This window comes from Shewanella sp. KJ2020 (assembly GCF_024197625.1).
Lineage (GTDB): Bacteria > Pseudomonadota > Gammaproteobacteria > Enterobacterales > Shewanellaceae > Shewanella.
Genome location: NZ_JAKUKD010000012.1, coordinates 115,344 through 173,014, shown reverse-complemented (window position 1 = coordinate 173,014; position 57,671 = coordinate 115,344). Strand labels below are relative to the sequence as shown.

The 57,671-nt window shown below is 46.8% G+C and carries 40 protein-coding genes and 1 riboswitch (1 of these 41 only partly in view); of the genes, 20 read left to right on the top strand and 20 right to left on the bottom strand.

The window, feature by feature from the left end; all coding sequences use genetic code 11:
* Positions 1 to 76 precede the first annotated feature (76 nt).
* Both MJO46_RS08125 and MJO46_RS08120 read right to left on the bottom strand, forming a co-directional pair.
* Positions 77 to 1,606 carry a leucyl aminopeptidase gene (locus MJO46_RS08125; protein WP_253988889.1) on the bottom strand — a complete coding sequence of 510 codons (1,530 nt, stop codon included), beginning with the start codon at positions 1,604 to 1,606 and terminating at the stop codon, positions 77 to 79.
* An 89-nt stretch (positions 1,607 to 1,695) separates the two neighbouring features.
* A complete protein-coding gene (locus tag MJO46_RS08120; protein ID WP_253988888.1) occupies positions 1,696 to 2,439 on the bottom strand; it encodes a spermidine synthase in 744 nt (247 codons plus the stop codon).
* A gap of 103 nt (positions 2,440 to 2,542) precedes the next feature.
* Here MJO46_RS08120 and MJO46_RS08115 point away from each other — a divergent pair, with 103 nt between their 5' ends.
* On the top strand, positions 2,543 to 3,088 hold the full coding sequence (locus MJO46_RS08115; protein ID WP_253988887.1) for a mechanosensitive ion channel family protein: 546 nt from the start codon (positions 2,543 to 2,545) through the stop codon (positions 3,086 to 3,088).
* Between the two features lie 178 nt (positions 3,089 to 3,266).
* On the opposite strand, the gene MJO46_RS08110 is transcribed toward MJO46_RS08115, so the two are convergent.
* From MJO46_RS08110 to fccA, 4 genes are all read right to left on the bottom strand, one after another.
* Positions 3,267 to 3,476, bottom strand: a complete 210-nt coding sequence (locus tag MJO46_RS08110) for a YgdI/YgdR family lipoprotein (RefSeq protein WP_253988895.1) — start codon at positions 3,474 to 3,476, stop codon at positions 3,267 to 3,269.
* Between the two features lie 113 nt (positions 3,477 to 3,589).
* Positions 3,590 to 4,327: a dienelactone hydrolase family protein gene (locus tag MJO46_RS08105; RefSeq protein ID WP_253988886.1), complete on the bottom strand. Its 738-nt coding sequence runs from the start codon at positions 4,325 to 4,327 to the stop codon at positions 3,590 to 3,592.
* Between the two features lie 67 nt (positions 4,328 to 4,394).
* Positions 4,395 to 5,384 (bottom strand): 2-hydroxyacid dehydrogenase, encoded by a 990-nt coding sequence (locus tag MJO46_RS08100; protein WP_253988885.1) that lies wholly within the window; start codon positions 5,382 to 5,384, stop codon positions 4,395 to 4,397.
* Positions 5,385 to 5,626: 242 nt separating this feature from the next.
* Positions 5,627 to 7,417, bottom strand: coding sequence for a fumarate reductase flavoprotein subunit FccA (gene fccA, locus MJO46_RS08095; protein WP_253988884.1), 1,791 nt, complete (start codon positions 7,415 to 7,417; stop codon positions 5,627 to 5,629).
* Positions 7,418 to 7,904: 487 nt separating this feature from the next.
* Between fccA and MJO46_RS08090 the strand changes: the two genes are divergently transcribed.
* The 3 genes from MJO46_RS08090 to MJO46_RS08080 are packed head-to-tail and all read left to right on the top strand — an operon-like array spanning position 7,905 to position 9,182.
* Positions 7,905 to 8,315, top strand: coding sequence for a hypothetical protein (locus MJO46_RS08090; RefSeq protein ID WP_253988883.1), 411 nt, complete (start codon positions 7,905 to 7,907; stop codon positions 8,313 to 8,315).
* Entirely contained in the window at positions 8,315 to 8,839 is a 525-nt protein-coding gene (locus MJO46_RS08085; RefSeq protein WP_253988882.1) for a bifunctional 2-polyprenyl-6-hydroxyphenol methylase/3-demethylubiquinol 3-O-methyltransferase UbiG, read from the top strand. The genes MJO46_RS08090 and MJO46_RS08085 overlap by 1 nt, the downstream gene beginning before the upstream one ends.
* Before the next feature lie 52 nt (positions 8,840 to 8,891).
* A complete protein-coding gene (locus MJO46_RS08080; RefSeq protein WP_007645132.1) occupies positions 8,892 to 9,182 on the top strand; it encodes a hypothetical protein in 291 nt (96 codons plus the stop codon).
* Between the two features lie 72 nt (positions 9,183 to 9,254).
* On the opposite strand, the gene MJO46_RS08075 is transcribed toward MJO46_RS08080, so the two are convergent.
* From MJO46_RS08075 to MJO46_RS08065, 3 genes are all read right to left on the bottom strand, one after another.
* On the bottom strand, positions 9,255 to 9,440 hold the full coding sequence (locus tag MJO46_RS08075) for a cytoplasmic protein (RefSeq protein ID WP_253988881.1): 186 nt from the start codon (positions 9,438 to 9,440) through the stop codon (positions 9,255 to 9,257).
* Between the two features lie 92 nt (positions 9,441 to 9,532).
* Positions 9,533 to 10,966: a cytochrome C biosynthesis protein gene (locus MJO46_RS08070; protein ID WP_253988880.1), complete on the bottom strand. Its 1,434-nt coding sequence runs from the start codon at positions 10,964 to 10,966 to the stop codon at positions 9,533 to 9,535.
* A 215-nt stretch (positions 10,967 to 11,181) separates the two neighbouring features.
* The gene (locus MJO46_RS08065) at positions 11,182 to 11,607 is read right to left on the bottom strand and encodes an organic hydroperoxide resistance protein (protein WP_253988879.1); all 426 of its coding nucleotides are present in this window, start codon (positions 11,605 to 11,607) and stop codon (positions 11,182 to 11,184) included.
* Positions 11,608 to 11,744: 137 nt separating this feature from the next.
* On the opposite strand from MJO46_RS08065, the gene MJO46_RS08060 reads away from it, so the two are divergent.
* From MJO46_RS08060 to rlmC, 3 genes are all read left to right on the top strand, one after another.
* Positions 11,745 to 12,242 carry a MarR family winged helix-turn-helix transcriptional regulator gene (locus tag MJO46_RS08060; protein ID WP_253988878.1) on the top strand — a complete coding sequence of 166 codons (498 nt, stop codon included), beginning with the start codon at positions 11,745 to 11,747 and terminating at the stop codon, positions 12,240 to 12,242.
* A gap of 135 nt (positions 12,243 to 12,377) precedes the next feature.
* Positions 12,378 to 13,553, top strand: a complete 1,176-nt coding sequence (locus MJO46_RS08055) for a glycerol-3-phosphate dehydrogenase/oxidase (protein ID WP_253988877.1) — start codon at positions 12,378 to 12,380, stop codon at positions 13,551 to 13,553.
* Between the two features lie 110 nt (positions 13,554 to 13,663).
* Complete coding sequence (gene rlmC, locus MJO46_RS08050) at positions 13,664 to 14,833, top strand: 23S rRNA (uracil(747)-C(5))-methyltransferase RlmC (RefSeq protein ID WP_253988876.1); 1,170 nt, start codon at positions 13,664 to 13,666, stop codon at positions 14,831 to 14,833.
* A gap of 10 nt (positions 14,834 to 14,843) precedes the next feature.
* On the opposite strand, the gene MJO46_RS08045 is transcribed toward rlmC, so the two are convergent.
* Genes MJO46_RS08045 through MJO46_RS08030 form a run of 4 tightly spaced genes read right to left on the bottom strand, consistent with a single transcriptional unit; the run spans position 14,844 to position 18,025 of the window.
* On the bottom strand, positions 14,844 to 16,064 hold the full coding sequence (locus tag MJO46_RS08045; protein WP_253988875.1) for a sensor histidine kinase KdpD: 1,221 nt from the start codon (positions 16,062 to 16,064) through the stop codon (positions 14,844 to 14,846).
* A gap of 5 nt (positions 16,065 to 16,069) precedes the next feature.
* Positions 16,070 to 16,777 carry a response regulator transcription factor gene (locus MJO46_RS08040; RefSeq protein ID WP_253988874.1) on the bottom strand — a complete coding sequence of 236 codons (708 nt, stop codon included), beginning with the start codon at positions 16,775 to 16,777 and terminating at the stop codon, positions 16,070 to 16,072.
* Positions 16,778 to 16,788: 11 nt separating this feature from the next.
* Entirely contained in the window at positions 16,789 to 17,196 is a 408-nt protein-coding gene (locus MJO46_RS08035; RefSeq protein WP_253988873.1) for a DUF3019 domain-containing protein, read from the bottom strand.
* Positions 17,186 to 18,025, bottom strand: a complete 840-nt coding sequence (locus tag MJO46_RS08030; RefSeq protein ID WP_253988872.1) for a MipA/OmpV family protein — start codon at positions 18,023 to 18,025, stop codon at positions 17,186 to 17,188. The genes MJO46_RS08035 and MJO46_RS08030 overlap by 11 nt, the downstream gene beginning before the upstream one ends.
* A gap of 206 nt (positions 18,026 to 18,231) precedes the next feature.
* Between MJO46_RS08030 and MJO46_RS08025 the strand changes: the two genes are divergently transcribed.
* The 3 genes from MJO46_RS08025 to MJO46_RS08015 all read left to right on the top strand — a co-directional run bounded on the left by MJO46_RS08025 (position 18,232) and on the right by MJO46_RS08015 (position 26,478).
* Positions 18,232 to 23,322, top strand: a complete 5,091-nt coding sequence (locus MJO46_RS08025) for a S8 family serine peptidase (RefSeq protein ID WP_253988871.1) — start codon at positions 18,232 to 18,234, stop codon at positions 23,320 to 23,322.
* A 185-nt stretch (positions 23,323 to 23,507) separates the two neighbouring features.
* Positions 23,508 to 24,656, top strand: a complete 1,149-nt coding sequence (gene chrA / locus MJO46_RS08020) for a chromate efflux transporter (protein ID WP_253988870.1) — start codon at positions 23,508 to 23,510, stop codon at positions 24,654 to 24,656.
* 157 nt (positions 24,657 to 24,813) lie between these two features.
* A complete protein-coding gene (locus tag MJO46_RS08015; RefSeq protein WP_253988869.1) occupies positions 24,814 to 26,478 on the top strand; it encodes a methyl-accepting chemotaxis protein in 1,665 nt (554 codons plus the stop codon).
* 76 nt (positions 26,479 to 26,554) lie between these two features.
* Here the strand turns inward: MJO46_RS08015 and fdhF are convergent, their stop codons facing one another.
* Positions 26,555 to 30,820, bottom strand: a complete 4,266-nt coding sequence (fdhF, locus tag MJO46_RS08010) for a formate dehydrogenase subunit alpha (protein WP_253988868.1) — start codon at positions 30,818 to 30,820, stop codon at positions 26,555 to 26,557.
* 503 nt (positions 30,821 to 31,323) lie between these two features.
* Here fdhF and prfB point away from each other — a divergent pair.
* The 4 genes from prfB to MJO46_RS07990 all read left to right on the top strand — a co-directional run bounded on the left by prfB (position 31,324) and on the right by MJO46_RS07990 (position 36,440).
* Positions 31,324 to 32,422 (top strand): peptide chain release factor 2 gene (gene prfB / locus MJO46_RS08005; RefSeq protein WP_198782452.1). Its coding sequence is split into 2 segments (ribosomal slippage): positions 31,324 to 31,398 and positions 31,400 to 32,422, totalling 1,098 coding nucleotides; the frame shifts between segments, so codons are not numbered across the junction.
* A gap of 29 nt (positions 32,423 to 32,451) precedes the next feature.
* Entirely contained in the window at positions 32,452 to 33,954 is a 1,503-nt protein-coding gene (lysS, locus tag MJO46_RS08000; protein WP_253988867.1) for a lysine--tRNA ligase, read from the top strand.
* A 432-nt stretch (positions 33,955 to 34,386) separates the two neighbouring features.
* Entirely contained in the window at positions 34,387 to 35,364 is a 978-nt protein-coding gene (gene pbpG, locus MJO46_RS07995) for a D-alanyl-D-alanine endopeptidase (protein WP_253988866.1), read from the top strand.
* A gap of 167 nt (positions 35,365 to 35,531) precedes the next feature.
* A complete protein-coding gene (locus tag MJO46_RS07990) occupies positions 35,532 to 36,440 on the top strand; it encodes a hypothetical protein (RefSeq protein WP_253988865.1) in 909 nt (302 codons plus the stop codon).
* Positions 36,441 to 36,469: 29 nt separating this feature from the next.
* Here the strand turns inward: MJO46_RS07990 and MJO46_RS07985 are convergent, their stop codons facing one another.
* From MJO46_RS07985 to MJO46_RS07975, 3 genes are all read right to left on the bottom strand, one after another.
* Positions 36,470 to 37,567: a calcium:proton antiporter gene (locus tag MJO46_RS07985; RefSeq protein ID WP_253988864.1), complete on the bottom strand. Its 1,098-nt coding sequence runs from the start codon at positions 37,565 to 37,567 to the stop codon at positions 36,470 to 36,472.
* 395 nt (positions 37,568 to 37,962) lie between these two features.
* The gene (locus MJO46_RS07980; protein ID WP_253988863.1) at positions 37,963 to 39,693 is read right to left on the bottom strand and encodes a toxin-antitoxin system YwqK family antitoxin; all 1,731 of its coding nucleotides are present in this window, start codon (positions 39,691 to 39,693) and stop codon (positions 37,963 to 37,965) included.
* 9 nt (positions 39,694 to 39,702) lie between these two features.
* Complete coding sequence (locus MJO46_RS07975; RefSeq protein ID WP_253988862.1) at positions 39,703 to 41,982, bottom strand: hypothetical protein; 2,280 nt, start codon at positions 41,980 to 41,982, stop codon at positions 39,703 to 39,705.
* 285 nt (positions 41,983 to 42,267) lie between these two features.
* On the opposite strand from MJO46_RS07975, the gene MJO46_RS07970 reads away from it, so the two are divergent.
* Positions 42,268 to 43,230: a dienelactone hydrolase family protein gene (locus tag MJO46_RS07970; RefSeq protein ID WP_253988861.1), complete on the top strand. Its 963-nt coding sequence runs from the start codon at positions 42,268 to 42,270 to the stop codon at positions 43,228 to 43,230.
* Between the two features lie 336 nt (positions 43,231 to 43,566).
* On the opposite strand, the gene MJO46_RS19885 is transcribed toward MJO46_RS07970, so the two are convergent.
* On the bottom strand, positions 43,567 to 44,889 hold the full coding sequence (locus MJO46_RS19885; protein WP_301541919.1) for a PAS domain-containing methyl-accepting chemotaxis protein: 1,323 nt from the start codon (positions 44,887 to 44,889) through the stop codon (positions 43,567 to 43,569).
* 973 nt (positions 44,890 to 45,862) lie between these two features.
* On the opposite strand from MJO46_RS19885, the gene MJO46_RS07955 reads away from it, so the two are divergent.
* Together MJO46_RS07955 and MJO46_RS07950 are read left to right on the top strand one after the other, a co-directional pair.
* Positions 45,863 to 46,564, top strand: a complete 702-nt coding sequence (locus MJO46_RS07955; RefSeq protein WP_253988860.1) for a hypothetical protein — start codon at positions 45,863 to 45,865, stop codon at positions 46,562 to 46,564.
* Positions 46,558 to 48,837, top strand: coding sequence for a DEAD/DEAH box helicase (locus MJO46_RS07950; protein ID WP_253988859.1), 2,280 nt, complete (start codon positions 46,558 to 46,560; stop codon positions 48,835 to 48,837). Before MJO46_RS07955 ends, MJO46_RS07950 begins: the two co-directional genes overlap by 7 nt.
* A gap of 360 nt (positions 48,838 to 49,197) precedes the next feature.
* Here MJO46_RS07950 and MJO46_RS07945 read toward each other — a convergent pair whose 3' ends face one another.
* Together MJO46_RS07945 and metH are read right to left on the bottom strand one after the other, a co-directional pair.
* The gene (locus MJO46_RS07945) at positions 49,198 to 50,232 is read right to left on the bottom strand and encodes an IS110 family transposase (protein WP_253988375.1); all 1,035 of its coding nucleotides are present in this window, start codon (positions 50,230 to 50,232) and stop codon (positions 49,198 to 49,200) included.
* 434 nt (positions 50,233 to 50,666) lie between these two features.
* Positions 50,667 to 54,401, bottom strand: a complete 3,735-nt coding sequence (gene metH, locus MJO46_RS07940; RefSeq protein ID WP_253988858.1) for a methionine synthase — start codon at positions 54,399 to 54,401, stop codon at positions 50,667 to 50,669.
* A 162-nt stretch (positions 54,402 to 54,563) separates the two neighbouring features.
* Here metH and MJO46_RS07935 point away from each other — a divergent pair, with 162 nt between their 5' ends.
* The 3 genes from MJO46_RS07935 to MJO46_RS07925 form a co-directional block, all read left to right on the top strand.
* A complete protein-coding gene (locus MJO46_RS07935; RefSeq protein ID WP_253988857.1) occupies positions 54,564 to 55,298 on the top strand; it encodes a histidine phosphatase family protein in 735 nt (244 codons plus the stop codon).
* A gap of 220 nt (positions 55,299 to 55,518) precedes the next feature.
* Positions 55,519 to 55,704: riboswitch (cobalamin riboswitch) on the top strand.
* Positions 55,705 to 55,809: 105 nt separating this feature from the next.
* Positions 55,810 to 56,691: an ABC transporter ATP-binding protein gene (locus MJO46_RS07930; RefSeq protein WP_253988856.1), complete on the top strand. Its 882-nt coding sequence runs from the start codon at positions 55,810 to 55,812 to the stop codon at positions 56,689 to 56,691.
* Positions 56,688 to 57,671, top strand: partial view of an iron ABC transporter permease gene (locus MJO46_RS07925; RefSeq protein WP_253988855.1) — the 5' portion only. Its footprint extends 165 nt past the window's final position; 984 of the gene's 1,149 nt are visible here — the first part of the coding sequence; the start codon lies at positions 56,688 to 56,690; the stop codon falls past the right edge of the window. The genes MJO46_RS07930 and MJO46_RS07925 overlap by 4 nt, the downstream gene beginning before the upstream one ends.

Sequence of the window (57,671 nt, the reverse complement as noted above, 5' to 3'; positions counted from 1 at the left end):
AAATTTCAGGCATAAAAAAGGGATATCAGTGATATCCCTTTCAGCATAAATTCAGTTAAAACAAGACGCTGAGAACCTAGTTTTTCTTCGGCTGAGTTAACCAAGTGCTGAGTAAGCGCACGCCATAACCTGTGGCCCCCGCAGGTACCACGGCGGTATCGGTGGCGGTTAAGGCATTACCGGCGATATCTAAGTGCGCCCAGGGCTGTTCGCCCGCAAAGCGTTTTAAGAACATGGCCGCAGAGGAAGCGCCCGCGCTGCCTTCTTTACCCGTATTTTTCAGATCCGCGATTGTGGATTTAAGCTCATCTGCATAGGCTTGATCTAAGGGTAGACGCCAGACTTTTTCGCCAACCTGTTGACCCGCATAGGTTAACTGTTGCACTAAAGCCTCTGAGTCGGTAAACAATCCCGCGTACACACTGCCGAGCGCGCCAACTTTGGAGCCCGTTAAGGTCGCGACATCGACAATAATAGAAGGCTTATAGTTTTCTCTGGCGTACCAAAGGCCATCGGCCAGCACTAGGCGGCCTTCGGCATCGGTATTGAGCACTTCAACGGTGAGACCTTGGGCGGTTTTAATTACATCGCCAGGGATCATCGCATGGCCCGAGACCATATTTTCCGCCATGGGCATAATTGCCACTAAGTTCACCGGCGCTTTTTGAATCGCCATGGCTTTTACTGTGCCTAGTACTGTGGCTGCGCCCGCCATATCCGACTTCATCCGTGCGATAGAAGTGCCTGTCGCTTTAATGTTGTAACCGCCTGAGTCGAAGGTAATGCCTTTACCCACCAAGGCGATTGGTGCGTCTTTACTTCCCGGCCAATGGGCAACCACGAGCTTGGGTGGGCGTTCGCTGCCTTTACCCACAGCCGCTAAGGCGCCTAGATGTAAACGTTCGATATCTTTGGCTTCTAATACTGTGACTTTAACGCCGAGGGATTTAAGTTTTCTCGCTTCATTGGCAAAGCTCTCGGGATACATAATGCCAGCGGGGGCATTGGTCAGATCCCGCGCTAAAAACACACCCGCTTCAACCGCTTGCAGATTTTTATGGTGTTTTTGATTAAGGCTTAAATCATCAACACCGATCTGATAGTTTTTCTCGGCGTGATCGTTGGCCTTAAATTGGCTGTAGCGGTAACTGCGTAGCTCAATACCGTGGGCCAATTCTGCCGCAAATAGGGGCGTCGTTAAGCCTTGGGTTAGCACTCGGACTGTGGCTTGCGGCACAGTTTCCAGCTTGGCGGCAATATTACCACCTAGGGTATTGATATCACCTGGGGTTAAATTTTTAGCATCGCCAATACCGACTAAGAGCACTCGCTTCGCATCGATTTCGCTGGGTACTAAAATCTCAAGTATTTCCCCTTGTTTGCCGGAGAAACTGTTATCCGCCGTGGCGAGATTTAGCTGATCTTGGGTCGATTGGGGTAAAACGTCGATCCCATAGGTAGTGGCATCTGCGCTTTGAAAGAGCACTAATGTGTCTGAATTGAGTGAGTTACGAGTGTCAAAACTAAAGGTTTCGGCGTTAGCATTGAGAGAGTTAAGGCACGCCAGAGCCATAACGCTTAACATAAATTGGTGCTTATTTTTCATTGTGACAACTCATATCATAGGAATTTGTGAAGAATAACAAAGCTCAGCCTTAGGGTTAACTAATTTAAGCCATTTGACTGAGATTAATCTTAAATCCAAGGCCCAAAGCGTGTCAGTGACCGCTCAAGGACAAAGTCCAATTGTTGCGATAAAGATTGCGCATTATTTTTCAGTGCCGAAGTGCCTAATAATTGGGGGGATTGGCTGGCAAAAATCACCCAATTGCCACCGCCGGTAAGGCAAGCATTCACATGGGCAAAATGTTGGCCTAGATCGGCTAGTAATTGTCGATTTTGGCTATGCTCTTTCCAGCAGTTCAGCACTAAATAACCGTTCGGTTTAATCAGATGAGTGCATTGCTCAAGGAATACTGGTGCAAGCTGGCCAGTTTCAACTCCCTTAGCTGTGTAGATATCGGCAAATATCACATCGACTTTTTTATGCTCGCCAGTGGCCAAGAAGCTAATGGCATCATCATTGATTAGATTGAGCTTTTTACCCATCGGCAATTGAAAATAACGTTTCGCCAGTTCGATCACCGCGGGCCTAAGCTCGACTGCCGTGAGTTTGATAGCCGCGTCAAAATGGCGCAGGGCATGGATAATCGCACCGCCCCCTAAGCCGAGCACAATCGCACTCTTAGGTTTGCAAAAAAGTAGAACTAATAGCATGGCCTGCACATAAGTGTGCTGGGGAATATGGGGAGCGGCCTTAAGAATTTTACTCTGTTCATCATTATCCCCAAAGGACAGGATCCGTGAGTCGTCGTAGTCGAGCACGCGAATGGGACCAAGTGCATCTTGGGTTTCGTATAACAGGGTAGAATCGGTCATTGTATGTGGTTACTCAGTTTTGTTGTTTCGTTTATTTGCGGCTCTATAACTGCTCGCGCAAAAAAGTTAGAATTCAGACGGTTTCATAAATTGAGTGGCTATTATGACAAATCAAATCCTGCTTGCCTGTATTTATCTTGCAGTGTTTATCTTTTTACAGCGGGCGTTAACCCATTGGGTGAGAAAACTCGCATTAATGAAGCAGGTGAGTGTGGCGCGCACTAGCTTAGTCACTCGTTTTATCTCCTATGTGATGTTTTTTATTACGCTGTCATTGATGGCCGTGTCCCTTGGGTTGGGTTATCAGGATGTGTCGTTATTTGTGTCATCCGCCTTTGCTGTGATGGGCGTGGCATTAGTCGCTCAATGGTCGATATTGAGTAACTTAACCGCAGGCGTGCTGATTTTTTTCGTGTTTCCCTACCGTATCGGTGAACGTATTCGGGTGGTTGATAAGGATGAAGATATCAGCGGGGTGATTATTGAGATAGCCTTATTCCATGTGCTTATTCACCGGGATAATGGCGATACTATTACTTACCCCAATAACCTCATGCTGCAAAAGGCAGTGCTAAAGCTTGCAGATCAGAGTCCACTTGCCGAGCGTAGGGCTGTGCTCGAAGGCAAAAAGAAGTTTGACCCAGAGTAATCGAAGTTGTTTCCGAAAGGCTTTCTTTTGCGAGGCAGTGCATTACCCATAACGGCAAATGCTATATTGTAAAAATGATAAGGGCCACCATAGGAGCAGCCCTTTCTTTTGCGCGCAATGTTATAGCTATCATTGTCTATTTGAGAGTTATAGATAGTTAAGACGTAAATAAACGAGGTTATCGCTCAATAATTTGAGTAACATCGTCTTGCTTGATCATCACTTCACGACCTTCTTCATCTTTATATATATACATGCCAGTATCTTTATCCAGCTTAGGTTTGCTGTCAGTGGTGATCATTTTCCCATCCTTAGTGCTCATAATGTATTGTGAACTGCAGGCTACAAGTCCCAACACACAAGCTAGGATCAATATGGCTTTATTCATCATTTCCCTCACTTAGCCTCATTCTCACCGCGAGAATGCTCAAATAAGCCTAGTTCACTTAGATCCACTTGGGCAAGGTGATGGATGTTTTTGTTTTGCTCAAATTTTATTCGCTATCGCAATGCTTTGTGAAAGAATGCCACCGCCTGTAAATACATTTGCAGTGCGAGTGCGGGGTCAAAGCGTTCACCTTCATCGCGCATAAAGGCGTGCTGGGCATTGACTTCAAGCCAAGTGAAATTACGGTTCAGCGCCATTAATTGCTGGTGGATAAGTACCCTACCTTCGGGTGATACATGGGGATCTTGCTTGCCAAACACTAGCACTAACTCCCCTTGAATATCACCACTGCGGCTCAGTGAATCATTGCCGTAGTTGCAGGGCAAAGTATTGGAATGAATGTCCGTTGGGTAGAGGCAAAATGCTCCGAGAATCGAGGGATTGAGTGCCGCACGGTAGGCTAAGTGGCCACCGATACACACGCCCATGCTGCCTACCTTGCCGCTGCAATAGCTTTGCTGATTGGCAAAATCGATAAGCGCTTGGGTGTCGCTATCGTGGTGTTCTAAGGGTTTAGCAAACTTATCGGCATTGCCTTTATCTTTACCCGGATCATCATATGCCAGTACTGTGCCTATGGGATTGAGTTCATGGAAGATTTCGGGCACCAATACGGCAAAACCATGGCCAGCGAGAATAGTCGCGGCGCGTGCGATGGGCGCAGTTTGCTGAAATATTTCCGAATAGAAGATGATACAAGGAAATTGCCCCTGTGCGTCTGGGCGGTAGATATAAGTGCGCATTAGCCCTGTGGGCGTGGTGATATCCTGAGATTCTTGAGTGACTAGCATATTGAGATCCCTCTGTGAGGCTTCGAAGGTGAAGCCTCACTTTAGCAGTCAGGGATTTATCTGTCAGTTAAAACAGCTCGTTACCCGAAAGCTCGCCCGCACGCAGGGCTTTTAGGTTATTGAGGGTAGTTTTGGCGATGGCGCTCAAGGCTTCTTCGGTGAGGAAGGCTTGATGCCCGGTAAAAATCACATTATGGCAGGCAGATAAACGGCGGAATACATCGTCTTGGATGATTTCATTGGATTTATCTTCAAAGAATAGGCCCTTCTCGTTTTCATATACATCGAGGCCTAATGAACCGATTTGGCCGAGTTTTAAGGCTTCCATTGCATCGAAGGCGTTAAGTAAACCGCCACGGCTGGTGTTGATCACCATCACGCCGGGCTTCATCTTGGCGAAGCTTTCTTTATTGAGTAAGTGATGATTATCGGCGGTTAATGGGCAGTGTAAGCTAATGATATCGCTGTTGGCATAGATAGAATCCAAATCCTGATATTCTACATTTAATGCGACAACCGCTGGGTTGATAAAAGGATCGAAGGCGATGACTTTACAGCCAAAGCCCTGTAATACTTTGATGGTGGCCACGCCGATTTTACCCGTGCCAATCACCCCTACGGTTTTGCCAAACATATTAAAGCCGACCAAACCTTCGAGGGAAAAGTTAGCATCGCGAGTACGTTGATAGGCTTTATGGATTTTACGATTCAGTGTCAACATTAATGCGACAGTATGTTCGGCAACCGACTCGGGAGAATAGGCGGGTACGTTTACAACCTGCATTCCTAAGCGTTTTGCGGCAACTAAATCGACATTGTTAAATCCGGCGCAGCGCATGGCGATAATTTTTGTGCCACCTTTGGCGAGTTCCACTAGGACTTCTTCGCAGAGGGAATCATTCACAAAGGCGCAGATGATGTCATACCCTTCGGCAAGTTTTACCGTCTGCATGCATAGGCGGTAATCGAAATACTCAATTTGCGCACCAAAAGCGACATTGGTACGGTTAAAATATTCAATGTCATACTGTTTTGCGCTAAAAAATCCAATTCTCATTTCAATCACCTACCAAGTCTATTGATTACTGGCAATGAGTGTAAGTGACTCCGGGCTTTTTGTCCTCTGGCAGTGCGCCTACAGTCATTAAAAGAGTGAGCTTTGTCATCAATTGGGCATAAAAAAAGCGAGCCCCTGACGGCTCGCTTATCTGTGTATCTCTGTTGCTTAAGTATAAGCAAGGGTTCTCATAGGTCGTGCTATAGGAACCAAGGGTAAATCCTTTTACCCTGTTCGGTTTACTAGTGATCTTTAGCGTATTTAGCGGCAGAAGCACCGGCAATACGGCCGTAGGTCACGATATCGGAGATAGCGTTGCCACCTAAACGGTTAGCACCGTGAACACCACCAGTCACTTCACCTGCGGCATATAAGCCTTCGATTGGTTTACCGGTTTTTTCGCTCTTCACTTCCGCCTTAGTATCAATCACAACACCACCCATAGTGTGGTGAACGGCTGGTGCGATTTCTAAAGCGTAGAAAGGCCCTGTGGCTAATTCACGTGGTAAGTCAGGGCGTTCAAATTGAGCATCTTTACCTGATTTCACGAAGCCATTGTATGCTGTTACTGTTTTCGCCAGTTCAGCGGCTGGAATATCTAACTGTTTAGCCAGATCTTCAACGGTTTTGCCTTCTTTAACTATGTTCAAGTGCACATAACCTTCGATGGCTTTTAAGCTCTTACGGATTGAGTCATCGAATACGAGGTAAGCACTCTCACCTTTTTGCTGAAGGATTGCCGCAGACGCTTTATCACGGGTGGTGATTTCGTTCATAAAGCGCTTACCATCACGGTTTACCACGATTGCACCGTTACCACGAACAGCTTCGGTGATCATCACACCACCCGCTGGTGAGTAGGTTGGGTGAGCTTGGATGTATTCTAAGTCACGGGTTGCCGCGCCAGCTTGTAGTGCTACGTCTAAGCCATCACCGGTTGCACCTGGGTGGTTAGTCGCTTTAAAGCCCTTTAACTTAGGATCGTATTTAGCGACACGGTCGTTGTTTTTCGCAAAACCACCGGCAGCAATCACAACGGCATCCGCTTTGATCACGTAGTAGCCAGTGTATTCACCTTTTACTAATACGCCGGTAATTTTACCGCTCGCATCTTCAAGAATACGCACTACGCGGCTATTTAAACGGATATCTGCACCGCGTTTAACGGCGTTGTCCCATAGCACTTGTGCTACGTGGGCACCGACACCTGCACCACCCGTTGGACGGTGACTACGGTTCACACTTGCGCCGCCCATACGACCAACGTCGGTCATATCGGCACCCATAGAGGTTAACCAATCGATAGAATCGGAAGAGTTATTCGCTAAGGTTTTAACCAGTTCAGGATCGTTAATATTACGGCCACCTTTCATGGTGTCGTCGATCATGATTTGTTTCTTGTCTTCGATACCTAACTTAGCCTGTGGCTTAGTTTCTGCAGCGTTCATACCGCCAGCAGCTAACTTAGTGTTACCGCCTGGGATAGGTTCTTTTTCAAGTAGTATCACTTTTGCGCCTGCATCACGGGCCGATACTGCGGCTGCAAGTCCAGCGCCACCTGAACCGATAATCACTACATCAGTGGTTTCTTTTACGCCAGCGGCGATGGCTTTATCTTGAGCAGCTTTATCTGCATCGACAGGAACAAACTTACGTTCCCACTTGCCGCCAAATGGCATATCGAAGCCGAAGCTATGGCAAGCATCACAGTAGGTTACGGATTTTTCGTGGCCTTTGTGGCAGCTAGTACAGGCAATCTCACCGATCAAGTGAGACTTATGGGGTGATACTTTATCTTTAGGTGCGGCGGCGGCCATTTCTTTTAAATCGCCGTGGCAGCTAACACATTGGGCATTTTCATGGGTTAGGTTGTCGTTGCTGACGCCACCTTTGTCTGAAACGTGGCAGCTATCGCAGCTACCCATTTCACCGTGAAAATCGGCTAGTACTTCTGGTGCCGCATAGGCTGTACCGGCCATAGCGCCAGAGATCAGCATGGCTAGTGCTGTTTTTTGAATCTTTCTTGTGAACATGATAGTTCCTCCGCCGTACATTCATCTACTTAATAAGGGGTATTTTTTGTGGCGTGATAATTATAATTTACGTGACTCACGCGCTTTAGAGCATTCTCCATCAATAAAGTTAGCACTATCTAAAGAGGTATATGTGTATTTAGGTCACATAACGAATGTTGCCGTATAAATAACATATTAAAAATGTGCCATATGACGGAAAAGATTGGCGAAATTGAGTATAGTCACTTATTGAGTACGGTATAACTTGTGCGAGTTAACATATTTGTTTGGCGGGGACGTAATAATTCAATTATAAATTGATTTAGAGATCAGTAAGTGTATTCCGTTTTTGTATGTGTATGTTTTTATTTGTTTATTTTTATTTGATTAATAATGGGTAACCGTTAAGTATTCTGTATATAATCATTATTTTCCAGAATACTTATCGATTAATTATTATTATTTTTCTAAAATGTTATTGGTATTGTTTTTTAAGGTTAAATTGATGCGCGAAGAGCATATATCGGAAAAACGATTTTGGGTACAGCGACTGAGTAAAACGATACTAAGGGCATTACATATATTGGGTGTCGTCGGCGCTGGAGGTGGGATATTACTGACCGCCGATAAAAGCCTGTGGCTAAATTATTGGTACCTCGCTATGGCCAGCGGCAGCATATTAATGTTGTGGGAAGTTGTGCGGGATTGGCGTTGGCTTATCCAGCTTAAGGGCGTGTTAACCCTAGTAAAATTAGGCTTACTCTGCCTGTTTATCCCTCTGGCAGATTATAAGTCTGAGTTACTCGTGCTGATCATCTTGTTATCCGTGTTGGTGTCCCACGGCCCATCGGCCTTAAGGCATTACTCTATTGTGCACCGCCGACAAATTAACACTAGGAAGGAAATTAAAGGCTGATGGATCATTCAACGCTTTTAGCGCCCGCGGCCATATTGACTCAATTTCCTTGGCCAAGATTGACCGGCTTAAAGGTGTTGGATTTAGCCTGTGGCTCAGGTCGTAATGGCCTGTGGTTTTTAGCGCAGGGGGCGACGGTGACATTTATCGACCAAGATTTGACCCCGCTCTCTTCCCTCAAACATCCTAATGCACATCTATTACAGCGGGATCTTGAAGATGGCAGCGTCGAGGCTTTAGCCACTGAAGCCTTTGATATAGTGCTAGTGTTTAATTATCTGCATCGACCATTAATGCCGCAGATCGCCGCGAGTGTGAAGCCCGGTGGAATTATCGTCTATGAAACTTTTACTTGGCAGCAAGCTGAAATCGGTCGGCCACGAAACCCTGATTTCTTACTCGCTGAAAATGAACTCAAATCAGCATTTGCTAACTGGCAACCTTTGCATTACTTTGAGGGTCTATTGAGCGATCCACTCATGGGACATGCGAGCTTTAAAGCCCAGCTTATCGCCCAAAAATAAGGGATCGCCCGCCAATATTTACCGTCATAGATGCAGAGTTAGAGGTCATTGGATGTTTCCCTATCCAGAGCAGTACCGCATTGCAACGCCACCCTTAACCACTGCGATTATGGTGGGATGGGCGTTGCTGAGTCATAGCCTGTTTGCGGACGCGAGCCCAGTGGCTTTATATCCGCTGCTGGCTCTTTTCCCCTTAGTGATTGGACTGCATCTGTACTTGATATGGTTAGCGAAGGGGATGGGGCGACTCGATCAGTGTTTTTATGCCTTAGTCCATATTCCACTGGCGTTTGTGGTTTGGACCTTCACTATCATGCATGTGAATGGCAACGCATTTTCTTAGTAAATCGCAAAAGCTCCATAAAAAAGCGCCCAATAATAATTGGGCGCTTTTTTATGGAGCTGTGACTTTGGATCAGGCCGTAGTGTTGATATTGTGGCCCGAATTTCCAACAGGCTGTGGCGCTGCAGCGGCAATTAAATCTACCGCGATTTGGCCTTCAGCTTTTTGCTGCTCTTTGGCTAATTGAGCGACCTTAACGCCAACGGCACCATTTTCTAAATTGGGCGTGACAGCTTGGGTATTAAGTGAAATTGACATAACTAACCTCGATAGTAAGCAGGATCCTTTTATCGGCAAGCTCAAGATTTACTTTAGTCGTTAATCTTGAGTTTGCCAATTGTGCGCTTTGTTTACTGATTTGCCTTAGCAGAAAGGAGTTTTCGGCCGAGTACGATTACGGCGGTAATTCCCAGTGATCCTAAGATTAAGCCCAGTGCCAGTGCCACGTTTTGCAGTGCGGTTGGATCAATCACTAAGGCGATACCCATGCCGAACATCATCACCCCCGACATCAGTTTCAGCGCCTGACCTTCCTTCTCGGTCAATTTACGTTTGCCTAGGGTCGCGCTAAAGACAATTACAATAATCGCCAGTGGGATAACATAGACAATATTGTATAAAACCAGATACATATAACGCTCTATGTCCGGTAGATTGTGCATAGACAGCACGCTGGTGTAAATCATTGGGAAGCCTGCGGTGCACAATAGCTCATAGGCATTGGCGAGTATGGCTAATACGGTAGAGCCAAGGATTAAGGCACCTAAACTGCTGGAGTTGGACAGTTTTCCCATACGTTTTATCAGGCTTGTGCGGTTTTCTGCCGACATGGACAGCGTAACTTCACCCTTAGTGAAGAAGTAATCCTTCACATTAATCACCCCTGCGATCAGCGCTAAAATCCCCGCCGCTAGGATGATCATACCGCCATCACTCCCTGCGCCTAACAGCTTAAAGATATTGAGCCAGGCCGTCATAAACAGGAAGTAAATCAAGCCGGAGAAAAACACGAAAATACCGCCAACCAATAGCATGCGTCCACGGCTCTTGGCGTTGACCATAATGGACAATAAAAACAGCAACACGAAGAAGGCGCAGGGATTAAAGGCATCCACACCCGCGAGCACTAAGGTCAACAGCGGTAGAGACATAGTCTCAGGTGTCACCACGCCCACCAATGGTAGCTCAACGGGTTGAACTTCGGCTTGCTCAGTCCCCGCTAAGCTGGTGGCATCACAGGTGCCTTCCCCTGAATCACTGCTACAGGTGCCAAAGAGCGGTGCGTCCGTGGGCGTACTGGCCGTAGTGCTTGCGACGCTTTTTGTTGGCATATCCGCCTGTGCTAACTGTCCACCAAGGGATAAGTAGCAGTTTTTCAAACGATTAACTAGAAACTCGCCTGTAACTGCCTCGCTGGAATAGCCAACAACGGCCTTCTCACAGCTTGCCATAAAGGGAACTGAGCGAGCCTCTGTCGCTGTTTTCGCGGCGATATTTTGCCAAATATCCTGCACACCCGGTGCAGACACCATATGGGATTCGAGTTCTATCCAAGGGTATTTTTGTGGCAAGGAATCGATAAAGGGGTGAGCTTCGGCACAATGTGGGCAGGTTTTAGACCAAAAGAAATAGAGTTTGATCTTAAGTTCACCCTGGGCATTCACATACCACCAAGTGGTATCGGTCGTGCTTGGCGCCTCGACATTGGCCCAGCTCGGGCTAATACAGAGTAGCGCCAACATGAAGGAACAGAGAAAAGCGTATTTCGATAGGTATTTTGTCATAGCGCCTCCCACAAGTGTGGGGTTAATGGTTTAAAACAATTCTTTGACTATTACTCTACTGAATTCAATCCCTTTGATTAAATTTAGCATTAAGAAGTGTTAGTTAACTCGCTATTAGCGCTTTTTTGGGAAGTGAGGCAGGTTTATTTTGAGGGTGTTTAGGGATCCACAACGAAAAAGCACCCACAGGTGCTTTTGGTCTGTTGTTTTACGGCTTAGTTTAACGCTACGCCATTAACGCTTAGCTTCACATCTATATTGTTGCGAGTGGCGTTGGAGTAAGGACACACTTGATGCGCATGGCGCACTAAGGCTTCAGCAGCTTCTTGCGGTAAAGCTAAGCTGACTTCTAAGGCCACCGCTAATGCAAAACCACCCGCCTCATTGGCACCTATGCCAACCACTGCGCTGACGGGTGCTTCGGTAATATCCACTTTGCCGATTTTAGCGACATGTAAAATGGCGTTTGAGAAACAAGCGGCATAACCCGCCGCGAATAACTGCTCAGGGTTAGTCGCAAGTCCGCTGCCGCCCATGGCTTTAGGATAGGCTAGTGCGACATCGAGTAAACCATCATCCGTGCTGACTTGTCCCTGACGTCCCGCTCTTGCCGTTGCTCGTGTTTCATATAGTGTTTTCATACTTATTACCTCAATTGTTTAGGATTAATAGACTTAATTTAGATTGCGCGCAATTCAATTGTGACAAACTATAATTCGATCTTTAGTGTGAATGCAAGTATATTGTGCACAATATATTTAAATTGTCGGATCTTCCTATGTCTAAAATTGAAGTCAATAATGGGGTGTCTGTCTCCGATGAGATTGAAAACCCAAGCTTAGACAATGCCTTATGTTTAGAGCAACAGGTGTGTTTCTCTCTCTACAGTACAGCCAATGCCATGGTGCGAGCCTATCGCCCCCTGTTAGATAAGTTGGATCTTACCTATCCACAATATCTAGTGATGCTGGTGTTATGGGAGGAGCAGGGGATCAGCGTTAAAACCCTAGGGGATAAACTATTCCTCGATTCTGGTACTTTGACCCCGTTACTTAAACGCCTAGAATCTAAGGGGTTAGTCAGCCGTGGTCGCAGTGAGCAGGATGAACGGGTGCGCGTGCTAGCCTTAACGCCTGCAGGGGTCGCCCTTAAATCCCAGGCGAGTGACATTCCCCATTTGATGCGCTGCAAAGTGGGTGGTGAAGTGAATGAGCTTAGAGCATTGAAAGCGATGTGCGATAAGGCGCTTAAACAGTTACATGCTAGCCTTGATTAATGGTTTAAATACCATTTGCTTTAAGGCTAACGTGTTGATATAGTTGAACTTCATGGGCTAGTAGTCGTATTTTAGGGATAGAATGACTCCGATGGATAAGTTAGCAATGCAAGCGTTATTGTGGGTAAATAAGCCATGGCCTCTTTCGATATAGCCATTATTGGCGGCGGGATCAGCGGTGTGGGGATTGCCCAATATGCCGCGGCGGCGGGCTATTCCACTCTTTTAATTGAAAGAGGGGAAATTGGCGGTCAAACCTCGGCTAATTCCAGCAAACTTATCCATGGGGGCCTGCGTTATTTAGAGACAGGGCAAATTAATCTAGTGCGTAAGTCTCTGCTTGAGCGGCGTAATTTACTCAATCTTGCACCGACCTTAGTGAAAGCCGTGCCCTTTTATATTCCGGTTTACGAGAACAGTCAGCGTAGCCCTTGGACGATACGGGCCGGACTAAGCCTATATGCAGTGTTAAGTGAATTCGATCCTCTAGGGCGATTTATTTCAGTGCCAGCGGTCCATTGGCACCGTTTAAAGGGGCTTAAACTTTCGGGATTGAAGGCGGTATTTCAGTATTGGGATGCGCAGACAGACGATAAATTACTGACTCAAGCCGTTGCCCGCAGTGCACAGGCATTAGGGGCTGAGGTTTACGCCGAAGCCGATTTTCTCGGAATGGAGCATCAGTCCCAAGGCTGCGCTGTGAGTTTTCAACATGCAGGTGACGTGCGGCAAGTCGAAGCCAGTCTCGTGATTAATGCGGCTGGGCCTTGGGTGAATGAGGTGATCGCTAAAGTGTCGCCCCCACTGGCGGGGGTTGAACTCGACTGGGTGCAGGGCGCACATTTACTGTTGGATATCCCCGCCCTCAACGGCATCTTGTACTTAGAATCCTGCTTCGATAAACGGGTGATTTTTGTGATGCCCTGGTATGGTCAAACCTTAATAGGCACGACGGAAACGGAGCTGGCATCATTGGATAAACCTCCCGAGGTGACTGAATCCGAGGTTAACTACCTCCTTGGTATTTATCGACATTATTTTCCGCTCTCGCCCGAGATAAATGATCTTAAGGCTAAGATAGTTCAGACCTATTGCGGCGTGCGAGTCTTACCTAAACAGAGCTCCCAAGCCTTCGATCGGCCGCGGGATATTCTTATGCAGACATCGGTTTCCCATCCGCGGCTGCTGAGTCTATATGGCGGAAAACTCACCACCTTTAGGAGTACTTCAACAGAAGTGCTCGAATGGATTGAACAACATCTGGGTAAGCGCCCACCGATTGCCGACGTCGATTCGCTCCCCCTAGGTTGATGGCGCGGTGGCCGTACTTTGAAGTTGTGCCGTTTGGGGCGAGTTCGAGGTGATTTTTCGCCGCAAAAACGCTACAGTATGGCGCTTTTTACTGATCCCTAGGAATTGTCGTGAGTGCTGCCATAGTGAGTGCCAAAAGCCAATGTAGTTATTTTAATGTAGGCCAATGCCAATCTTGCCTTCATATTCAAGTTCCTATGGCGCAGCAAGTGGCGGCTAAAACCCGAGAATTACAGCAACTCCTCGCGCCATTCGTTTCCGATCCCTTAGATATTTTTCAAGCGTCCATCTTTGGTGATGCCAGTGGTTTTCGTAATAAAGCTAAGATGGTGGCCCTGGGGGCGGCCCACGCCCCAGTGCTTGGGATAGTCAGCCCGAGTGGCGAGGCGGTCAGCCTATGTGATTGCCTGTTATATCCCACTGATATGCAAGCGTTACTCCACCGTCTAGAGCGCTTTGTGCAGCAGGCTGGGATCCCGCCTTACCGTGTGGATAAAGCCAAGGGCGAACTTAAATTTATCCTATTGACCCGCAGCCAAGTGCGTGGCGAATATCTGCTGCGCTTCGTGCTGCGTACGCTCGATGCCATCCCACGTATTGAACGTGAGCTGGCCGCATTGTTACTGGAATTTCCACAGATTAAAGTGGTATCGGTCAATATCCAGCCCGTTCATATGGCGATCCTCGAAGGGGATGAAGAGATCTTCTTAACCGAAAATACCCGCCTAGAAGAGCAGTTTAATGATGTCCCCCTGTTTATTCGGCCTAAGAGTTTTTTCCAGACCAACCCGCAAGTGGCGGCGCAGTTATATCAAACCGCCCGTGAGTGGGTGGCCGAGTTTTCACCTCATTCGTTATGGGATCTCTTCTGTGGTGTGGGCGGTTTCGGGCTGCACTGCGCATCCAAAGACATAAAACTCACAGGGATTGAAATCGAAGCTGAAGCGATAGCCTGCGCGCAAATGTCAGCGCACATGATGGGGCTCGAGAACGTGCAATTTATGGCGCTCGATTCCACCGACTTTGCCAAGGGTAAAAGCGCCGCCGATAAGCCGGATTTGATCATTGTGAATCCACCACGGCGTGGCATTGGCGAGGCGCTTTGCCAGTCCCTAAGCGAATTTGCCCCAAAGGCAATCCTGTATTCCAGCTGTAATCCCAAAACCTTAGCTAAAGATCTCGCGCATATTCAAGGCTATCGGTTAACCAAAGTGCAACTGTTCGATTTATTCCCCCACACGGATCATTTCGAGGTCTTGGTCATGTTAGTCAAGGACTGAGTCCTCGGTCTTAAGGTGTTTTTGCGCTTAGGCTGTCATTCCAAATAATACACAGCGATGCGCCGCCGAGTTTCTCCGAGCGGCTGAGTTCAAGTTTGCCGTAGTGCCAAGTGGCGATTTTTTTCACTATATAGAGCCCTAAACCGTAGCCGCTGTTATCGCTTTGCTGGGCATCACGTTCGAAGGCGGTCATCAATTTTTTGCCTTTGCCCTCAAATCCTGGGCCATCGTCTTCGACGCAGAATCGATTTTGTCCCGCCCGCTGTTGAAAACTGACATGGATTTCGTGGCTCGCAAAACGCATGGCATTTTGGATCAGATTCTGGATGGCAATCGTCATAGCGACGGGGTCGAAGTGTGCCTGTTGGCCCTGATGGTAAAACACAATATTGAGTTTTGGCTGATAAATAGCATATTTTTGTGCCATTTTGTCCATAAACCCATCGAGGGAGTGTGAGTCTTGGTTGAGGGCTTCTTCCTTGTGTTCTAAACGGGCAAAGGAAAGATAGTTTGCTGCAAGCTGTTCAATATCATCAATATCTTCAGTTAATCGCTGCGCATAATTAGGGTCAATTTGCGGGCGAATAATCTCCAGTGCAAAGCGCATGCGGGCGAGTGGAGTGCGTACTTCATGGGAAATAGTGCGGGACAGCTCTTTGTGCATTTGGACAAAATCCACAATTTGATGGCTGACACTGCTAAATACCTTAGCTAAGGGGTAAATTGCCGAGTGCCTGTGGGTTTGCATTGGGAGTTTTTGTGGCGATTTTCCAAAGTGAATGGCGGCTTGTTGTAAATGGTGTAGATCCCGAAATACGGGCCAGATTAACCACAGGGCCACTAGGCTCAACGATGAATAAAAACCAAGTAAAATCAAACTGGTATTTGTTTCCTTCGGTGGAGGTGTCACCACGGGGCCAAGGACGAGAATATGGGATTTATCTTTATCTAGGTGGTAGTAATAGAGCTCGTCACCACTGTGGCGTAGGGCAAGGGTTTCTCCCAGTAATAGCAAGGTTTGCAAGTTGTCTGGCAGGGAGAGTGAATCCCTAGCGACCCTTTTGATATTGGTGGGTTTTTGTTCATCATAGGTTTGTAATAGGTCGTCAACGTCAATTTGATAGCTGTATTTGTCATCGGCAAAATGTTCGGCCAGCTCGCCAAAGCTCCAGATCACTAATCCGCAGGACAGCAGTAAAAAAGCAAACAGGCGATAGAACTGAAATTTCATAGCTGTTACATCCGACGCTGTGGCGGTAAATAGTTAAATAAATATCCCTTTCCGTGGATGGTGGTAATGGCTAATCCTGGAACATTGAGCTCATCTAAACGTTTCCGTAACCGGCTGATTTTAAGATCTATAGCCCTGTCTAAGCCGTCATATTCACGGCCAACATATTGTTCGAATAAAAACTCCCGTGAGAGCACTTTGCCCGCATAGAGGACGAATATCCACAATAGGGAAAACTCCTTAGTGGTGAATGAGATCACTTCATCCCCTAGGTTAACCTGCTGCAGATTGGGGTTTAATTCTAGGTCGTGCAGCCTGAGTGAGTCTCGGGTGGTTTTAGGTTGCTGTTTTCTCAAGCTGGCTTTGATCCGCGCGAGGAGAAGTGGCGGCACAACGGGTTTAAGCAGATAGTCGCAGGCGCCTAAATCTAAGCCTCTAATTTGATCTAAGTGACTATCGAGGGCGGTGAGAAAAATAATGGGGCAGGGATAACTGGCTGCAAGCTGTGGGTATAGGCTAAAACCATCCTGCCCAGGCAGCATCACATCGCAAAGGATTAAGTCAAAATCATCAGTATCTTGCCGTAACAAAGCATCCTCGGCGTTATCGAGGTGAACAAGGTGAAATCCCTGTTGTTCTAGATAAGTGCAAACGAGCTCCGCGAGGGGAAGGTCGTCTTCGATAAGCAAAAGTTGGGACTGAGAATCTGTCATCCGCGTGCCTGTCATAGTAAGTTCCAATTAAGTCCTCGACGCCTTCTCGTATTAGCGGGTTCAAATTTTGCCACTTTCACTAGGCCCGAAGTAATAACATTGTTTTTGGGATCCCTAAGTTCGAATAAGGTATCGTCGGCTAAGGTCAATTGTACTTGGTACTTAAAATGGATCTGGTTTTCAAAACAAGTGAGTGGTATGGGATGTTTTGCCACCCAAATACAGAGGGATTTTGGTGTATCGGATTGATACTCAATGAGTAAGTCTAAGCGGCAGGCGGGCTTTTCTGCCGTTACCGCGCAGGTATCTGGGGTTAACGTGAGTTCATCGGCCTGTGCCAAGGGGCTTATCAGGGCTGAAATGATAAGGCTAAAGCAAGCGAGCCATAGAATGCAGCGGGAATACCGTTTAAAAGCCATAGCTAATCCCAACAAATCCAGAGATATAGCCATCTTTGTCGATCATAATGCTATCGGTTATACCTTGCCCCAACCAAGTGTATTCAAAAATACCAACAAAATTGACATTCTCCCCTAGGGGGACATTGATTACGGCTTTGGCATAGTAGTTAAACGTGGCCGAAGGATAATAGCGGGGATAAATGGGCCCTCTTTCTTCGGGGGTTAATTGGTAATAATAGTTAAGAATATTCTGACTCTTACGGACAGTTCCCCCCTGAAACCCTAATACGCCCCATGGGTATTCAAAGCTACGCTTTAGGCGTAGTTGGATTTCATTTCCTTGATGTACCCCACTGATATCATGGAAGTAACCTAAGCTGATGTCGGCAAATGGCGTTAACCAAGTGGCATTGAGCCCTCCAAGGTAGGAAATATTACGTTCAATCTCATCGGTTTTGGGCTGTTTAGCGTTAGTGGGGTTTCTGATGGGGTTGAAGCCTAAAAGATCGTTCATAAAGAGCCTATTGAGCCCATCGAACTCGAAGAAAATGCCGTCTTCATTGAGCTGTGTCTGTATATCGAGCAGCAGACTATCGGATTCATGCAGGCTGTACCCTAAGGTAAAGTTTTCTGCATAAAACCGCTCACCGTAGTAAGACCAAGTTGGTAATACATAGGTTTCAATCGATTTTGCGTGGGCGCGGGGATTTTCTAAACCACCATAACCTAGTGCTAACGCAGCGTGGAATTCGCCAGTTGTGATCATTTCTGAATGTTTCGGTTCGGCAACGGCGAGCGGGGGAAATAGCGTTGAAAGGAAAACAATACTGCAAAAAAAGTACTTCATGGAAAGCATCATACATCCGAGTAATGGGATTATTTGAATCTAAACCAATCGCAGGTTAAAAGTCTGTAAAAACTTAACAAGTGTACAAAATGATACATCAAAGCGCTGTCCGACTCTGTTAACAGAATGTTTAGATGTTAAGGCGGATGTGAATATCTATTCAATATTCCACCCCGCCACAATAAATATAATAAGGAGTAAGGACTGTGAAGATAAGACTGATCACGAGTGCCATCGCCGTTGCACTCTATGGTGCGAGTAGTTTAAGCGCTGCAACGGCTATAGGCACTGAACTTAGAAACCCAATCAATAAGTTACAGGCTCCAAATGTAACAATTGAGCAACTAAAAAAATTAAAACAAGCGACCAAGTCATCGAATAGTATGCTGCAGGATGACGGCCTCAATGTGCAAATTAACCGTCAAGAGTCAAAATTTACCCGTGAGGAAGGCCTCAGCGGTGAGCAGGTTTATATCGTTCGCCTGCATGAAAAGTCACTGGTAAATGCGGCAGTATCTGGGGAGTTTACGCATCAGGCCTCGACTAAGCATGCCAAGCTCTTTGTTGCGGGAAAGGCAGTTTCAAATCAAGTCGATAACTATAAAAGACAACTGCTTAACCGCCAGAATGATGTCCTAAATTCTATCACCGCATTAACGGGATTAACTGAGCTTCGTCGCCAATATACTAATGCAATCAATGGGTTTTCAATCAAAATGACCCAAGAGCAGGCCGAAGCCGTCTCAAAACTCGGTAATGTGGCCTCAGTGCAACGCTCTAAAACCTATGAGTTGTTTACCGATGCGGGCCCTGAGCTTATCCAAGCAGATAAAATCTGGACAGGAGAAGTCACAGCGTCAGTTCCCTATAAGGGGGAAGGCATCATCATGGGGATTGTCGACACTGGGGTGAATACCGATCATCCTTCTTTTGCTGATATCGGTGGTGACGGTTACGATCACACCAATCCCTGGGGTGCCGGTAAATATGTGGGCGATTGTACTAAGGCAGGCTTCGATACGCTATGCAATGACAAGCTGATTGGTGTTCGCAGCTATCCGGTGATCACTGATACTTTCACTTCGGGTGAACTGGGAGCGACTCGTCCTGCAATTGGTGAGGATTATCAAGGTCACGGTTCTCATACTGCCTCGACGGCGGCGGGTAACGTATTAAAAAATGTTGATTTCTCTGTACCTCAATCGGGTGCTAGCGCCGATGGCGAAGTGGTTAAGGCAGGGCTTTTCCCGCAGATCAGTGGTGTTGCCCCCCATGCCAATATCATCTCCTACCAGGTCTGTTATCCGGATAACGATATTTATCCCGGTTGTCCGGGTGAGGCACTGATCGCAGGGATTGAAGATGCCATTAGTGATGGGGTCGATGTGATTAACTTCTCTATTGGTGGCCAAGATTCCCACCCTTGGAGTGACGATGTTGAACTGGCATTTTTAGCGGCCCGTGAGGCCGGTATTTCGGTTGCCGCCGCCGCGGGGAATTCAGGTCAAGCGGGGGGATATGAAGAGTATTTTGGTGCCATTGATCATGCGTCACCTTGGCTACTGAACGTTGCCGCATCAACCCATGCCCGTGAGGTTGTGGTCGAAACTAAATTGACAGATCCAACTGGTGGCAGCGAAGCGCCTAAATGGACAGAGATTGTCGGTGGCGCCATTAACCAAGAAACTGTCACTGGGGTTGTCGTTAAGGCGGCTGACTACGGCAATGAGTATTGTGGAGAGCCTTTTGCCGCGGGTATTTTCGATAGCATCACTGATGCCGATGGCAATCCAGCCGATGTGATAGTGGTTTGTAAGCGTAACAGCCTGAGCGATTCCAATGGTATTGCCCGTACGGTTAAAGCCGATAATGTCAAAGCCGCGGGTGGCGATGGCATGATTATGTACAACTATGCCAACGGCGATGCCATTGTCGGCACTGCGGCTTATTCTATCCCGAGTGTGCATATCACTAAGGAAGAATGGGATGGCCGCTACGATAACGGCATGTCAGGTTATGGCCTTAGCGATTGGTTAGCTAAGGGGAAAAATCATGTGCTGACCATAGGTAATACGCGCATTGAACGTGAGATACACCCAGAAAATGCCGACTGGCTCGCCGCGTTTTCGTCCCGTGGCCCAAGCCCATCGACGCCCGAAGCGCTTATTCCTGCCGTGGCAGCCCCTGGGGTCGATATTTATGCCGCTTACTCAGATGAGCATCCGTTCTCCTCGGCACCCGCTTCCGGCGATTTTGCCTTCCTAAGCGGTACTTCGATGGCATCCCCCCATGCGGCAGGCTCTATGGCATTGTTACGCCAAGCTCATCCCGATTGGAGTGCGGCAGAGATTCAGTCTGCGCTGACAATGACGGCAGACAATGTCGTTAAATATCGTCGTTTGAACAAAGCCAAAGGTGAAGAGGGTTTAGCCTCAACCTATCGCGCTGGTACTGGGCGTATCAATGTGGCCAATGCGGTAAAAGCGGGTCTGATTATGGACGAAACCGCTGCCAACTTTAAAGCTGCCGATCCGAAAAATGGCGGCGCCGTGCATAAGCTTAATATTCCGCAATTAGTCAACTTTAGTTGCAAACCAACATGTCAGTGGGTGCGTACCGTTAAAGCGACTAAAGCGGGGTCATGGAAAGTTAGCCATGATGAGGTCGTTAACTGGGCAATGGATATGCATAACCAGGCCGCTCAGAATGGGGTGACTATCAAGGTAACCCCAGAGGAATTTACCTTAGCGGCTGGCGAAACCCAAACACTGATGATTGAGGCATCCATCATGGATACTCAAGATTGGTTTAGTAATGCCGAAGTTGAGCTGCACTCGAATCTCATTCTGACCGAGACCACAGGCACTAGCCCTGAAGCCCATTGGCCTGTTGTCTTTAAATACGATATGAACAATATGCCCGGACGTCTGCAGGCGACAGCCCACAGGAATGAAGGTAATTATGTGTTTAAAGGTATCGCAATACCGGCCACTGAAACGCCAGTTGGTCGAGTATTTGAACCCGTTAAGGCCGAGGTTAAAACCTTCACGCTTCCAAGCGATGACGATAACTACTTCCCTTGGGTGACCGATCTCGATTCGAGCGTTTCACCGGACAAACGGTTAGATGAAGCGACTCATAGTATCACTATAGAGGTTCCTGCTAATGCTAAGCGTTTGATTGTTGAGTTATTGGCTACTACAGAGTCCCCGCTAGAAGGCACTTTAGATAAGGGAAATCCGCTGGTTTATGTTGGTAAGGATTACAATGGCAATGGTAAGCCAGATATAGATGAAGAGATATTGTGTCTGTCGAGTCATATTCTGCTCGGCAACTTCTGTAATATCAACAACCCCGAACAAGGGACCTACTGGGCGGTATTCTATAACCCGAAAAACTGGTCATCTTTGGGCGTCGTAAATGAAACCTTCGAATATGCGGCCGCAGTGGTAACAGACACAGTGGCGAGCGATCTCCAGGTGGTAGTGCCGAGTACCGATGGAACTAAACCTGTAGACGTGACATTGAGCTGGAACCGTCCTGATATGGTGAAGGGGGATATTTACTACTCGTTAATGGATTTTGGTACCTCAGAAGTGAATGCTGGCAATATAGGCAAAGCGGCCTTAAAGCTAGTGCGTGGTAATGACGATGTATCCCTAGACGTACCGCAAACTGCGGCGGTCAAAGGAGATAAAATCCCCTTTACCTTTGAAGTGTTACCCAACCAAAGTGGCGTCGATCGTCAGTTTACCCTATCGGCACAGATCCCAGAGGGATTGAAGTTGAAGGAAGAAGATGTACTGACCTCTAGCCAGAGCATCGTCAGCAGCATCAAGATCGAAGGGAATACGCTGACAATATCCGGGACTCAGCCCGATACAGGTTCGTTAACGCCTGACTATAAGGTCACAACGAATATCAGCGATGCCCAATGTCGTACTCCTGATTTTGGTAACACCAATCCAGGTGCTTATGTGGACCTAAAGGCATTTGGCATTAGTCCTCTGTTTGGTGGCTTTGCATCCGTTGAATACGATGAAAATGGTATAGCGATAGATGGCAGTGATAACGATATCCTCACTCGCCAAGGTATAGTTGTGCCCATTTCTTCTATGTTCAACGGTGCTTACGATAGCTTCCATCTCTATAACAATAACGAGGAACTTAATACAAATCGCCAAAATGCGTTGGAGTTGAGGGGGAACGGTATTATTACCCTTTGGGAGCAACCGTTTTTCTTCCCATTCCATTTTGGCTTCCCTTACGAGAGCTTCCCATACGAGTCTATTGGTATGTTATGGCGCGGGGCATCTTTCACTGCCAGTCGAGATATTATGAGTGTACCGCTTGATTTCGATTATTTCGATCCATCGGGTATTTCTCTGGCGAGCACGACTTCTGGATGGGGAATAGTTGAGTACGATAACGCCCGTTCCTATGGTTACCTAGGACGTGATGCTAACCGTGTCTACCAATGGGAAGAAAAGGATGATCGTTTCGATTTTGAATTGATCTTCAACGTGAACACCCGCTTTGGTGACAACGAGCATGAGATGTACATGGTCTACAATAATATCGACTTTGGCTCACAGGATGGTCGTGGCGCTATCGGTCTACAGGGCTTTAAAGGCCAAGTGTCTAGCTTTGGTCCTATTCAGGGTTACCTCGCTGAAAGTTATGCCTTTGATGATTTAAAGGACAAACTCAGCAATGGTCTGGTCATTTGTTATGACTATGTCGGCCCAGAGTCTTCGCAGTTTGAAGTGACAGCTTGGACAACCGTTGACGCCAGTGCTACGGGTAAAGCCTTAGCATTTAAGGCAGTGAGCCAAGTTGAAGGCATGGCCGATATTGAGATGAGCCATACCATCACAGTGCCTTCAAACATTAGTTTGGGTAAGATTGCCGATCAGAGAATTGCCGAAAATACCCGCCTCGAAGACTTAGTCGTTTACTACGCAGATGAAGAAAACAGCGTGAACACTATCAGTGTCACCGGTGAAAATATCTCTGCCGTCGTCAATGGCCATACTTCAGGTTCAACTGTCACTATTACCCCTAAGGCCGATTTCCACGGTGCGGTAGAAGTGACATTGACAGTGAGCGATGTTGAAAACCCGGCGGATGCTGCCTCAACTCGCTTTATGTTGAATGTTGAATCAGACGGGGTTGAACCGCAGCCACCGGTTGTAACACCACAGCCAGAGGAGACTCATAAAGACAGCGGTGGGGCCCTAGGTGGCTTAGCCATGCTGCTCGCATTGGGGGCCATGATTAGAAGAAAAACTCACTAATCATAGTGTTAACTTCCTAGTCAATTGATATTGATCCTAAATTTAGGATGCCGGCAAAGGGATTTGCCGGCTTTTTCATTGGGGAAATATCCATTCTATAAAAGGATTAGCAGGATTTAGCATTCATTAAACTTTCATTTTAGTGGCATAATCTTGCCTACTTTATGTCCCTAAAGGCAAAGCATATGCTACAGATATTCGTGCGTTTTTTGACTCTTGGCCTAATGAGTTTCGGCGGCCCTGCGGCCCATATAGGGTATTTTCGTCAGACTTTTGTTAATGAGCTCGGTTGGTTAGATGATAAACGCTATGCCAGTTTGGTCGCCTTAAGCCAATTTATGCCGGGACCTGGGTCTAGCCAAGTGGGGTTTGCCATTGGTTACCATAGGGGCGGGATCTTGGGGGCCATTGCCGCCTTTATCGGTTTTACCTTACCTTCATTTATCCTAATGTATTTGCTGGCGGTGACGACCGCAGCATGGCTTGCCAATGAGTATATGCAAGGGATAGTGCATGGATTAAAGCTACTGGCTGTGGTGGTGGTCGCCGATGCTGTGCTGGTCATGTTTAAGCAATTTTGTCAGCGCCATAGTGCGCGTATGTTGATGTTAGCTAGTGCGGCAATCATCTTAATGGTGCCCTTTTTGTGGGTGCAAATCATTCTGTTAATCCTTGCAGCCCTCGTCGGTGTGCGTTTTTTGAGTGCCTCTGCTGACACGGATACAACTGAACCTATTCGCTTAAATTACTTCTGTTTATTACTCTTTTGTGGCCTATTCGTCGCCAGTTTCTTTATGGTGAATTTAGGTTCAATGGGCGGCATTTTCGCTGAGTTTTATCGGGTGGGGAGTCTGGTCTTTGGTGGGGGTCATGTCGTATTGCCCCTATTGGAAACCGCCGTTGGCGATACATTGGGGAGCGATCGTTTTTTAACGGGTTATGCTTTTGCCCAAGCTGTGCCTGGCCCTATGTTCACCTTTGCCACCTTTCTGGGGGCAGAAATGATGCTAGAAAATCCCTTTATTGGCGCTTGTATTGCGACGGCTGCGATTTTTTTACCGGGTTTTTTATTGATGTTGGTGGGCTTAAAAAGCTGGCATGCGATCGCGGCCAGACCCAAGATCGCGGGGGCTCTTGCCGGGATCAATGCCTGTGTCGTCGGCTTGTTGCTCGCCGCGCTCTATCAACCCGTGTTTAATCAAGCGGTGTTTTCGGCGCAAGATATGGCCTTAGTGTTGCTGGGTTTTGGTGCATTGAAACTCTTTAAACCCCCAATGCTTATGTTGGTCTTGGCTTTTAGTCTCTTTGGTATTGGTTCGACGTTGCTAAGCTAAGCCGATTCACTAAATCAATTTGTTAAGTCAATTTGTTAAAAGGTGATTTTTATAATTAATCTTGGGATTTGTTATCTAAAGCGCTAAGAATTTGCACTATTTTGGCTATACTCCAACCATACTAAAAAAAAGTGACACTACCCTGGAGTTAGCAAGCATGTCGAATTTTAGCCTGCGTAATAAATTACTACTGTTATCGCTTTTCCCTCTGATTTTGGCCTTGTTTGTGTTGATGTCGGTTTCTTATTATGTTGAAAAAGAAGCCCTTAACGATGAGGTTACTACCTTCAAAACCAAGCTGGTTGGGGAGCGTAAACAACAAATTAAAGAAGCAACCGAGATTGCTGCTGGCATAGTGCAATATCAATTGTCTTTAAAAGAACAGGGCAATGTAAACCAAGCACTGCGGGATATTCGTTTTGGTAGTGCGGGTTATTTCTTTATGTACGACTCCCAAGGGAAGAACATTTTCCATGCCCTTCTGCCCAATTTGGAAGGGCAAAATAAAATCGATATGACCGATCCCCGCGGCACTAAAATCATAGTCGGGTTGCTTGATGCGGCTAAACGCGGCGATGGTCACTTTTCCTACTATTATCAAAAACCCAATACCAATGAACAGATTGAGAAGCTCAGTTATGTGGTCATGGTTCCCGGTACTGATTGGATGTTAGGTACTGGGGCCTATATCGACGATATCGAGGCTGTGGTTGAGGATTACCGTCAAACGGTTACTCAGCAAATGGTCGATAAATCCTTGGGGATCCTCTTGATCGCACTGTTATTGGCCGCTGTGACTGCGTTTATCATCATGGTTGCGGCCCACCGTATGGTAGTGCCTATTAAAAATATGGCCGATAACCTCAATGATATTGCTAAGGGTGAAGGGGATTTAACTAAGCGGCTCACCGTGAAGGGTGAAGATGAAATTGCCCAATTAGGTCTGTCCTTTAACTTGTTTGTGGACAAGCTACAGACCATCATTGGCGATGTGGCTGGGGCGACCGATAGGGTGAAAGCTGCGGCCAATGCGATCCACGATCAGACTAAAGTGATGTCGAGCCAACTCATAAGCCACAACAATGAAACCGATCAGGTGGTGACTGCGATTACCGAAATGTCATCCACCGCGAGTGAGGTGGCGCAAAATACGACCCAAGTGGCAGAGGCGACTCATGCTGCAACCGGAGATGTGGCCAATGCCCAGCGCTGTGTTGACGCGTCACTGGAAGAAATTGCCGCCCTGATGGAGCAAATCAATAATGCGGCGGGCAGTATTCAATCCCTAAGCGAGCAATCTCAAAAGATTAACAGCGTACTTTCGGTGATTGGCGGGATTGCGGAGCAGACAAATCTATTAGCATTAAACGCGGCGATTGAAGCCGCCAGAGCCGGTGAACAGGGCCGAGGGTTTGCCGTAGTTGCCGATGAAGTGCGTAACTTAGCCAGCCGTACTCAAGCAAGTACCTTAGAGATCAACGAGATGTTATCGGCACTGCATAAGTTGGTATCGCAGGCGGTTAAAACCATGGAGGAGAGCCAACAGAGCTGTGTGCGCTCGGTGGAGTCTTCCCGCGCGATTTCCGAAAGCTTAGGTTCAGTCACTTCGGCGGTAACGGCGATTAATGATATGAGTACCCAAATTGCCACGGCGGCAACCGAGCAAAGCTCAGTGACCGAAGAAATTAACCGTAATGTGTACGCCATCCAAGAGATTGTGAATGAGCTGCTCCATTCCAGCGAAGATGCGGCAAGAGTCAGCCAAACCGTTTCCCAGGAAGGGACGAATCTTGGCAAGTTAGTCGGTCAGTTTAAGATTTAACTCCTAAGTGAGTCGATAAACATAAAAAACGGGAGATACATATCTCCCGTTTTTTATTGCGCCGCTTAAATCTGGTTTAGCCGCCGCGATTTGCCACCTTCTCGGCTTTGACCGCACACACCTTATATTCGGGAATATAGGCCACGGGATCGAGGGCGTTGATGGTGAGTTTATTGGCCGCTGCCTCCACAAAATGGAAGGGGAGGAATAACACCCCCACTTGGGCGCGTTTAGTCACAAAGGCATCAATCTCAATCTCACCGCGGCGGGTACTGAGTTTGATTTTATCGCCATTATTAATCCCAAGCTGCTCGGCATCATAGACTGAAATCATCACCTTAGGTGAACCAAGCAGGTCAAGCCCCGGTGTTTTACGGGTTAACGTACCCGTATGGAACTGTTCCAGCAGACGCCCGGTCGAGAGGGTGAGCGGATAGTCGCTGCAGGGCATTTCAGCGGGCATGCGATAACCCACAGGGGTGAATAGCCCTAAACCACGGGTAAATTGGCTTTGATGCATAATAGGTGTGCCCGGATGATTTTCATCTGGGCATGGCCATTGAATGCCTTGGGGAAGGTGGCCTTTAGCATCCGCGCTTAATCTTTGCCAGCTAATACCCCGATACTGTGGAGTTAATAGATTGATTTCCTGCCAAATGGCTTCTTCATCTTTGTAATCCCAGTTGGCGCCCATGGCATTGGCAATGGCTTGAATAATTTGCCAATCGGCCTGCGCTTCACCCGGTGGCTGTAGTGCTTGTTCGAGTCGCTGTACGCGCCGTTCAGTATTGGTAAAGTGGCCGCGTTTTTCCACAAAGGCGGCGGCGGGCAAGACCACATCGGCAAGCTCTGCGGTTTCGGTTAAGAAGATATCCTGCACCACGAGAAAGTCGATCTGGTTAAGCGCCCTCAGCACATGGGCTTGATCGGGGTCGCTCAATACGGGATTTTCGCCCATCACATACAAAGCCTTGATTTTACCTTTAGAAATCTCATGCATCATATGGGTTGCCGTGACGCCTATCTCCCCCGATAGCGGCGTTTGCCAGTGGGCCTCGAAACGCATTCTGGCGTGAATGTCGGTGACTTTTTGATAGCCAGTAAAATAGTTGGGCAGTGCCCCCATATCGCAGGCGCCCTGCACATTACTCTGGCCGCGCAGTGGATTAATCCCTGCCCCGGGTACACCTATATTGCCACACAGTAGTTGCAGGTTAGCGATGGCGGTGACATTGTCATGTCCTGTGGTGTGTTGGGTGATACCCATTGCGTAGTAAACCGCCGTTTTTTGCGCCGTGCCTATGGTGCGGGCGATACGAGCGATATCCTCGGCCTTAACCCCAGTGATAAGGGCGGCACTTTCTAGGCTGTAATCCTCCTTGGCAAGCTCTGCATAGAGCGCCTCGATGCCTTCGGTTCGCTCGGCAATATAGGCTTTATCCTGCCAATCGTGACGGATAATTTCCGCCATAATGGCGTTGAGCAGCATGACATCCGTGCCGGGTCTGTGGGCAACATAAAGCTCTGCACTATCGGCAATGGCGACCCGTTTGGGATCGGCAACGATCAACCGTGCGCCGTGCAAGCTGACGGCCTGTTTGATTTTTGAGGCGATAATAGGGTGGGCACTGCTCGTGTCCGAACCTAAGATAAAAATCACCTCGGAGTCTTTAATGCTGGGAATATCGTTGGTCATAGCGCCACTGCCAATGCTCTGTTGTAACCCAGTTACCGTCGATGAGTGACACAGGCGGGCGCAGTGGTCGATATTGTTGGTGCCAAGGATGCTACGGACAAACTTTTGCAGCACAAAGTTTTCTTCATTGGTGGCTTTCGCCGAGGCCAGACTGGCGATTGCATTATTGCCATCTTGCTGTTTTATCTCACTTAAACGTTTCGCCACATAGGCAATGGCTTCGGGCCAACTGCAAGGCTGTAGCTCGCCATTTTGACGAATAAGCGGTGTGGTCAGGCGTTTTTCGCTGTGAATAAAATCGAAACCAAAACGGCCCTTAACACATAACATGCCTTGGTTTACGACCGAGTCCTTATTGCCTTCGATATGACGGATGCGATTAGATTTTTCATCGATTTTAAGATCGAGTCGGCATCCCACGCCGCAGTAAGTGCAAATCGTCGATGCGGTTTTAAGGGCTGTCGTGTCTCCTTGGCGTTTGTCCCGCGCATCTACCAGTGCCCCCGTTGGACAAACCTGCACACAGTTGCCGCATTGCACGCATTGGCTATCGGCCATCGATGCGCTAAAGCCGACCCTTGGAGCCGTGCGCTCTGGTGTTGCGGCTAACTCCCGCGGTATGGCTTGGTAAGAGTCATGGTCAAATTGAATGGCGCAGTGGCCACTTTGCTGCTGGCACACATCAACGCATTTGCCACAGCTGATACAACGGCTGGCATCAAATTGAATGAAAGGACTCGACTTGTCCACGCTAAAGTGACGAGCCCCTTCGGTGTTGAGTGTTTTAGCTTCAACATGGTACTCAGTCGCATAATCCCGCAGTTGGCAAGTGGTATTGGCTTGGCAGGCGCACTCGAGGCAGCGTGCCGCCTCTTGCATGGCGGCATCGGGGGCAAAACCTAATTCGACTTCACCGTAGTTAAGTAGCCTTTGCACCGCGGTTAATTCGGGCATTTTCAACCGAGGTTTAGGGGCAATGTGGCGATAAAGCTCGGTTGGCACTTCGGGATCTGTGGTGCGGCTCAGCCCCTTAGTCGAATTAAATTCCTTAGCATGTAGCTTGCAACTTAAGCCAATAGTTAACATTTTATCTATGGCCTGTGCCGCCTTGTGTCCATCGCCAATGGCGGCAACGGCGGTGGCGGGGCCGCGTCTGGCGTCGCCGATCACAAAGAGTTTTTCAACACCTGCTGACATAGTATGTTCGCAGCCAATAAAAGTATTCCAGCGACTGAGGGCGAGTGTGCCTTGGCTGAGTTGGCTTTGGTGATCTTGCAAAAAGCCCATATCTGGGGTCTGTGATACCGCGGCGATCACAGTATCAAAGTCTTGGGTAAAGGTTTCGCCGGTATCCACTGGCGCACGTCTGCCCGAGGCATCGGCTTCGCCGAGGGCCATTTTGCTGAAGGTTACCGACTGGACTCTGCCGTTGGCATCGCTGTGGTTTTCAAGCGGATTGGTTAAAAAGTGGAACTTCACCCCCTCAACTTCGGCCTCGTGTACTTCGTAGGCTTCGGCGGGCATTTCGGCGCGGGTGCGGCGGTAGATTAAGGTGACATCTGCCCCCTCACGCACCGCGGTTCTGGCACAATCTATGGCGGTATTGCCGCCGCCAATCACGGCCACTTTCTTGCCGAGTTTGAGTTTTTTATCTAGGCAATGATCTTTTAGGAAATCCACCCCAAGGTAGCAACCGGCGAGTGTGCTGCCGGGGTAATCCATAGGCACGGCCTTTTGGGCGCCAATGGCGAGACAAACGGCATCAAAATCATTCACTAATTGCTTTAATTGGATTTCATGGCCGAGGCGAGTCTGGGTATGAATGGTTAAACCATTACGACACAGCAGCTCAATTTCCTTATCGAGAATCGCCTTAGGTAAACGATATTCGGGAATACCATAGCGTAACCAGCCGCCAGCCTGTGGCATAGCTTCAAAAATCTCCACACTATGGCCTTGGTTTGATAAGTAATATCCCGTGCTTAACCCCGCAGGACCCGCGCCGATAATGGCCACTTTTTTACCTGTATCGGCAAGGCGGGGAGGCATATAACTCATGCCGCCATTTTCACCCTCGGCTAAATCCAGATCTGCGGCGTGGCGCTTAAGCTGGCGAATGGCAATGGGCTCATCGACGAGTCCGCGGCGACATTCGGTCTCGCAAAAGGCGGGACACACTCGGCCAATCGATAGCGGCAGCGGCAGGGTTTGTTTAATGACTTTGACCGCTTCGCTGTGGTTGCCTTGGGCGATATGGTAAAGGTAGCTTTGTACATCGACCCCAGCGGGACAGGCTTGCTGGCAGGGCGCCTCACAGTCGGCAAAATGATCGCTTAGGATCTTAGACAGGGCCTGTTGGCGTTTTTTACTGAGAAATTCCGATTGGGTAATGACCCGCATCCCCGTCTCGGCTTGGGTTTCGCAGGCGCGAACGCAGCGCAGACTGGCATCGGCATTTTCAATTTGGACCAGGCACAAATTACAGGCTTGTTTATCCGAATGTGGCTCAAGGGCGAGCTCCCTTGAGGCTGGACTTTGTTCGCATAAACTGGGGATAGCAATACCCGCCGCCCGCGCCACTTCTAGTAGTGTGTCGGTTGGCTTGGTCGACACGACTCGTTGATCATCAATTTGAAGTTCTATCATCCCATGGCCTTTTATATTTGTAGGGTACTTGCTGCAATGGCGCTGGGCCGCAGGCTTAGGTCGCGTCGAGTATACCCAGACTGTTTTAGAAGACGCTTATGGGCGGGGGAAGTTTGATACTGAATTGCAGCTTGTATCACAAACTCATTCGAGACTGTGCTCTGGCGGGGTTTTGTTACTCGATTTTTGTGACTTGTTTGGCATATATCGGGCACCTAATCGGGATTGTTATTGATAGTTAAACCGTTTTTAGGCGTGTTCCCAAAATTGTTCGGCTAAATTCACTTAAGATCACGGTATTTGCTAAAGGATCTTTGTTAGTCTTCCCCCGAGGGCTGTGGCTATTATGGTTGGAAAATAATCGGTTAAATCCCATTTAATAAACGCTGTGGCCTAGGTTTACAGGCGTTGTTAGGTTAAAATCCGCGGTTGCATACTGTTAATCACCGCCTCCTTTAATGGAAGATCAATTAAAGCGGCCAAATAAAGAAAGTTGAAAATTCATGTTTGAAGTTAATCCAGTAAAATTCAAAATTAAGGAGCTTGCCGAGCGTACGCAGCTTCTTAGGGGGTATCTTTGACTACGATGCTAAACATGAGCGTCTAGAAGAAGTCACCCGTGAGCTTGAAAGTTCCGATGTGTGGAACGACCCAGAACGCGCCCAAGCCCTAGGTAAAGAGCGTGCAAACCTCGAAGCCGTAGTGAAAACTATCGACGATATGGACACTGGTCTTGAGGATGTCGAAGGGCTGCTCGAGCTGGCAGTTGAAGAAGATGACGAAGATACCTTCAATGAAACCTCCAAAGAGCTGGATTATTTAGAAAGTCGTTTGGCCGAACTCGAATTTCGCCGTATGTTCTCCGGTCCGCAGGACGCCTCAAACTGTTACTTAGACATTCAGTCTGGCAGTGGTGGCACCGAAGCCCAAGATTGGGCCAACATGGTACTGCGTATGTACCTGCGTTGGGGCGATGCCCACGGTTTTAGCCCTGAGCTGATGGAAGTGACCGACGGTGATGTGGCCGGTATTAAAGGCGCGACCATTAAATTCACCGGTGAATATGCCTTCGGTTGGTTACGCACCGAAACCGGCGTGCACCGTTTAGTGCGTAAATCGCCCTTCGATTCCTCGGGCCGCCGCCATACGTCATTCTGCTCGGTATTCGTTTACCCAGAGATTGATGACGATATCACCATAGATATCAATCCTGCTGACTTACGTATCGACGTATACCGTGCCTCGGGTGCCGGTGGTCAGCACGTTAACCGAACCGAATCTGCGGTACGTATTACCCACTTACCGACGAATACCGTGGTGCAGTGCCAGAACGACCGTTCACAGCACAAGAACAAAGATTCGGCGATGAAGCAGTTAAAAGCCAAACTGTTCGAACTCGAAATGCATAAGCAAAATGCTGAAAAGCAAGCGGCCGAAGATGCTAAATCTGACATCGGCTGGGGCAGTCAAATTCGCTCCTATGTATTAGACGATTCCCGTATTAAAGACTTACGTACTAGCGTGGAGACGCGCAATACCCAAGCGGTACTCGATGGCGATCTGGACCGATTTATCGAAGCCAGTTTGAAATCAGGGCTGTAATCAATTCAAAGGTATAGACGAGAAATAAGATGACTGAACAAGTACAAGATGAAAACAAACTGATCGCCGAGCGTCGTGCCAAGCTAGACAGCATTCGCCCAAATTGTAGCGCTAATGCTCACCCTAATACCTTCCGTCGCACCCATAAAGCGGCTGAGTTACAGGAGAAATACGGTCAAAACACTAAGGAAGAACTCGAAGCCTTAGGTTTTAAAACCAGCATCGCTGGTCGTATCATGGCAAAACGTGGCCCATTCCTCGTGATCCAAGACGTGTCTGGTCGTATCCAAGCCTACGCTGAAAAGGGCGTTCAAGCGGATCTAAAGGATCGTTACCAAGGTCTGGATATCGGTGACATCATCGGCGTAACCGGTCAGTTGCACTTGTCTGGCAAAGGCGATCTGTATGTCAATATGGAAGAGTACCAACTGCTGACTAAAGCACTGCGTCCGCTGCCTGAAAAATTCCACGGCTTAACCGACCAAGAAACCCGTTATCGCCAACGCTACGTTGACTTGATCGTTAACGAAGAGTCTCGTCAAGCCTTCGTAATGCGTTCTAAAGTGGTTGCTGCTATCCGTAACTTCATGATCAAAAAAGAGTTCATGGAAGTTGAAACCCCAATGATGCACGTGATCCCAGGCGGCGCTTCAGCCCGTCCATTTATCACGCACCACAATGCGCTGGACATGCCAATGTACCTGCGTATCGCGCCAGAGTTATACCTCAAGCGTTTAGTGGTAGGTGGTTTTGAGCGTGTGTTCGAAATCAACCGTAACTTCCGTAACGAAGGTCTGTCGCCACGCCATAACCCAGAATTCACTATGATGGAATTCTATATGGCCTATGCAGACTACAAAGATCTGATGGACTTAACCGAAGAACTGTTAAGCTCTATCGCGATTGAACTCTTAGGTAGCGCGCAAATGCCCTACGGCGAGCACACGGTCGATTTCGGTGGCCCATATGCCCGTTTGAGCATGTTAGAAGCGATTCAGAAGTACAATCCTGACAACGCGACTATCCAAGCCATGACCTACGAGCAAGTGAAAGATCTCGAATTTATGCGTGAATTGGCAACTAGCCTTGGCATTAAGATCGAGAAGTTCTGGACCTGTGGTCAGCTGCTTGAAGAAATCTTCGGTGAAACCGCTGAATGGCAGTTAATGCAACCGACCTTCATCACTGGCTACCCAGCGGACATTTCACCACTGGCCCGTCGTAACGATGACAACCATTTCATCACCGACCGTTTTGAATTCTTCATCGGTGGCCGTGAAGTGGCTAACGGCTTTAGCGAGTTAAACGATGCTGAAGATCAAGACAGCCGCTTTAAGGCGCAGGTTGATGCCAAAGACGCCGGTGACGACGAAGCTATGTTCTACGATGCAGACTACATCACTGCATTGGAACACGGTTTACCGCCAACAGCGGGCCAAGGTATAGGTATCGACCGTTTAGTGATGCTATTCACTAATACTCACACTATCCGTGATGTGATTCTGTTCCCAGCGATGCGCCCACAGGCCTAAGCTTACCGAGCCAATTTAACGGCTAACTTGACCTTAGCCCTTAAGTAAAAAACCAGCCAAATGGCTGGTTTTTTGTTTTGGAAGATCCACTTAGTTAACTGATTACCGCGAGGGAAATGCGTATAGGAAGAATCTCTTCATCTTTGAATTAAAAAGGCCATCAAGCCTTTTGATTGAAGTTTTCTACTGCTAAAAATCATTTTTGCAGTGTTAGTTGCTTAGGTAAGTAAAAAGTCTACATCTAGATGCTTGGTTATTCGCTTAGTTCAACTATTTCAGCTGTTACTTTTTTGTGAAGTAGTTGGCGAAAAATGCTGATATTACTGATAAAAGTCGAGTTGTGTTCTATGCCTTTCACCATAGACCTCTTATACTTAACCTCAACCCTGTGCCGTAGCACATTTGACTTATTAACGACTCAGTGAACTCTACATGAAGATCCCTTCTCTGCTTGGTAGTTTTATCTTGGTATGCAGCAGTTTAACTGTTGCCGCGACAGCGTATTCTGCCGATTTGGCCTCTGTCACTACAAAAAGCACCGCCACTAAAACCAGCGCTACTAAAACCAGCGCCGCTAAAAAGGCCCCTGCTAAGCAGGAAGTGGCCGCCAATAGTGCACTGGTGGTCGATCTTAAAACCAATGAAGTGCTCTATTCCAGTAATCCCGATGCGGTAAGACCGATAGCCTCGGTGACTAAACTGATGACCGCCATGGTAACCCTAGATGCTAAATTGCCTATGGATGAAAAACTGGCCATCAATATTAATGACACCAAAGAAATGCGCGGTGTTTACTCGCGGGTGCGTATCGGCAGTGTGATTAGCCGTAAAGAAATGTTATTACTGACATTGATGTCATCTGAGAACCGCGCTGCCGCCAGTCTTGCCCACCATTATCCCGGTGGACATAAGGCCTTTATCAAGGCGATGAATGCTAAAGCCAAAGCATTAGGGATGAAAAATACCCGTTATGTTGAGCCAACAGGATTGTCTGAAAAGAACGTTTCCAGTGCCAAGGATTTAGTGGTGTTGCTTAAAGCCAGTCAAGGCTATCCCATGTTAGGTCAGCTCAGTTCGACTGAAAAGAAAACGGTCACCTTCGGTAAACCCAAATACAGTTTAGATTTTCGAAATACTAACCGTTTGGTTTACAAAGATAACTGGGACATTCATCTGACTAAAACCGGTTTTACTAATGCGGCTGGACATTGCCTTGTGATGCGTACCGAAATGGCGAAGCGTCAGGTTGCTTTTGTGGTACTCGATGCCTATGGCAAGTACACCCATGTCGCCGATGCTAACCGTTTGCGCCATTGGTTAGAAACGGGCAAAGTGACGCCTATCCCTGCGGAAGCTAAGCAATACAAGAAACAACGTAGCCAGCAATTTGCTAAGTTGAGTGAGACCTAGTTTCTCGGTTGCAGCAGCTTTATAAAAGTACCAATTTAATAGGCCAGATGAGCAATCAATCTGGTCTATTATGTTTTAACGCTTTGAGTTTATAATCAATTTTGGTAAATTCATGCTGAATTTTAGCGTACCATAGTTGTTATTTTTTGTTCTCAAGGATGAAATTCGTGTGGATGTATTTTTTAAAAAAAATTCAACTTATCTATTTTCCCTTCTTATTTATCAGTCTGTTATTTGTTTCTGGTTACAGTTTTGTCCATTGGCTGTTATTGGTTAACCTTGAGTTTTTTAGCCTAGATGAAGATATCGTTAATGTGTGGCTGCCGCAGATACTGTCTTGGCTATTATCAATAATTTATATCAGACCTAGGTTAAAAAGGCTCAAGTTTGTTAAAGACAATGTGCGCTTTTTCTATTTATTGATCGCTGTGCAATTAATGGCTGTTCCTTGCATCGTTGCGCAGGAATATCTTAAGACTGCCATGGGTAAGTTAACGCAATTAACATCGATACAGGAATTGTATCTCCATAAAAACACTCAGTATTATCAGTTACAGCAATCGTATATTGATAAGACGCAAATTGGTGTGCAACGAAGTCTAGAGGTTACGGGTAAACATAGCAGTCATTTAAATATGGCATTGTATATAGCCATCCCCATTTTTGCTGAGCGTGCAGATAGTTGGCATGCTAAGGCCCTCGCTTGGTATGGTAAGGTTTATCAGCAGGAGATTAGTAATCAACTTGAACCCAACGAGAAAGAAGCGCAATACAAAGCGTTTTTGGCTAAATCCCTCAATGAGTTTAATAAGTTGGATCCCCAGAATTTTGTTTACCTTGAACGATTAGCCCCATCCTCTCTTCGTTCAGAGTTGCTTGTGGCCGCACAAAAAAGCCCGCTTTATCAAGCTGAGCACCAAACGATTTTTATGCCAAAATTTGAGCCATTTGAGGTTCGTAATGGCAATAAGTTAGTGTGGATTTTTATCTGGTTTGTTGTTGGCGCTTTAGTCTGGTTTGTGCTCTTACTGCGGATCAATCTTGATGACAAAAGCGTAAAGCCGAGGCGCAAATAAATCACGCTCGGCCTTAGATTTAAGAAAGTTTAGGCATGTTCGAACATTAAGAATAGATAAACAATAAACAGCACTATATGGGTCGCGCCATGTAACGCATTGGTTCGACCGCTGCTAAAACTCACCTTGCAAACCATCAAGCTCGTCACAAGTAGTACCATATCCGCAGGCGCTAGGCCTAAATGAACCTCTTGATTTATCACGCTACCTACAATCAGCACCGCTGGAACGGTAAGGGCAATGGTGGCGAGCACTGAGCCAAAATAGAGATTCATCGCCCGCTGTAATTGATTGTTTAACGCGGCCTTAAAGCCTCCCACAGCTTCGGGGGATAAAATCAAGCAGGCCACAATAAAACCACCCAATGCTGGTGGTGCACCGAGAGAGGCCACTGAGTAATTGATTGGCATAGCTAAGGTTTTTGCTAGCAAGATGACCACCAGTAAGTAGCCAATTAATAGCATCGTATGGTAAGCATTACTGCGCAGTATGCCGTGGTGTTCCTCATGGTCTTCATGATCGGCATCGACAAAGAAATGGCTATGGCTTTTAGTTTGAGTCACTAAAAAGATGCCATAGAGCAGAATCGAAATAATGATCAGCATCCAAGACATAGGCTTAGACATGCCGCCGATAGTGCCGCCTTCGGTAAAATTGGGTAGCACTAAACAGAGCAGGGCAAGGGGAATAATCACCACTAGGTAGGATTTGACCCCATCTAAATTAAAGTGTTGAGTGTGATAACGCCAGCCGCCAAGCAATAGGGTGAATCCGACTAATCCATTGATAATTAACATGACGACGGCGAACATGGTATCACGGGCCATCACAGGGTTAGGCTCACCCGTTAACATAACAGAGGAGATCATCACCACTTCGAGTGAAATCACCGATAGGGTCAAGATTAAGGTGCCATAGGGATCGCCAAGCTTAATCGCGAGCGCATCAGAGTGGCGTACCACTGAGAATATCGCCCAAGTTACTATGCCTAACAGGGCGAGTGATACTGGGATATAGGTTGAGAGGGCAGTGCCATCGGCAAGTAAGCTTTCACCACCGGTTTTAAAGAATACTAAGGTCAGTATTCCCAGTAGCAGGGCGAACTCGTCTTTCATAAATGTCTTCATAGGCAGTTTGTCCAAATCGAAAAAGGGCCGCTAGTATAGACATTGGTTATGGCACACTTTGCATGAAACTTCTTTTAGATTTGGGGTTAGAAGCAAAAGTTTGAACTTGATCGCTTTTTTATTCAGAAGTCCATTCTGGCATAAATACCTTTGCTTTTAGTGCGTTTGGCGCCATTGGTTCTAAATTATAGCTTATTGAATATGCTGCAATTTACCTGCTTAAGGCCGCTAAGTCGGCACCAATAAAGGATTCCTGCTGGGGATATCTATTGGCTGTGCACTCTAGATAGTGCACAGCGCTTAAGTTTCAAATAGTGAGTTTTTAGTCATGGGTTTTAGCTAATGGGCTTAAGCTTAAATGCTTAAGCTCAAATACATAAGCTCAAATGCTTAGGCTAAAAAATAGGGAAAACATGGTCCGAGGTAATCACAGGCGGCGGTATTTCCCGATTTAAAAACTCGCCATGATGGAAGTTATTGATCACTTCTATCCAGCCATTATCCCTAAACTCGTATTGTTTACCATGAAGCCTGCTCTGCTCGTCATAATTCGCTATTTCAAGCACATAGTCTTCGGTATTACGCAGTTCCCAGTGGCCGACTTGTTTACCTTGGTCAAAGCGTCCGTACCAATAGTGTCTCTCAGGATTTGGTCTTGGATCGAAACCGAACTCACCATGGGTGTACACCCAGTCGCCATCCTGTTGCCCATTGCGGTATTCGCCCTTTTCATACAATTGGCCGTCAGTGGCGTAGCGTTGTACTAATCCTTCGGGTTTGCCATGGTTAAAGTTTATTAATTCAAGCAATTGCCCAGAACTTGTCTCATTACGGAACTCACCATCGAGCTCGCCTTGGGCATCATAGCTAAAGGTGAGGGTGGCATCTTCTTGTTGTTTCTTCCAAGCGCCAACGGGCTTGTCATTGGCATATTGGCCGCGCTCGGCCACCCACTGTTTCCCTGTCTCATGGTTAATTTTCAGCATCTCGTAGGGGCCTTCGCGTTTACCCTCTTTAAAATACTCGCGGGTAATCACTTTTACAGTTTGACTACGGTTTAGGGTTTGCAGATATAAACCTGTCAATTGGTTATCGATATGTTCGCTGCGGCTAATTAACTCACCTTGCTCAAATATTTCGTTGAGAACCCATTTTTTAAGCTTGTCTTCTTCTATGTTAGCGGTAAGTTGACCGTCATTAAAGCGTTGATGCTTACGGTAAACCCAGTTGTTGTCTTGGTGTTTTTCTTCGATTGAACTGAGCATTTCGCCCTTTTCATTGTATTTAACCGATAACTTCACATTCCATGGCGCCTCTATGATTTCCTTTTGGGCTATCTGGCCATTATTAAAGTAATCCAGCTGTTCACCGACTTTATAGTCATTGTGATAGCGGTAGTGGCGCTTTACCTTGCCATCGTCAAAATATTCGAAGTAATCCCCGTGTTTCTTCCCTTTAACATAAGCTTGAGTCGAGATAATTTTACCAAGCGCCCAGTTTGTTTCGTTGCCATGTGTGAGCCCATCTACCATTGGGGTTTCGAGGTGTAAGTTACCATTGTCATAGTACTGGGTAACACAAGTGCCACTATTACAGACCTTGCCCCTAAGCTTGCCCTCGCTATCAAAAAGCTCGCTTATACCGACTTCTTTGCCATCTTTATAGGTCGTTTTGTAGCGGATATTCCCACCTTCCCAGTAACCCGTTTCAAGGCCTTGTTTAACACCATTTTCATAGTGTGATTCAACATACAATTGACCGGTTGCGATATATTGTTTAAGCAAGCCATGAAGTTGACCTTGCTCGTTGCGAAAGCCTTGTTCGTAGGGCTTGCCATCCTCAAAATAGCATTGATAAGCACCGCGAAATTGTTCGCTCGCGAGTGTTTTACCGATTTTGTTATCGGCGAGGGCGCTGGCGCAGAAAAGCATGTCTTTGTTTTTGTAATAAATCTCGGCCTTATAATTTCCGTCGATAACGTCAGTCGATTGCTTTAAATAGTAACGAGCCAGTTTTTTATCTTTGACGACATTCCAATGTTCATCGAGTAGCACATTGTCTGCATTGGCATTAGCACTGATAAGTACGAGTGCTCCAAGGAGCAGTTTTAATATATATAGACGCATAACGGCTCCTTATGGCAAAGGCTTAAAGGTGAATTCATAGGGGATGTCGACGGGGTTTTGAGAGAGCGTCATATAACTCACCTTAGCGGCAGGGCCTGCGACACTTAAATAGCGGCCATCGACCAGTGCCTCTTTAATCCGTAGTTCGGCATTTTCGGGCAGTCGAATCGTTAAGGTTTTGCCCTGGGCATCCTCGACTTTAAAGTAGTTCTTAAGATCTTTACTCGGCTCATTGCCATAACCGGTTTTTGTTAGCCAAGCTTGCAAATCGATTAACCAAGGACGTGGATTAGCGGCCTGCTCTAAGGGTTGCCAACTGATATCACCTTGGCAATGGATCTTACCTTGGATGTGTTTATCGTAGAAAAATTGCCGCTCGCGGTCGGGCGTCATCAGGGTATAGGCTGGTCCGTTTGGGGCATTGTGCTCAAACAGCCAAGTGACTTCGTGTTTCCCCTCTTTAAAACCTTGTTCTATTTCAGGTTTACAGGCACTCGCTAATGCGGCTGACATGGATATATGCAGATTATGGCCATTTTCAGTCTCAGGTTTTATCCCTTGGATCGCACTGATTTCGGCGTTTGATGGCTCAAGATCTTGATAGAGGAAGTTATTGAGGCTCGAATCGCCAAACTCGCTTAGGGGATTAGCCAGATTTTGGTTGTAGTCGGTAAAGCTCACAAAGCGGATGTTCTTGGTTTGGCTTAACTCCGGCTGTGGCTGCTGCTCAATGACGACAACGGTTTTAGGGATCTCATCTAGCTTAAGTAGCAGGGCGCGGGTGCTAAGATGATGGGGATCATCGACACCGATTAATTCCCCCAGCAGTTCCTTATCCGTCACCGTTAACCATTTGGGATAATCACCATCGCGACGGGCTTCGGCCATCTTTCCTTTAAATTGCTGAAAAGGAAGGTTAATGTTTTTAGTCTTACTCTGCTTTGTCACGACTTTAAATAGCTTTGCCTCGGCGTCGAGCACCTGAATCGTGAGGCTCGCATCGCCAAAGGTATAGGGAGTGGCGACCAGTTCATCCCACGACTTTTCAACTATTTTATTGCTTTCGGGGATAAGGGTCAGCTTGGCGCTGATATGGTCTATCTGTTTGAGTTTATCGGCGGTGTTGTCCCAGCCTGTGGCGATAAGATCCACCGAAGACTCAATCGAGCGGTTGAAATTCATCGCCACACCTTTGCTGTGCTGCCAGAAATCAATGTCTATCGGATTTCCGCTAGCATCAAAGGCGGCTAAGTCTTCATACTGCACATTGGCCACCACATAGTGCGGGCTCATATTATGCACAAAGCGCAATTGCAGCACTTCTGGCGTGTCAGCGCCCCATGGGCCAATATTATCAAAAATACCTTGCTGATCAGATAATAAGGATTCTATAAACTCCTTATCATGGGCTTTATATTCCCGAGGTACATCGCTTATGGGGTACAGCTCTTTTTGCAGATCATCTATATCACGCTCGGCATCGTAGTTAGCATCGGCATGCCAAAGTATGTTCATGACATAAGGGCTATCCTTGGGCGCCATGGCGATGCGGCGGGTGAGGGTACTGCCTTTGCTCTCTTCCTGTTGAAAAAACGCCATGCTCTCTAACCAGCCTGTTTTGCGGTTAAGCTCAAACTTGCCATAGGCCTTAAAGTTGTCTTTCTCACCTTGTACTACCGCAAATAACTTATCTTCGGTTACTTGCTCAACCGTCCAAGTTAGGCGCGCGTCCATGGGGGCGCTAATGCTATAACCGACCCTAGGCTCGAGCGCCACGGGCAAGGTTGGGGCTTGTTTAAACAAGCTATTAAGATTAATCCAGTGCTCAAATAACTCTATGATATCTTTTTGATCCGCCTTCGCGATGGGCGTTAGCTGTCGCACTTCCCCTTTGCTGAACTCCACATTAAAGCCGTCTTTAACCAATTGTACGATTTCATTAGACTGGCTTTTAGGGTCGATATTACTCACCGGAATGGGCATGCCATAGTCGCTTATTTGCAACAGGTTAGGTTGGAGAAAAAAGTGGGCGTTATGGGTTAACGGCGCTGTTAAGCTTGCCGCTTTACCTGCTGCATCTTGCAATTGGTAATCCAGCAGCAATCGCGCCTGCATTACTTTGCGGGTTTCAAAGCCATCATTGAGGCTTACGGTGGAAATGATCTGATATTCACTTTGAGTGGGGATGCTAGCTGACTTGCTTGAAAGCGAATTATCGCAAGCCGTTAACCCAAGCGTGAGCGTGAGCGTGATAGTGGTGCAAATTACCCTGCATATCCCTATAGCCATCTGAACTCCATCGGCAACTTATATTATTGAAATGTAAACTTATTCGTTTGTAAATTGGCGACATTATACACAAAAAAACGCCTTTGGAATAAAAAGCTCACCCCCATATCAGGCTAAGATCAGTCATAAGTTGACTATTGGACGAGTCGATAATTGTTTGCTCTGTGACACAAAGCCGATTGCCCTGATAAGCCTTCATCCTTTACTCTTGTTAACGCAGCCAAATTACTCACAAGCTAGGGAAGATAACTACCTGTGGTTAGCTTGTTCAATGGAGAGAGAACGATGAGCCCACACGAAAAGTCTGAATTAATAACGCCACCTTCCCAACCTATCCCCCAGGAAGCCTTTAACTGGTATGACGAATATGCCCACGGAATTATCGACCGCCGTGAGTTTATGGCTCGCCTTGCAGGGCTAGTCGCCCTAGGGTTTACTATGACGACCCTGACGGGCGCACTCCTGCCCAACTACGCCCTTGCCGAGCAAGTGTCCTTTAACGATCCCAATATTCAGGCCAGTTATGTGAAGTTTCCATCCCCCGAGGGGTATGGCGAGGGGCGAGGCTATTTGGTAGTGCCAAGCGCATTATTAGTGCCGGGGGCCGCAGCGGGGGATCCTAAGACCTTAGATCCCGCTAAAAAAGCGGCGGTAGTATTAGTAGTGCATGAAAATCGTGGCCTTAATCCCTATATCGAAGATGTGGCCCGCCGTTTAGCGGCCAAGGGTTATATCGCCTTCGCCCCCGATGCCCTCTATTCCCTTGGTGGCTATCCCGGTAATGATGATGCGGGCCGCGCCATGCAAAGCAGTTTAGACAGGGCCAAAATTGAGCAGGACTTTATCGCCGCCGCCCGTTTTTTAAAGGCGCATCCCCAGAGCAATGGCAAACTCGGCGCCGTGGGCTTTTGCTTTGGCGGCTATATAGTCAATATGCTGGCCGCCGCGATTCCAGATGAACTAAACGCGGGCGTGCCTTTCTATGGCACTCCAGCAGCGAATGAGCTGCGCACTCGAGTCAAAGGGCCACTGATGCTGCAGTTTGCCGAGCTAGATCAACGTATTAATGATACTTGGCCTGAGTATGAAGCCCAGCTTAAAGCCAATAATGCCGATTACATCGCTTATCTTTACCCTAAGGTGAACCATGGTTTTCATAATGATTCCACCGCCAGATACGATGCGCCAACGGCGGAATTGGCTTGGGAGCGAACCCTAGCGTATTTTGCTAAGTATCTACAGGGTTAGGGATTGCCGAATTGCAAAAGGGAATTTGGGGAGTGCGGCCAAGGTTTTAGGTTATGGCCCACATTTGATGATATTGCTGGTTCGCTGGCTGTCGTGAATTAGCAATATTATCGCTGCAATGTAACAGTGCGAACCCATTGCCTGTCGCAGGCTTTAGCATTCCCTTGTATTAGCTCTTATATTAGCTAGCCCACCCCAGTGACCTTCTAAAACATCCATGTTTTAGTAGGTCACTGGTGCAACAGTGCCACTTCTGGCATCCCCATTGACTATGGTGTTGTGGGCCTGTTCTTAAAAGCTAACGATCAAAATTAATTGATGATTATTTATTTAAAATCAATTTGTTAGATGGTTGGTGAACTGCCCTACGGCATTTACAACTTTTTGTGCACCATCTTGGATATCTGACATGACCTCGCCGGATTGGGTGGAAAGTGCTAATCCGTGTTGTGCTTGTTTTTTCCCTTCTTCAATCATGTTAACCGCATTTTCGGTTAACTTTTGGTTTTGTGAAACCACTTCGACGATTTCCTCCGTTGCCTTACTGGTACGAGAGGCGAGTTGTCGAACTTCATCGGCCACAACTGCAAATCCACGTCCTTGTTCACCCGCCCGTGCCGCTTCAATTGCCGCATTCAGGGCCAGTAGATTGGTTTGATCAGCAATGCCGCTAATACTTTTTACCAGTTCACCAATTATTTGCGATTGTTTATCTAAGGCGGCAATTCCTTGGGCGGCAATATCCATTTGGTCGGCCAGTTTATGCATAGCTCCAACGGTTTCCTGCAACACTTTGCTGCCCATTTGTGCCATATCATCCGTTTGTTTTGATGTGCTGTAGGCGATATCGGCAGCTTCGGATATGGCTCGCTCTCGATTGACCTGCTCAGTGATTACCGTTGCAAATTTCACGACTTTATAGAGAGTTTTATAGCTATCAAAAACCGGATTGTATGAGGCCTCTAGCCAAACCTCTCGTCCATAGCTGTCTATACGTTTAAAGCGATTCGCAACATATTTACCTTGGCGAAGTTGTTCCCAAAACTTTTTATATTCCAGTGAATTATATTCTTCAGGTTCACAAAACATCCTATGGTGCTTACCAATAATTTGGTTTTGACTATACCCCATAGCCTGTAAAAAATTATCATTAGCCGCGAGGACTATGCCCTCCAAATTAAACTCAATCACTGCCGTAGAGCGCTGCAATGCTTGGGTTAAATCTTCATGTTCCTGGGAGTTTTTGATGGTACGGGTCAGATCATTTGCATATACGGATATATGCTTAACTTGGCCTTTAGCGTTTTTTACTGGCTGTACAATTGCCCGTAGCCATGCCTCTTCACCGTCACCTTTTATGATTTGCAGGGCGCCAGCCCAATGCTCACCGCGGGTTAATGCATTGCACATTAGCTTATAGTGGTTAGTATTTCTGGCTCGTAATGGCACGAGATCGGTTAGCTCTCGACCCACGGGTGAGTTTCTCTGAAACAACATGTCATTAGTGAAATGTGCGTTTGCGGTGGTAATTTTTCCTTTTGAATCAAGTGTTAATGCTAACATCTCGTTGTCTAGGCTTTCCCTTACCTGTTGCATTGAAAGTAATTCCTCTTTCAACTGCTCGATTTCCTCTTTTAAACGCTTATTAAATATGAACATATTGGTTTCCACTGCGGATCATGGGGGCATTTTTTGCTGCTATGTTGCACAGTATAGTTGGTAATAGGTGCTTTTAAGTACGTACAAACGGATGTCACAGATCAAATAGTTGTGCCACCTATTGTAACTTTTATTGGGTCACTTGCTTGTGGAAAAGATAGCTGGCATAACCAAAGAGACCAAAGAGACCGGACAGGCGAAGCTCTTCAATGCGAAAAGTGAACTCTAATGCCACAGAAGTTCATCTATCTCCGTTGGTTAAGGTGTTATTAGCCTAGATTGGCAAGGCAGTTACCAAATTAGCTACTACTTAACTATCTAATTTTTAATATGAAAGTAGTAGACATGATTTAATCAGAACGCTATCTTAAGTTTTAACAAGGATGAAACTTAATCGTGACCACGATTAAGTTCACTTGCATCAGGAAGATGTGTCTTTATTTCGCGAGAAACACCTCCTGAACAATATGCGATAAGTCTCTGGGCGCAAGGCGCTAGAACCTAGAATCTATAAAAGAGCAGTGCAATCCCTTGGCTAATGGGTGTTGGCCAAGTGCGGTAGCCATGGAGGAGCTTTTGTTTTTGCGGCCTGTCGGCCGAGAAAAGTTTAAGGTCGTGGGTCTTCAACCCACACCCGACCAAAAGGGGAAAAGCGCCTGTTCCCCTTTTGGAAATCCCCCGGCGTCCCTAACGGAGTTGAAAGCCCCTTGGGCATTAAGCGTTCTAATGCTACCGCGTCAGACGCTCGTCCCTGATTCGACTGACGCTATCTCGGCATCCATGCCTCGCTCACGCAACAAACGCAAATGCCCTGCGGCAACTCCGAGGGGATGATGTATTCCTTCGGCTCAGGTGTTATTGGTTGATTGTTAAGGCATAAAAATGTGCCAGTCCGATCTTTTGATGTTTTTGAGATGATTTCAATAACAATTTTATTTATTAATGTTAAAAATAAAGGGTGAGGCAGTTGTTAATGGAAAAGCAGGATCATGAATGGGGATGCAAGCATATCAATTACACTGAAGATGGAACTATTAAAGCTTGTGTTGTGACTATTGAAGACTTGCAATGTATTGCTGAAAAATTAACATTATCTGTGCTTGATACATCTTGGATGTTGAATATGGATATAGGGACAAAGCGCTCATATCAATATACGGCCCGTGAAACTGCTGATGCGCTCGTTAATATATTTAGAAATGTTACAGATCGAAATTCATTGAATGCTGAGTTCGGCGAGGTAATGGTATCTATCGGATCAACACGTGCACTTGAACTAATTTTTGAACATAGAGCTTTACCAATTGCTGAAATATGGAAGCCACAAAAAAAGCAAAATGAAGGATTTGATTTTCATACCGAGTGTAAAGGGGATCTAATTAATTTTGGAGAAGCAAAATATTCTGGAAGTATTAATCCTCATGGTGAAGCTATACCACAGGCCTCTCGGTTTATTAAAGAGGAAAAACACTTAAGGGATCGAGTCCATTTGATAAACTTAACAGGTAGTAAGTCTATCGAGAATTTAGATAGTGATAAATTTGGTGTTGTTGTAGCTTTTTCGATAAATTCAAAAGATACAAGTTCCATAATGAGAAATGCTATTGAAAGCGTAAGGGGATCAGACTTGATGAATAACTCCAGAATGGTATATGTGGTTGGTGTTAAATGTTAAGTATAAAAAATATAAGTACTGAATATGATGCAAGAGATGGTTTGTGTGAAATTATAAATAAACTACATAAAGAAGGGCCTATTGATAGTAAGGTTTTAGAGAATCTTACATATTATAAAATATTTTATCCAATAATTTTTCGCGAATATGAAGAAAAAATATTGTCAGTGTTAGGCCTTTTTTACAAAAATATCAAACCTAATGATCTTTTTGCATTTCTTTTGTCTGGTGTAGGTGAAACTCATAAGAAACAATATAGAGAATACTTAACCCCTGTTCAAGCTAGCGTTAGAAATGCGATAGAAGACCAACAGTTTGTGTCAATTTCTGCGCCTACTAGTGCAGGTAAGTCATTTTCTTTAAGAGATTATATATATGAAATTGAAGGTGATAGCGTCATAATTGTACCATCGAGAGCCTTAATTGCAGAATATATAAAAACTATAAGAGAACGTTTCAAAAATGATAAGTCAGTGATGATATCTTCTTTCGTTGATTGTGTTTTTAAGATTCGTAAATTAAGAAGAATATTTGTATTGACCCCAGAAAGAGCTAGAGAGTTATTTTCTGAAAACTTAAAATTGAATATTTCACTTTTTTTCTTTGATGAAGCGCAAGTTTCAGAGGAAAAAGAGAGAGGCGTAATTTTTGATGTTTTTGTTCGCCGTGTACAAAAGTTCTTTCCTAATGCGAAATTAATATTTGCACACCCATTTGTTGATAATCCAAGTGCTCAGATTAAAAAACATTCAATGGATGAGGGGAAATCGTATTCAAGGTCATATCCACATTGTACTGTAGGTAAAGCATTTATTTATGGGAATACTAATAAAGAAGACTACTATTTTTCTCCATATTATGAGAATGGTCATCTTATTAGAAATAGCATTAAATTAAATGAAAAGTTTGAGTCAATAGCTTTTAATGGTGAAATGTCTGTTTTAGTTTTCGTATCTAAGTCTTCAATATATCGAGGGGATTTCATAAAGGATTTTAGGAAATATGTTGACAAATTTAATGTAGTTAAAGATGAAAATGCAGTTAAAATAATTTCTCAAGTAGAAGAATTACTCGGTGCGAATGAAACGAATCATCGTTCAAATCTTGTTTGGTTGCTGAGGAAGGGGGTTGTAATTCATCATGGTTCTGTTCCATTAGATGTTAGGTTTCTTATTGAAGATTTTATTAGAGCTGGTTTTGCTAAAATTTGTTTCGCAACTAGTACTTTAGCGCAGGGTATAAATATGCCTTTTGATATTGTTTGGCTAGACAATATGAGGATGCAAGGAATATCAAAAGAGGATAAGGCGCTTGCTTTTAAAAACTTGATTGGTCGAAGTGGTCGTCTTTCTAAGGAGTTAAAGTTTGACTTCGGGTATGTTTATACTAAAAACCCAAAACTTTTGATAGAGAGGGTCAATAGTTCATTTAGTTTATCGGAAATTTCTATTTTAGACCAAGAAGTTGATGAGGTTACTGATGAGAAAGAACTGATATCTTCAATCTTAGATGGCTCATTCAATAATGAGTTTAATCTGCCAATGTCTAAAGTTGAACGGTTATCTTCGCAAGAGTCTATCGAAAACATTAAATTAATACTTGAGCTTGTTTATGTTGGCGGGTTCGGAGAGAAATTATTTGGTAGTGACAATAAACAAAATAGAGAACAATTAAGAGATGCACTATTTAATGTATACTGCATATCTTTGGGGCGAGAATTGTTCGAGGGTGAAAAAAATGTGTTTAACACTGCAATCGATATTTTTATCCTTATAATTCAGGGCAGATCTTTCAAGGAGATCGTGGGGATAAGATACAATCATATATCAAGAAGAGGTGAAGCTAGAACAAGTTTTGCTAGATTTTCTCAACCTGCTAACAAATTGCCTGATAGCTCATTAGTTAATAGTTTTTCATTGTTCAAATCTGATGTAAGAGTAAAAGATGTTAGCTATGATGCTATCGTTTTTGATACGTATGACTATATGGATACCGTTATTTCATTTTCTTTGTCAGATGTTCTAATGGGGGCATTTGCTATTTATTATAATTTTACTAAGGATAATAACGCTCTTAAAATGATAGAGTTATTGAAGTATGGGACAAATGATACCACTCATACCTTACTTATACGCTATGGTTTCCCTCCTGATGAAATCAAAGAATTAACTGAGTATATTGATTCAATCACTGAAGATAATATAATTTTTAAGCCAGATGTTTTAAATGGCTCTGAACAGGTAAAAGAACTTGTTGATTGGTATCTTCCATAGCGGATTTAATGGAACCCCGTCAAATAACAGGACATATATGGTCACCTCGGTGTTAGCAAGGCCAATGTCCCATTTTATTCAAACTACATTTACGTTAATCGATAATTTACCTTTCACAACGGGGTATCGGTCGTTAATGATTAGCGGTCTTGCGACATATATCCGGCGTCTGTTGCGCCCTAATGAGATCCAAATTGACGTCTTACCCTCCTTGGCATCCACATGACCTCGAAGGCCACTGTCCCGATCAGGTTTTGGGTAAGACAAACCGTTTAACTCATTAATACCATTACCGCTGTTGTGCTTTGATGGACATTTATCTATTTACATTTTGAGTCTATTTACGCAAAAAACGCTGTATTACGCCGCAACTTTACATGCCTTATCCATATCAAATGCTTGCCCGCGGCTCATCACCACAAACACCATCCGCGCCATCTTATTCGCCAAGGCGACCGCCACTTTGCAAACGTGTTGGCGTTGTTTAAGTCGTTGTAGCCACAGGCTTAGTGAGTCGTCTTTCTTATCGCACCAGTTCACCACGGTTCTTGCGCCATGGATAAGTAACCGCCTGAGCGTTTGATTGCCGCGCTTGGTTATCTTGCCGAGCCGATTTGTCGTACCGCTACTGTACTGTGAAGGGGTTAGCCCTAGCCATGCTGCTAATTGCCGGCCATTTTTAAAATCATTCACTTCATTAATGCTGGCTAATAGGGTTGATGCCACGATAGGACCGACACCGGGGATGGTTAGCAGTAGGGAGTACAGCGGCATCGCTTGGGCAAGGGCTAATATTTCCTGTGCAATCTGGTCGATTTGTTCATTTAAATACAACTGAAACTCATAGAGTCGTTGAATAAACCCTCTGGCAACCGTGGATAACTCGTTGTCAGCATCTTCAAGAATGAGCGGAATGGCTAACATCAACTGGCGGCGAGTCTTTGCGATAATCAGGCCGTATTCCGCAAGGAAACCACGCAGTTGATTGCAGTTAGCGGTACGATTCTCCACCAAGCGCTCACGAATGCGCAGCAAAGATTGAATGTCCTGCTGCTCGACCGTTTTTGGACGAAGTAGACTCACTTTAGGACGGCCAGCGGTTTCTCCGATGGCAACCGCATCATTGGCGTCATTTTTATTACCGACTAGCATGGCTTTTACCATTCTGGCGGGGATAAGCTTGACGGTATGGCCGAGCTTTTCGATAGCCCGCCCCCAGTAATTAGCACTGTAACAGGCTTCCATCACCACTAATGTCGGTTCACATTGCCTAAGGGTATTGAGCAATGCAGAACGGTTGATTTTACGATTAAAAGCAATGGTATTGTCATGATTGAAGGCAGCCACTTGGAAGACAGTTTTTGCCAAATCAATGCTGATGAGTTTATAGTTCATATCGGTCACCTCGCGTCAGATTTTGTGCACCTAAATCATGGCACATTGCGATGCCGAGACCGAGGTGACCATCCCAGCATGCATAGCTTTTTGAATGCGAAAAGTTAACGTTAACCTTACAGAAGTTCTCCCATCCCCTGCGAAGTTGCCGCGGGGCGTTGGAATAAATTGCGTGAGTCCGGTCATGGATGACCGGCTAGCTTCCGTAGGTACAGGGACGTTGCCTTCGGAAGCGATAGCAATTTATCCATAAGACTAAGGCCAGTCTCTAATGCATGTAACTTCGCTAGGGGCGTCTTGGAGAATCCAAGGAGGATAGGACGAGCAGTCCTCCTTGGTCGGGTGTGGGGTGAAGCCCCACGACCTTTTCGGTCGCAAGACCGATCTTACACCGCGTTAGCGTAAGTCCGATCCAGATTACTCTGGATCACTCCCTATTCAGGATCATAATCCAACACTGGTGCTAGCCACTTCTCCGTCTCAGCTACTGTCATCCCTTTACGCTTCGCATAATCCTCCACCTGATCGCGGCCAATATTACTCACGCCAAAATAGCGGGATTTCGGGTGGGCAAAATACCAGCCGGATACTGCCGCTGTGGGGAACATGGCGTAGCTTTCGGTGATGTTTAAGTCGATGGTTTCATCGGGCTTTAACAGTTCCCACAGCAAGCCTTTTTCGGTGTGATCCGGGCAAGCTGGGTAACCCGGTGCGGGGCGTATGCCTTTGTATTTCTCGCGGATTAAGGCTTCGTTATCTAGCGCTTCATCGGCGGCATAACCCCAAAACTCCTTACGCACGCGCTCGTGCATGCGCTCGGCAAAGGCTTCGGCTAAACGGTCGGCTAAACATTTGAGCATAATGGCGTTGTAGTCGTCGTGGTTGGCTTCAAAACGGGCGATATGTTCATCGATACCATGGCCCGCAGTGACCGCAAATCCGCCCATATAGTCGGCGACGCCGCTATCTTTTGGCGCCACAAAGTCGGCGAGACAGAAGTTATCGTTACCGACCCGCTCAAGCTGCATCCTAAGGTGATGGGTAGTCATTTCAACTGTGGTGCGCGACTCATCGGTATAGAGCTCAATATCATCAAAGCCAACCGTATTAGCGGGGAACAGCCCAATCACGCCCTTGGCGGTGAGCCACTTTTCATCGATGATTTTTTTAAGCATGGCTTGACCATCGGCGAACAGCTTTTGCGCTTCTTCACCGACAATTTTGTCACTTAAAATCTCGGGATAATGGCCGTGGAGTTCCCACGCGCGGAAAAACGGCGTCCAGTCGATACGCTCAACTAAATCCGTTAATGGATAATCATCAAACACTTGGCGACCGAGCACGTTAGGTTTGAATGGGGTGTAGTTGGCCCAATCGTGTTGGCAGCGGTTTTCGCGGGCCGCTTCGAGTGACACTATTTCTTTGCGCTTGGCCTGGGATAAACGCTTAGTGCGCATATCGTCGTATTCGGCATAGGTTTCATCAATGGTCGCTTGGCGGGTTTCGTTATTGACCAGTTTACTGACCATAGGCACGGCGCGGGACGCATCGGCAATATAGATGGCGCCATGGGGATAATGGGGGGCAATCTTCACTGCTGTGTGGATTTTCGAGCAAGTGGCACCGCCGATAATCGCCGGAATGGTCAGCCCTTCACGGTGGAAGGTTTTGACGTTATGCACCATTTCATCGAGGCTTGGGGTGATCAGGCCCGACATGCCGATAATGTCGATATTATGCTCTTTCACCGCCTCAAGGATCCGCTCCACCGACACCATCACGCCTAAATCAAATACTTCAAAGCCATTACAGGCGAGCACCACGCCGACAATATTCTTGCCGATATCGTGCACATCACCTTTTACGGTAACCATCAAAATCTTGCCATTAGACTGGCCTGCGACCTTTTCCTTTTCAATAAAGGGATTGAGGTAGGCCACGGCCTTTTTCATTACCCGCGCCGATTTAACCACCTGTGGCAGGAACATCTTGCCCGAGCCAAATAGGTCGCCGACGATATTCATGCCGTCCATCAGCGGGCCTTCAATCACATCCAACGGACGGGAGGCGACTTGGCGAGCGGCTTCGGTATCTTCATCAATAAATTCGGTAATGCCTTTCACCAGCGCATGGGCTAAACGTTGATTGACCGGCCATGAGCGCCATTCTAAATCTTCTTTTTTGGCCGCAGCGGAACCATCACCGCGGAATTTTTCTGCAATCTCAAGAAGTTGTTCAGTATTGCTCGAGCCTTCGACTGGGCAGGGTAAGTTAAGCACTACATTTTCAACCCGCTCTTTAAGCTCGGGGTCGATATCATCGTAAATCGCTAACTGGCCCGCATTGACAATCCCCATATCCATGCCGACTTTAATCGCGTGGTACAGGAATACCGCATGGATCGCTTCACGTACAGGGTTATTACCGCGGAAGGAGAACGACACGTTCGATACCCCGCCCGAGATCATTGCGTGGGGCAGGGTGGCCTTAATCGCTTTAATGGCATCAATAAAATCGACGGCATAGTTATCGTGTTCATCGATACCTGTGGCGATGGCGAAAATGTTCGGGTCGAAGATAATGTCTTCTGGCGGAAAACCGACCTTATCGACCAGTACGCGGTAGGCGCGGGTACAGATTTCGATTTTACGCGCCTTAGTATCGGCCTGACCTTGCTCGTCGAATGCCATGATAATGGCCGCCGCGCCGTAGCGTTTGACTAAGGTCGCCTGCTCGATAAATTTCGCTTCGCCTTCTTTAAGGGAAATCGAGTTAACAATGCCTTTGCCTTGAATACATTTGAGGCCAGCTTCGATCACTTCCCACTTAGAGGAGTCGATCATAATGGGTACGCGGCTGATATCGGGCTCAGAGGCAATCAAGTTTAAAAACTTGTGCATGATCTCCACGCCATCGAGCATGCCTTCGTCCATGTTGATGTCGATGATCTGCGCGCCGCTTTCAACCTGTTCACGGGCGACATCGAGCGCCTGCTCGAACTTGCCTTCTTTAATCAGCTTTAAAAACTTGGCCGAACCTGTAACGTTGGTGCGTTCACCCACGTTTACAAATAGGGTTTGGGCATCGATAGTGAGCGGTTCCAAACCCGCAAGGCGGCAGGCGACGGGGATATCGGGCAATACGCGAGGATCATATTTTTCAACCGCTTGTCGGATAACGCGAATATGTTCAGGCGTGCTACCACAGCAACCGCCAATAATGTTGAGCATGCCTTCGCGCGCCCAATCTTCGATTACATTCGCCATATCCTCTGGGGTTTCATCGTAGCCGCCAAACTCGTTCGGCAGGCCCGCATTTGGATGCGCCGACACATAACATTCGGCGATACGGGATAATTCTTCGACGTAGGGGCGCAGCTCTTTTGGCCCGAGGGCGCAGTTAAGACCGATAGATAAGGGCTTGATATGGCGAAGGGAATTGTAAAAGGCTTCGGTCGTTTGACCTGTAAGCGTGCGGCCCGAGGCATCGGTAATAGTGCCGGAGATCATCACAGGTAAACGCGCTGGTGAATTGGCGCCAAATAAGTCATCGAAGACAGATTCAATCGCAAACAGCGCGGCCTTGGCGTTCAAAGTATCAAAAATGGTCTCGACCATAATGATATCCGCACCGCCTTCGATCAGCGCCTTAGTGGATTCTTTGTAAGCGGTCACTAACTCATCGAAACTGACATTGCGATAGCCAGGGTCGTTCACATCTGGGCTAATCGAGCAAGTGCGGTTAGTGGGCCCTAACACACCGGCGACATAGCGTGGGATCCCCGTGGCTTTCTCTATTTCATCACAGGCCTGCCGAGCGAGGCGCGCGCCTTCGCGGTTAATTTCGGCGGACAACGACTGCATATCGTAGTCGGCCATGGCGATGGTGGTGGCGTTAAAGGTATTGGTTTCAATAATATCGGCACCGGCATTTAAGTAGTCGGTGTGGATTTGTTTGATGATCTGCGGCTGAGTCAGGACTAATAGATCGTTATTGCCTTTGACATCCGTATGCCAATCCTTGAAACGCTCGCCGCGATAATCGGCTTCTTCCAGCTTGTAGCCTTGGATCATAGTGCCCATGGCGCCGTCTAAGATCAGGATGCGCTGGGACAGTTGGTTGCGAATGTCTGCCAGTATTTGGCCTGCTCGATGGGGTGATATCGCCATAAAATGATTACCTTTACTACAGCTAAGTTGAGTCCAAAGTACGCAATCCGGTGACAAATTGCATTTTATTATTGGATGTCGTTCGTTTTGTTTTGGACATTTAAACGTATAGACGTCCATAATACGCGACATCGGATTGTCAGGGCAAGATGAAAGTCAAATATGAAACAAGTTCGCTTATTACTGTTGCGCCACGGGGAATGCGAGGGCGGAGCGATTTTACGTGGTCGCGTCGATGTACCCCTGAGTGAAAAGGGTTGGCAGCAGATGTCGGCGGCGGTAGCGGCGCGGTCGGGGATTTTCCATGGGATTTATAGCTCCACCTCAAGGCGCTGCGCCGAATTTGCTAAGGCGTTTGCCGATTCATTGCGCGAGAAGGGGCAAAATCCGCATGTATCTAGCCCCTTGGACGTCACCTTGCTCGATAGTTTGCAGGAACTCGATTTTGGTGATTGGGATGGGCGCACATTCGAGGAGCTATATCGACAAGAAGGCGAATTGCTGGCGGCCTATTGGCAAAATCCATGGCTAGCAGCGCCACCCCAAGGGGAATCAATGGTGAGTTTTGAGCAGCGAATAAATGCCGCCATCGAGGGAATTTTGGATCAAGCCTTTGCTCAAATGGCAAAGGATAATCCAGTCGCCCCGGCTGAGGCTGCCCCTGCTGAGTCTGAGGCAACACTAAGCGCCGAGTCGATTACTGCACCAGTCGCCACTATTTGGATCATTAGCCATGGCGGCGTGCTCCGCCATTTAATGGCAAGGGCGCTAGGGGCGGTGCAGGTGCCAGGTTTTTATAGCCAGTTGACACTGCCAGAGGCCGCAGTGGTGGGTATCAATGTGCTCGAAGATACACTCGGTGAGCGTTATTGGCGTTTAAACTGGCCTAGTTCCTAGTGCCAAGTGCCAAATGCCTAGTGCCAAATGCAAAGTCAATGTGCACTTGATGCGGGAAATCCCTTGTCTGTGCTGGTTTATGTGTTAACACAATTAATATCAGGGTTTTATCATTTAAACGGCATTGCCTTACAAGCTAGATATAGGATAATGCATTTTCTTGATGGGTCTGCTTAAGCGGAAACATCGCAGCAATAGGTGTTGGGAATGTGCTCTTGGATATTTTGCTACTGGGATAAGTCGTGAAAACCCGAGCATATCAACCCATACATAATAGGGAATCGGGGCGCTGCCCGTCAGCCAGCCCGAACTGTACCCGCAACTGTGAGTAGTAAAAGAAGCGCCTAGAACCTAGAACCTTCTTCCCCTACAAGTCAGGAGACCTGCCTATTGCTGTTATCGCTGCATGCAGCTTTAGTTCTCGAGCGGGTAACTCGAGGGAGCAGAATATGATGATCACTATATTGGCCTTTTGGGCAAAGGGTTGTTTTTACGCGGGGGCTGAGTCTCAGTGAAGCCGTTGCCATTACAACCAATTAAAACCTCTATCCCGGATACCGCACTCAAGGTGAGCGATTTGAGCTGGGTTATCGAGGGAAAAACCATTCTCGCGGATATTAATTTTGCTTTGCAAAGCGGCCAAATGCTGGGGCTTATTGGCCCTAACGGTGCGGGCAAGTCGAGTCTGCTGCGTTGTATTTACCGCTTTGTACGCCCAAGCCGTGGCAGTATTAGTCTTTTTAATCAAAATATTGAGCAGTTATCGCCCAAGGCGTTCGCCTGCAAAGTTGCCGTTGTACAGCAGGATACGCCCCATTATTTTGATATGACGACCGAGCAGTTGGTGGCAATGGGATTAACGCCCCATAAGGGCATGTTCGACACTAATTCTAGCTGTGATAGCCAAAGGATTGCTAAGGCGCTGGAAAAGGTGGGACTAAGCCAAAAACTGCACCAACAGTATGAGCGTTTGTCCGGCGGCGAAAAGCAGCGAGCCCTTATCGCCCGCGCCATAGTCCAGCAGCCACAGTTACTGATTTTAGATGAGCCTACTAATCATCTCGATGTGCGTTATCAGATCCAAATCCTTGAATTAGTGAGGAGTCTTGGTATTAGCGTGATAGCCTCAATCCACGATCTCAATCTAGCCAGCGCCCTGTGTGACCGTTTGCTATTGCTCGATAAGGGAGCAGTGAGTGCGATGGGCACCCCGTCTGAGGTGTTAACCGAGGCGCGTATCGCCGATGTCTTTGGTGTCTGCGCTCAGGTATCGAGCCATCCGCAACATGGCAATCCTTTGATTAGTTACTTTTACGGTTATCAACCGAATCAGAGCTTACACGAGTCGCAGCCCCCCAAACTTTACCCCAGCGAACTTGAGGGGGATAAATGAAGCACGCAATGACACATATGCTCGGCAGTATGGTTAATCGCATTTTGACACCGTTAACACAACAGCAATGGTTGATCCTAGGATTCGTGGTCCTAGGGATATTAACGCCAATCGCCGCGGCGAGTTTTGGGGCGGCGACTATTGGTTTTTTAGATGTATTGCATGTGTTTATCACTAAGTTACTCCAGAGCTTTGGCACTCTTAATCCAACGAATGTGAATGGCATCACAGAGCGGATTGTGATGGAGCTTAGGCTGCCACGAATTTTACTCGCCTTTGTGGCGGGGGCGGGGTTGTCTCTGGCGGGGAGTGTGCTGCAAACCGTGACCCGCAATCCACTGGCCGATCCCTATTTATTCGGTATTAGTTCGGGCGCCTCCTTTGGGGCTGTCGTTATGCTCACTCTCTTCACAGGATCTGGTTTATTTGGGAGTGTCGGGGTTGTTGTCAATACGGGGATCTTCAGTGGTTCTGGGGTATTTGCAGGTTTACTGTGGTTTAGCTTGCCCTTTGGCGCCTTTATTGGCGCCAGTTTATCTGTGCTGATTGTGCTTGCCTTGTCGGGGCTTGGGCTCAACAGCCAAGTGGAGCGCATGTTGCTTTCCGGTGTGGCGACCTCTTTTATGTTTGGCGCTTTAACCAGTTTGCTGTTGTATTTTGCTAGCCCGCAGGCAACGGCATCGGTGCTGTTTTGGAGCTTAGGCAGTTTTGCTAAGGCCAGTTGGCCGCTGTTGATTTTACCGACCTTAGTGGTCGGTGCGAGTCTGCTGATCATTTTAGGGATGAAACGGCAGATCATGGCATTGCAGGCCGGGGATGAAACCGCCCATACCTTAGGGGTGAACGTGCCCAAATTGCGACTCAATATGCTGTTGCTCTGCTCTTTAATTACGGCGATTTTAGTCGCTACCTGTGGCGGGATTGGCTTTGTCGGATTGATGATCCCCCACTCGGTGCGCTTATTATTTCCCGGCCGCCAG

Bases quoted from the DNA above. Each gene is read 5' to 3' on its own strand.
- MJO46_RS08125 (WP_253988889.1), bottom strand. From the start codon at position 1,606: ATGAAAAATAAGCACCAATTTATGTTAAGCGTTATGGCTCTGGCGTGC.
- MJO46_RS08120 (WP_253988888.1), bottom strand. From the start codon at position 2,439: ATGACCGATTCTACCCTGTTATACGAAACCCAAGATGCACTTGGTCCC.
- MJO46_RS08115 (WP_253988887.1), top strand. From the start codon at position 2,543: ATGACAAATCAAATCCTGCTTGCCTGTATTTATCTTGCAGTGTTTATC.
- MJO46_RS08110 (WP_253988895.1), bottom strand. From the start codon at position 3,476: ATGAATAAAGCCATATTGATCCTAGCTTGTGTGTTGGGACTTGTAGCC.
- MJO46_RS08105 (WP_253988886.1), bottom strand. From the start codon at position 4,327: ATGCTAGTCACTCAAGAATCTCAGGATATCACCACGCCCACAGGGCTA.
- MJO46_RS08100 (WP_253988885.1), bottom strand. From the start codon at position 5,384: ATGAGAATTGGATTTTTTAGCGCAAAACAGTATGACATTGAATATTTT.
- fccA (WP_253988884.1), bottom strand. From the start codon at position 7,417: ATGTTCACAAGAAAGATTCAAAAAACAGCACTAGCCATGCTGATCTCT.
- MJO46_RS08090 (WP_253988883.1), top strand. From the start codon at position 7,905: ATGCGCGAAGAGCATATATCGGAAAAACGATTTTGGGTACAGCGACTG.
- MJO46_RS08085 (WP_253988882.1), top strand. From the start codon at position 8,315: ATGGATCATTCAACGCTTTTAGCGCCCGCGGCCATATTGACTCAATTT.
- MJO46_RS08080 (WP_007645132.1), top strand. From the start codon at position 8,892: ATGTTTCCCTATCCAGAGCAGTACCGCATTGCAACGCCACCCTTAACC.
- MJO46_RS08075 (WP_253988881.1), bottom strand. From the start codon at position 9,440: ATGTCAATTTCACTTAATACCCAAGCTGTCACGCCCAATTTAGAAAAT.
- MJO46_RS08070 (WP_253988880.1), bottom strand. From the start codon at position 10,966: ATGACAAAATACCTATCGAAATACGCTTTTCTCTGTTCCTTCATGTTG.
- MJO46_RS08065 (WP_253988879.1), bottom strand. From the start codon at position 11,607: ATGAAAACACTATATGAAACACGAGCAACGGCAAGAGCGGGACGTCAG.
- MJO46_RS08060 (WP_253988878.1), top strand. From the start codon at position 11,745: ATGTCTAAAATTGAAGTCAATAATGGGGTGTCTGTCTCCGATGAGATT.
- MJO46_RS08055 (WP_253988877.1), top strand. From the start codon at position 12,378: ATGGCCTCTTTCGATATAGCCATTATTGGCGGCGGGATCAGCGGTGTG.
- MJO46_RS08045 (WP_253988875.1), bottom strand. From the start codon at position 16,064: ATGAAATTTCAGTTCTATCGCCTGTTTGCTTTTTTACTGCTGTCCTGC.
- MJO46_RS08040 (WP_253988874.1), bottom strand. From the start codon at position 16,777: ATGACAGATTCTCAGTCCCAACTTTTGCTTATCGAAGACGACCTTCCC.
- MJO46_RS08035 (WP_253988873.1), bottom strand. From the start codon at position 17,196: ATGGCTTTTAAACGGTATTCCCGCTGCATTCTATGGCTCGCTTGCTTT.
- MJO46_RS08030 (WP_253988872.1), bottom strand. From the start codon at position 18,025: ATGAAGTACTTTTTTTGCAGTATTGTTTTCCTTTCAACGCTATTTCCC.
- chrA (WP_253988870.1), top strand. From the start codon at position 23,508: ATGCTACAGATATTCGTGCGTTTTTTGACTCTTGGCCTAATGAGTTTC.
- MJO46_RS08015 (WP_253988869.1), top strand. From the start codon at position 24,814: ATGTCGAATTTTAGCCTGCGTAATAAATTACTACTGTTATCGCTTTTC.
- fdhF (WP_253988868.1), bottom strand. From the start codon at position 30,820: ATGATAGAACTTCAAATTGATGATCAACGAGTCGTGTCGACCAAGCCA.
- lysS (WP_253988867.1), top strand. From the start codon at position 32,452: ATGACTGAACAAGTACAAGATGAAAACAAACTGATCGCCGAGCGTCGT.
- pbpG (WP_253988866.1), top strand. From the start codon at position 34,387: ATGAAGATCCCTTCTCTGCTTGGTAGTTTTATCTTGGTATGCAGCAGT.
- MJO46_RS07985 (WP_253988864.1), bottom strand. From the start codon at position 37,567: ATGAAGACATTTATGAAAGACGAGTTCGCCCTGCTACTGGGAATACTG.
- MJO46_RS07980 (WP_253988863.1), bottom strand. From the start codon at position 39,693: ATGCGTCTATATATATTAAAACTGCTCCTTGGAGCACTCGTACTTATC.
- MJO46_RS07975 (WP_253988862.1), bottom strand. From the start codon at position 41,982: ATGGCTATAGGGATATGCAGGGTAATTTGCACCACTATCACGCTCACG.
- MJO46_RS07970 (WP_253988861.1), top strand. From the start codon at position 42,268: ATGAGCCCACACGAAAAGTCTGAATTAATAACGCCACCTTCCCAACCT.
- MJO46_RS19885 (WP_301541919.1), bottom strand. From the start codon at position 44,889: ATGTTCATATTTAATAAGCGTTTAAAAGAGGAAATCGAGCAGTTGAAA.
- MJO46_RS07955 (WP_253988860.1), top strand. From the start codon at position 45,863: ATGGAAAAGCAGGATCATGAATGGGGATGCAAGCATATCAATTACACT.
- MJO46_RS07950 (WP_253988859.1), top strand. From the start codon at position 46,558: ATGTTAAGTATAAAAAATATAAGTACTGAATATGATGCAAGAGATGGT.
- MJO46_RS07945 (WP_253988375.1), bottom strand. From the start codon at position 50,232: ATGAACTATAAACTCATCAGCATTGATTTGGCAAAAACTGTCTTCCAA.
- metH (WP_253988858.1), bottom strand. From the start codon at position 54,401: ATGGCGATATCACCCCATCGAGCAGGCCAAATACTGGCAGACATTCGC.
- MJO46_RS07935 (WP_253988857.1), top strand. From the start codon at position 54,564: ATGAAACAAGTTCGCTTATTACTGTTGCGCCACGGGGAATGCGAGGGC.